The organism is Veillonella parvula, from assembly GCF_036456085.1.
Lineage (GTDB): Bacteria > Bacillota > Negativicutes > Veillonellales > Veillonellaceae > Veillonella > Veillonella parvula_E.
In genome coordinates this window covers 922,744-980,414 of the sequence record NZ_CP138632.1, presented here as the reverse complement: position 1 = coordinate 980,414, position 57,671 = coordinate 922,744, and the positions used below count along the sequence as shown (strand labels likewise).

Here is a 57,671-nt window from a genome sequence, read left to right as displayed (position 1 = left end):
TGCTGTAGATGCTATGCGTCAAGCGTTTGATTCTGTTCGCATTTCTGGTACTGTGGTTATCGGAGAAGGCGAAATTGATGAAGCTCCTATGCTTTATATCGGAGAACACGTAGGTGCTGGCGGACCAGAAGTAGATATCGCTGTTGATCCTATTGAAGGGACAAACTTGATTGCTAAAGGTCAAAATGGTGCTATTGCAGTTATGGCGATTGCAGAAAAAGGTGGCTTGTTACATGCACCGGATATGTACATGGAGAAACTTTGTGTTGGTCCTCGAGGTGCAGGTGCTATCGATATTACGAAATCTTTGACCGAAAATATCAAAAATGTAGCGGCTAAAATGGAACGTAATGTAGATGAAATCACGTTGGTTATGCTTGATCGTGAGCGTCATCAAGGCTTGATGAAAGAGGCTCGTGAAGTAGGGGCTCGTATTATGCTCATTTCTGATGGTGATGTTAATCCAGCTATGGAATGTTGTATCGAAGGTTCTGGGGTGCACATGGTTGTAGGTACTGGTGGTGCACCTGAAGGTGTATTAGCGGCTGCAGCCTTAAAATGTGTAGGCGGCGATATGCAAGCTCGCTTAAAACCAGAAACGGAAGAAGAAATTCGTCGTTGCCATGAAATGGGCATTGCCGATGTAAACCAAGTGCTCACATTAAATGATTTAGTTCGTACTGATGATGTTATTTTTGCGGCTACTGCCATTACACGTGGTAACTTATTAAATCCAATTCAATATTTCCCAGGTGGTGCGCGTACACATACTATTGTGATGCGGTCTAAAACTGGTACGGTTCGTTTCCTTGATACAGTGCATATGGATCATAAACTTAAAACATTAAAAGCTAAATAAGAATAAAGCCCTGAAATATACTCAAAAATTTGGCACAAATTTTTGAGATATATTCAGGGCTTTTTTTTCTTTGTATTTTCTCTCATTCTCTTGATGAGATATATCGAAAAATAGTATAATAACATTTAGTATATGACGTTATAAATACAAGGTCTTGTAGCTTATACAAGATGAACGATATAAAGTGTAGGAGGAATTCTGTTGGAAAAGTTAATCATTCAAGGTGGCAATCGATTGGAAGGACGTGTACGTGTTAGTAGTGCTAAAAATGCAGTACTCCCTATTATTGCCGGTACTTTGCTAGCATCAACGCCTAGTAAATTGCTTGAAATTCCAAATTTAGAAGATGTAGGCACGATTTGCCAAGTTATCGAGTCTTTGGGGGTTAAAATCACTCGTAATAATGCAGATGGTGAAATTGTTTTCGATGCTTCTACATTGACTGCTACGGAAGCTCCTTATGAACTTGTGCGTAAAATGCGTGCATCCTTTCTTGTCATGGGTCCACTTTTGGCTCGTAAAGGGGAGGCTAAAATCTCAATGCCTGGTGGATGTGCTATCGGTGCACGTCCCATTGATCTTCATTTAAAAGCATTTGAAGCATTAGGTGCAAAAATTGAAATTACTGAAGATTATGTATATGCTCATGCTCCGGAAGGACTTAAAGGGACTCAAATTTATTTGGATTTCCCAAGTGTGGGGGCTACAGAGAATGTAATTATGGCTGCTTCTATGGCGGAAGGTAAAACCGTTATCGAAAATGCTGCAGAAGAGCCTGAAATTGTTGATTTAGCTACATTCTTAAATGCTATGGGAGCTAATATTCGCGGAGCTGGTACAAATGTGATTCGTATTGAAGGTGTACCTCAATTACACGGTGCTATTCATACAGTTATTCCTGATCGCATTGAAGCTGGTACATATTTAATCGCTGCTGCTATGGCAGGTGGTGATGTATTCGTAGAAAATGCATTGCCAGAACATCTAAAACCAGTAGTGGCTAAATTAAAGGAAGCTGGTGTAACAGTAGAGGAAGAAATCGACGGCATTCGCGTTATCAGTAGTGGTAAAGGCATTAAAGCTGTCGATATTAAAACCTTGCCATACCCTGGATTCCCAACAGATATGCAAGCTCAATTCATGGCTCTTACCACGATTGCGGAAGGCACTAGTACAGTAACAGAAACTGTATTTGAAAATCGTTTTATGCATGTTGCTGAACTTCGTAAAATGGGGGCGCATATTGACATCGATAATCGTCAAGCTATTGTCGAAGGTATGCCAAGCTTACACGGGGCTATAGTGAATGCTACTGACCTGCGTGCTGGAGCGGCGCTGGTATGCGCTGCATTGACTGCGGAAGGTAGAACAGAAGTCGGTCGTTTACATCATATTGACCGAGGTTATGATGATTTTGTAGGTAAATTGCAAAGGTTAGGTGCTGATATTGTTCGGGTTGACGAATAAGAGTACACAGCCAAAACAAAATAAAAAGAAAAGAAGCCGGCGCTCTAAAGGGCCGGCTTTATACAACGAGCAACAGAACTTAGGTGCTGCAAAGGTTGAAAATTCGAAAGTGAGTACTACACGCAAACCATTGAGAAGGACAAAACGTAAGTCTACTAAGCTTTCAAATGGCGTGGCAAAGCAAGCTAATCATTTGGCCTCCAATATGCGTGAGACCATGATTAAAGTTACAAAAATGCGCCGTGCTGAACGACGTAGTCGTGAGACTGTAGCGATTGCTAAAACAACACCAGCCATGACATTAAAACGTTTAGTTCGACCTGAGCAAGTCGGAGATTTTATGAGTCGTTTAAATCGATCCTTAAACTTCGATTTGGGAATTGATTTAGGGACTGCAAATATCCTCATTTTTGCGAAGGGTAAAGGCTTGGTATTAGATGAACCTGCGTATATTGCACGGGATGATAAAACCGGTGATATTCTTGCTTTAGGTGAGGCTGCACGTTCTATGGTGGGCCGTACTCCAAAAGGGATTTCCGTCATCCGTCCAGTTCAAGCGGGCGTTATTGCAGATTATGATATGACAGAATTCATGTTGAAGTACTTTATTCGCTCCGTTGTACCTGCTTCTAGATTGATGAAGACGCGTATTATTGTATGTGTTCCGTCGGGCATTACACCAGTTGAAAAACGCGCTATTTTGGAAGCTTTACTCAGAACTGGTGCAAAAAAGACAGTCCTTATTGAAGAACCATTGGCTGCTGCTATGGGGACTGGCCTCAATGATGCTAAGCACGTAGGGGCGATGGTTGTCGATGTTGGCGGTGGCACTACGGATATTGCCGTTCTTTGTGATACGGGTGTAGTTGTAAGTGAATCACTTCGCATCGGTGGAGATTCTTTTAACGAATCTATTATTCGCTATATCCGTCGTAAGAAACGCTTGGTTATTGGTCCGCTAACAGCAGAGAAAATTAAAATTTCTGTAGGGACTGTGGATCGCCGTGCAAAGGAGCGCACGATTGAGGTACGAGGACGAGATTCAAGTTCTGGATTACCAAAGATGGTTGCGGTGAATTCTTTAGAGATTCAACGTGCTCTAGAAGCACAAGTGATGAATGTTTTGGAAGGCGTTAAGTCTATTCTAGAAAAAACTCCACCGGAACTTGTGGCCGCTATCAACGATCATGGCATAATTCTTACTGGTGGTGGCGCGCTCATCGATGGATTAGACCGTGTTATTACACGTTCTATTGGAATCGCGGCATACCTTGTAGAATCTCCAAGATATGCAGTGATTAAAGGTGTTGCAAAGGCTTTAGATGAAATGTCACAGCTTCGTGATACATTAGATGAGTTACAATAATATAGTTACAATAATATACCATGATGATGTAAGCTTAAATTGACGAGGTTATGGTCTACAATTATTCTATTTTTGGTATGGAATATTTTTAGACTGTAACCTCGTTTTTCGTTTATTTTTGAATTTTTCATCTTTATGCTGTATACTATAGTAAAAGTATATTGCGTAAAATTGATGTAATGATATAAGGCCATTATTATGGTTTGTAGCTATAGAGGAATTAAAGATGAAACGATATCTGTATATGACTTTTGCTGTTTTAGGTCTACTGGGTAGTACCGTTCCTCATGCTGAGGCAGGTAATTTAACAGGGGTGCGTGTATCTAATCATGAAGGTACAAGCCGAATTGTTTTAGATGTATCTGAAATGCCTGTATCTTGGACTCAATCCTATAATGAAGAAACACATGCTCTTACATTGAACTTGGGGGGCACTACAAATGGTTTAACTGGCCCCATATCACAAAATGATAAAAAAACGGGAGTTCTTAAAGGCATTGGCTTACAACCGGTTAATGGGGCCTTACGAGTAACATTAACAGCGAATAAGGATGTACAACATCATGAGTTTGCATTAGAAAAGCCTTCGCGTATAGTAGTGGATTTATTTTCTGGCTATGCGCAACAGACTACAAAAGATGTAAATAAATCTGTAACGTATAGCAAAATTAATAACACCGTAGCTGAAGGGAAAATTCAAGCCTTTGCATTGACCGTAGATAATGATTCACCTATGGTGGTGGCGCATGTTCCAGAAGGTAAACCATTATCTTCTGTCACTCAAGCTCATACAGCTATCATTGGAGCAAAGGTAAAAGGGGGCAGTTTTGAACGACCTTACTCAGTGGCGAGTGATGGAGCTATTGATTTAGAGCGTATTTCCAATCGTGGTACGTTACGATATACGCCTAATAGAGGATACTTTATAGAAGAGAAAAAACCTTTGCTTCAAGCTAAAACAAAGAATGAGAGTTTTGTAATCACCTCCGTTGATACGGTTCGTAAAGAGAACGCTTTGACCCTTTATACGTCAACTTATGGTCCTTCTACAAAGACCAATGAATATGGTTATGAAGTGACTGTAGCTAATGGCAAGGTTATTAGTAAACAAAAGGGAAATTCTAAAATTGGGGAAAATCAATACGTATTGTCTGGTCATGGCGAATCTGGAAATGCTTTACGTAAGTTAAAAGTTGGAACACCTATTACAATTCAAAATAGAGAAGAACTAGCTCAAGTTAGCACTACCGGTGGAGCTAGTTTAGAAGTGGGCACTATGGTGATGAAAGGTGGTCGCTATGTAGGAGCTGATGAATCTAATAACAAAGGTCGTAGCTTCATTGGAACTACAAAGGAACATGATTTAGTTGTGCTAACAGTTGATAAATCCGAACTTCAATCTGTAGGTGTGACTCAAAAAGAAGGAGCTCAGTTATTGTCTAAATTAGGTGTTGTTGATGGCGCTGAATTATCAAATCAAGGTAGCATTGATATAGTTATCAATGATGATTATGTACACAAATCTTCTGCACCTATGAGTTATGAAGATATAGTAATTATAAAATAGATTCGTTGCATACAATTTTGTTTGAAATATTACTAATAATTTAGTATACTATAAATACATAACTAATTTTGTAAAAGGAGGGATCGTTATGAAAAGAGTAGCGTTAGCTTTAGCTGCATTAGGCATTTTAAGTGTTAGCTCTGTAATGGCGGCCCCTGTATCATACCAAAGTGTATTAACAGGTAAAGTTGCTTCTACAGTTTCTGTTGGTACTTCTGTAACAGAAGGCCAAACATTGGTGACTGTAGAGACATTGGCTGGTCCTATGGCTGCTGCTAAATCTACTGTAACTGGTACTGTAACGGCGGTTAATGTTACAGTGGGTTCAGACGTTTCTCGTGATCAAATCGTTGTCACTGTAGAAAGTAAATAAAGGAGAGAAGGAATGAAGTTTTCTCATTCTTGGCGTCGGTATAGAAAAGCGATACTGGCGCTTTTCTTCTGTACTTCACTTACAACTGCACAGGCTATTGATTTTATGCCTGTCAATGATGTAACAACAGGTATGGAAGGTATTGCAAAAACTGTAATCGTAGGGGATACTATTTCCACCTTTGATGTAAAGGTACTGGGTGTCATGAAGGATAAGGGACCATCTGGTCATCTTATTTTAGCCAAGTTTTCCGGCCCCGTTATGGATCAAACTGGTGGCATTGCGCATGGTATGAGTGGTAGCCCTGTATATATAAATGGTAAACTCGTTGGGGCTGTTGCTTATGGCTGGGGGTTTGCGGATGGTACGATAGGTATGATTACTCCTATTGAGGATATGGTCAAACTATGGAATATACCATATGAGAAAAACTTATCTAAACCTTGGGATGATACACAATTGATTCCTTTAGGTACTCCACTTATGGCATATGGCTTCGATGCGGCATCAATGGAATACTTTAAATCGAAGTTACCACAATATAAATATGAAACATATGACACCGCAAGTGCTAGTGGTGATGAAATTGCAAAACCTTTAGAAGCTGGTGGCTCAGTAGCGGCTTTGCTAGTTGATGGTGACCTTAAATTGGGCGCTATTGGTACTGTTACTCATGTAGATGGTGAAAAGGTTGTTGCCTTTGGTCATCCATTCTTAAAACATGGTTCTTCTAACTATTTTATGCACAATGCAAGTATCTTTACCGTTGTAAAAAGCTATAATGCTGCCTTTAAGCTTGGCTCTATGGGTAAAGAGATTGGCTCTGTTACCGAAGATAGAGGTGCCGGTATTGCAGGTGTATCAGGCGTGATTTCGCCAGGTATTCCATTGCGATTCCATTTAAAGGATATTGATATGGGCCGTGATAGAACTAGTTCTGTCAAGGTTATTGAAGATGGTGAAATGACACCAACTTTAGCAGCTACAGCCTTATACAATATGTTGAATAAAACATTGGATCGCAGTGGCTCTGGTACGGCTACAATTTCTTATACTATTACGCCAAAAGGGAAAGAACATAAGCCATTAACGCGGACAAATATGTTCTACAGCTCTGATTCTATTAGTGAAAAAGCAGTTGATGAATTTTATAATGTCATTGATGTTCTTATGAACAATCGATTCATCAACTATGAAATTTCGGATATTTCGGTTGAAACAAACGTAACGCAAGATAAGAAAACAGCAAAGCTTATCGATGCTTCTGCTTCGTCTACTGTAGTTTCTCCTGGGGATACTATCGTAGTAGATGTAACATTAGAGCCGTTCCGCGGTGAAAAGGTTATTAAACAAATTTTCTTTAAGGTACCTGAAGATCAAGCTATTGGTAAGTATACCTTAGAGGTGCGTGGCGGTGGCGAGATTCCATTACCATACGTATTGGAAAAACAGAAATATAATTTAACAGATGAAATTTTACGCCGTTTGAAAGTTCATAAAGATTTTGATGAGCTTTATGATGAAATTCAAAAGACAGATACAAATAATCAAATCGTTGTAGAATTTTTGGAAGATGGTATCAGCTTAGTTGATGAAGATGGCTCTCAATCTGTTAAAAAGGCTAAGCTTAAAGATGTGGAATCAAAACCTATGCCAGGGGATGTAAAGAAAAAAACAGGTCAAGAAGATTTGAGTTCTAGTAAGGATGATGAAAAGAAACCTGAAAAGACTGCTGTTGATACTGAGTACATTGTGCAAGGTGATGGTCAATTTACGATTCATGTAATGAAGCCTGCTGATCGGGATAAAGAATTAGCAAAACGTGTCAAAGAAGCGAAACATCAGATTAAGATGGAACGCAAGTTAGAATTGGAAGATCAATCTAAAAAAGATAAAACGGATAAAGCTGAGTCTAAAAAGGATTCTAAAAAAGAGTCGAAAGAAACCAATAAAAAAGATGAGGCTAATGCTGGTGGAACAAATACAGCTGAATAAGTTGAAACTGTAAGGGAAAGGGATAGACTGTTGAGTTGGCTAGAATCGATAGGTCGAGTCGTCATAAACGGCTTATCGCAGATGGGTAGTGCTACATTATTAGTGTGGCAAACAATAAAACAATTAAAAATGATTAATCTGTGGCATGTATTTCAACAGATGGCTCACTTAGGGGTAGACTCCTTGCCTATTATTAGCTTAACTCTACTCTTTGCTGGTGCCGTTATGACCTTACAGATTACAGATGTACTCATTACCTATGGTGCTCAAAGTACAGTAGGTGGCCTTATGGCTGTAGCTATGGGCCGTGAATTGGGTCCTATCTTAGTTGGTGTAGTATTAGCCGGCCGTGTTGGCGCAGCTATCACGGCTGAAATTGGTACAATGAAGGTAACAGAACAAATTGATGCCCTACGTGTTATGGCTGTTGATCCTGTTGGTTACCTCGTGGTACCACGTGTAGTAGCGTGTATGATTATGGTGCCAATTTTGGCATTTTATGGTGTTGTTATCGGTATTGCCGGTGGTTACTTTGTAGCCACTGTTATCAAGGGTTTGGCGCCTAGTACATATTTAGATTCTATTCAAATGTTTTCTACCATTTCAGATTTCACCTTAGGACTTATAAAGTCTAGTGTGTTTGGTGCTGTCATTGCATTGGTAGGTGCTTATAAGGGCATGGAAACTAAAATGGGCGCAGAAGCTGTTGGTTTTTCCACTACTAGTTCTGTAGTAACTAGTATTATTCTAGTATTTGTATTAAATTACTTTTTATCTACATTGTTATTTTAGTGGATATTTTTAGAGGGATTTATGATTGAACTACGCAATGTTGTAGTTGCCTACGAGTCACGTGTGATTTTAGACTCTGTTAATCTCACTATTAATGATGGGGAGACGTTAGTTATATTAGGCGGCAGTGGTAGTGGTAAAAGTACATTACTTCGCTTATTAATAGGTTTACAACGTCCTACATCAGGGCAGATTATCGTAGATGGCACAGATATAACTACATTATCTGAAGATGAATTTAATACGGTACGAAGAAAAATGGGGATGGTATTCCAATATTCAGCTTTGTTTGATTCTATGTCGGTAGGTGAGAACGTAGCTTTTGGTTTGCGTCAACATACGAAGTTAAAGGATGACGAAATCAAACGCATTGTGGCAGAAAGACTTGATTGGGTTGGTTTAAAGGGATATGAGTCCTATATGCCTAATGAGTTATCTGGTGGTATGAAAAAGCGGGTTAGCTTAGCTCGTGCTATAGCACTAGATCCGAGTTTAATTCTTTATGATGAACCTTCATCAGGGTTAGATCCTATTACATCAGGTACGATTAGTATACTAATTAAGGGGATGCAGAATCGGCTTGGTTGTACTTCTATCGTGGTAACACATGATATGCAGTCAGCATTTTATGTTGCTGACCGCATAGCTTTACTCGATCAGGGGCATTTTGTAGAAATTTCTGATACAATAGAATTTAAGAATTCTACAAATAAGAAGGTACAACAATTTATTCATGGTGAAGCAGAGCCGATTAACGAATCTGCGATGGGAGATATATAATGAAGTGGACGACGGAGGCCAAGGTAGGGGCTTTTACAATAATAGGTATAGTTCTATTTATTGCAGGCATACTATTTGTAGGCCGTATCGATATTTGGGCTAAACCGCAAATGACAATTACAGGTGATTTCACTCAAGTAAATGGCCTAAAAAATGGGAATCAGGTTAAATTTTCCGGCGTGGCCATCGGGACTGTTTCTGATATTGAAATTACACCGCGTGGCGTTGTGGTTAAGATGAAACTTGATGAAAAAACGCAGATTCCAAGTGACTCGATCTTTTCCTTGGGGTCAGATGGTTTTTTAGGTGATAAATTTATTCAAATTTCACCAGGACAGTCTAAAGTATATTTACAAGATGGTGACTCCGTTAAAGGTGAAGGCGTTGATGCTGTGGATAAGGCCATGCAGAGTGCACAAAAATTAATGGATGGTACTGAGAAGATGCTACAGTCTATTAATAGTATTATTGGTGATCCTGCAACTCAAAGTGCACTTAAATATTCTTTGCAATCTACAGCTGTGATGGCTGATAATGCGGTAGCTATTACACAAAATATGGCGGATGTAACGGCTCAGCTAAATCAAGCAGCACAACAGTTTAATGCTGATGGTAATGCAGGCAATGATATGCGTGCTATTTTAACTAATTTAAAACAAACTACTGATCGTGTAGATAATATGGCTCGTACCATGGAATCAACTGTAACAGATCCTAAAGCACAAGAAAATATTAAGGAGACTTTACATAATACGGCACAGATTTCAGCTCGCATCAATAAACTGATGGGCGGAAAGGCGTACCAAACGGATGTAAATGGAAATAGTGTAGAGGTTGGTATGACTGAAAAAAAGTCATCTACCAAGATTGAACCATCTGTAGATTTGTTGTATAACACAACGGATAATGAATTCCGTGTCAATGGTAGAGTACGTGCCTTTAATAATAAAGGAATGGCTGAAATTGGCCTTTCTAATATGGGGGATGATACTACTTTTGATCTGAATGCAGGTCGATTTATTAGTTCTAAATGGTTGGTGCGTGGTGGTATTTTTGAAAGTGAATTGGGTCTTGGAGTGGATTATAACCTCCGTGGTCCTGTGTCCTTATCAGCCGCGCTATATGACCTTAATCATCGTAAATATCGTATTCGTAGTGATATACGTTTGCATAAAGATACCTATGGCGTTATTCAAATGACCAGACCGTTCAGTTCTACGAATGGAGGTACCTATTTCGGTATTAAACAAGTATTCTAATGACTAACACATTTACTCTATATGAGTATGGAGGTACATATTATGAATAAAAAGGTTCTTTCCTTAGGTGTAATGCTTTCTTTAGTTACTACTGGTGCATTTGCCGCTGATGTAGTAACTACATCCGTTAACAACGGAGACCAATTAAGCAAATATCAAAAAGAAGCTATTCAATTAACACAAAAGCAATTAGCAGAAAAATCTGTTTTAGATAGTAAAACCTATGAACGTACATTAGCTTTAAACGAAGCCCGTACGGTTGATTTAGCATTAGCTAATAATCGTACAGCTAAGCAAACTAAATGGGGTTATGAAGCTGCTAAATCTGCAGTAAGCCAAGTAGCAGCTGGTAAGAATCCAAGTGTTAGTTATGGTTGGAGTGCTCAAAAAACGGGCGGTGACACAGGTAGTGGCAAATCTGGTAGTCATAACTTCTCCATTAGTGCGCCTGTATTCAATCCACAACTCGATGCAAGCATTGATTCTGCACGTTATACTCGTGAAGGTACTGGTGCTAGCTATGAAGAGGCTTTACAACAAGCAAAATATGATGCTCTTAACGGTTATTATACATTGATTATGAGCCGTAATATGGTAGATGTAGCACAACAAGCTGTTAAAGATTATCAAGGTCATGTAACCAATGTAGAGGCACAGTATAATGTTGGTTTAGTGGCGAGCTCCGATGTATTGGCCGCTAAAACAAATCTTGATGATTCTCAAACATCTCTTGTAAAAGCGCAAAATGCTGCAAATTTAGCAGAGGCGAACTTAAATCAAGTTATTGCATACCCTGCACAAACAGCTATTACTACAGCAGAGCATGATTTACAATATAAACCATATAATGTAACTTTGGAGCAAGCGAAAGCATATGCTATGCTTCATCGTTCCGCTCTTGTTAAATCAGCTCTTGATGTAAAATCTGCGGAAGAAGCTGTAAAATCTGCTAAGGCGGGTTATTTGCCTACGGTTGCTGTAAAAGCTGGTCGTGGCTATGGTGATCCAGATGGTTACTTTGGTACAAGTACAAAGTCCTGGAGTGTTGGTGCTAGTGCTACTTGGAACTTATGGGACGGTGGTGCAACACAAAATGCTATTAAAAAAGCAAATGCACAACTTGAACAAGCAAAAGAAGCTAACTTGGCAACTGTTGATGCTGTATTGTTAGCTGTACAAAAAGCATACTTGAATTTACGAGCTGCTGAACAAACAATCCAAAGTACACAAACTGCAGTCGCACAAGGTCAAGAAAGTTTCCGTATTGCTACGCTTCGTTACCGTGCAGGTGTTGGTACGAACCTTGATGTACTTGATGCAGAAACTAAGTTGACAACAGCTCGTAATAACTATGTAGAAGCTCTTTACAATTACAATATTAGCATTGCGGCTCTTGAACAATTAACAGGCGTTCCATTGTCTACACCTGTAGGTCAAGGTGCTGAAGTTATTGCTAATAGTGGTGCTGTTGAACAATTGTCAAAACTAGGCGGCAATCAATAATATGATCTTTAAAAAGACGACTTCGGTCGTCTTTTTTCTTGTAATGGACATTATAGACAATGGGTGTTCTTGATAGGTTTTATAAAATTCACTCTGAAAATACTATAGTTATTACTGTGTCTGTGGTAAGATTAGTATATATATTTATATTATTCATAATGTGTATGGGAGTATCATTATGACCCGTAAAAAGTGGCTCCTTATCGGTGCAGCGATTTTAGGTTTGTCTGGTATTGTTGGTGCCAGCATCAATCCTATGGCTCAAACTTACATTGCACCTATGGTTAAAGAACAAGTAAATAATGTCATAAACGGATCTATAGACTATGATTCTCTCCGAATTAATTGGAATGGTGATGTTGTTCTAACAGATGTGACTATCAAAGATAGAGATGGTCATTTAGTTGGAACTGCTCAAGAGGTAGCTGTAGGAGTTAAACTATCTTCTTTGCCGAAGATTGTCGGTGGCAACACATCAGGGGCTACGGCTATTTCTAGTGTAATCGTTGAGGCGCCAGATTTTCATATATGGCAACTAGCTGATGGGTCGTGGAGTATAACTAAGTTAGTAAAACCATCCGATCCAAATAAGTCGGGTACTTTTGATGGCTCTGTGACTGTTAATGATGGTCGCGTAGCGCTACGTACTAAAGATGGAATAAAGAGGAATGTAGGAAATCTTGATGGGACTATGGCGCTTGATATGAGTGGCATGTCTAAAGGTGCCTTTACTGCTGATGTAGATGGTTCCGCAATTACCTTGAATGGCAAAATTGATATGAACAATGTATCTAATTTTGATCTCTTTGTACAAGCTGATGAAATTGATACTGCTGGTATTATGAGTTTTGTTCCACTTCGTAAGGATCTATCTGTAACGAGTGGTAAGTTACAAGATTTACATTTAAATCTTAAAAGTGAAGATGGCAAATACATTATGAGTGGTAATGTAGGCTTTAAAGGTTCAACAGGCACTTATAAACGGGGTAATACAATTTATAATATTACCGATGGCACGGGTCGCATTATGCTTAATAATGATCAAATCATTATTAGTCGTAGTTCTTGGAGGGTAAATGATCAAGTAACAAAGATCAATGGCTTAGTTACACTAGGCAAAGATGAAGAGTATTTAAATCTTAATGTTGTGGCCGATAAAGTAGATTTAGAGGCGATAACAGACGTCGGTGTTTCTGGTATTGTAGGTGGGCGTGCACATATTGGTGGCACGACAGTAGCTCCACGTGTAGATGCAACGATTGCTAGTGATGGTATTTCTTATAATGGTTACTATATTGATCGTTTACAAGGTGATATTGTATATGATAACGGTTTAGTTCGTACGGATGATGTGCGCCTATCAGTAGGCGAAGGTAGTGCAAAGGTTAAGGGCCAATATGTGGTTGATACAGGGGATTTTGATACTACTATAAAGATTCAAAATTTACCTTTAGGCACTTTCACAAAAGATATGACCTCACCGGTTACAGGTAATATCGATGGTGAGATGCGTATCTTAGGAAAAAATAATCAAGTTACAGATGTTGTAGGCGCTGTTGAAGGTCGCCAAATAGGCATTCGCGGTGTTGTAGTTGATACTGCAAAAGCTAACTTTACACATGCAGATAATAGTACAAATATGACCGTTGTAGGCACTATAGGAGATGGGGCGCTAAGCGGATATGGCTATATCCAAAATGGTAATATAGATGCCACTATTTCCGGTAATGCATTGCCATTGACCGCACTAAGTCCTATTATTGGTCAAGATGTTGATGGCACCTTGAATACCTCTTTTGCGATACAAGGTACATTGGATAATCCAAATGTAATGGGCACTGTATGGGGGCAAGAGGTACATTATAAAGGGGCTCGATTCAATAATATCCATGGAGATATTAAGCTAGATAACCATATTCTCACTATCACCAATGGACATATTGGTGATGGCGATGGGGGCTATGATGTTAATGGTTGGTATAATCTTAATACAGATGTGTTAGATCTAAATGCCAAGGCTCGGGCTGCTCGTATTGAAAATGTGATTCGTACTGTTACAGATGTTCCTATTACAGGTTGGTTTGAAACAGACAATCATATTACAGGGACGGCTGCAAATCCGATTATAGAAGGTCGTGCTCATTTGTGGGATGGTTCTGCTTATGGCAAACTCGTGACCAATGCGTTTGCAAAATATAACTATCAGAATGATACATTAGAGCTTTATAGATTTGATATTGAAGGTTATGGTGCAACTATCACAGGTGGCGGTACAGTATCTAAAGAAGCAATTAATATTGATTTTGAAGGCAAAAAAATTGATATGGGCAGATTGCTCATTAATACGGATTACAAAGTTGATGGTTTGCTATCTGGTCGAGGACAAATTACTGGATCTGTGGATAACCCTCAATTCAATGGCTATATTTCATCCGATGCCTTATCAGTTAATGGGGAATTATTGAACGATATTCATGGTCGTGTTTATGCAGATAAATCGGTTGTAAATGTGCAAGATTTCACCTTTGCTGAAGCCGATGGTGGTCGCTACACTGCTAAAGGTGGTATGAAGTTTGATGATAGTAGACAACTATTTGGTGTATTAGATGTTACTAATGGTAGCGTAAAGAATTTGCTAACCTTGCTAGACCGGTCCAATGAACACATTGATGGCAAATTAAATGGTTCTGTTGAAATCGGAGGTACACGCGACAATCCAAGCGTTAATGTAACAGGCAAGATTAATGATGTAAGTATTGATGAAAAGATTGTTGGTGATGCAACTATCGATGCAAGTCTTGCTAATCGTAAATTCAAAGTTACAACTTTGAAACTGCCTGTTGATGAAGGTCTCATTGCAATAGGCGGTACGATGGATCTTGATGGTCAAGCGGACTTACAGGTTGCATTAAAGGATGTTGATATAGTACCGTTCTTGCCACTTATGGGTAAGGATATTCAAGCTACTGGTTGGGTGACTGGCGTTGTAAATATCACTGGGGAAACTAAGAATCCTAAAGTAGAATTATCCGGTGCTGTAGAGTCGGGGTCCTTTAATGGTGTTGGTATTGATGAAGGTTTTGTATTGGCTACAATGCAAGATCAAGTTATTCAGATTCAACGAATTCAAGGTGCCAAAAGTGGGTATAAGCTAAGTGTCTATGGTAAGATTCCATTAGCGGCAATCTTTACGTCTGGGTATATTCCAGCAAATGATAGCAAATCTATGGATGTAACTATTGATTTTAACGAAGCAGATATGGCTGTTATCCCTCTTCTTACAACTAGTGTTAAGGAGGCAACAGGTCCGTTAAAAGGCACGGTTCACATTACAGGCACTATTGATCAGCCTGAAGCATATGGTACTGTATCGGTACGTAATGGTACGATGAAATTGGCAAGTGTAGAAAATCAAATTACTGGTATTGATGGTGACTTAATTTTCTCTGGTCAACAAGGTGATTTCCAATCCCGTATTAATATGGGCAAAGGCTCAGCTGGTTTGGCTGCTAAAGTAAATTGGTCTGGACATACTCTTACTAATTACAAGGCGGCAGTTCAGCTAGAAGACTTAGAGGTTCGCAGTGAATATGTAAGAGGACCTTTGAATGGTGAACTTTATATTGCTGACCGAGATGGATTGCCGACCCTTATTGGTACTTTAAATCTTGAAAAGATTCAATTCAAAATTCCTCTTTCCTTACAATCTAGTGAAAGTACCAAAGATATGGGGGTGGATGTTACTGTTCATGCGGGTAAAGGTGTACGTTTATATGATCGCACCTTATACAACATGTTTATCAGTGGCGATGTTCATTTTGGTGGATCCTTACAAAATCCAACTGCTAGTGGTCAATTCGATGTTAGAAATGGCACGTTTAAGTATTTGAGCCATGTATTTAATATTACAAAAGGGAATGCTCATTTCGTAGGTGGCTCTTATTTACCAAACTTACAATTAGAGGCTGAAACAAATGTAAGTAATTACACTATTATGCTTGGCGTAAAAGGGACAGTGGATCATATGGACTTATCATTGTCCTCTAATCCTACATTGTCTAGAAAGCAAATCATTTCCATGTTGACCTTCGGCCGCGGTGCAGATTCAAATAGTAGTACTTTGACAAATGAAGATGTGAATGCTGTGGCTACAGCAGGGCTTCAAATGTTTGCTTTTGGCTATGTACAAGATGCATTACAAAATACACTTGGGTTAGACCGCATCAATATTACAACAGGGTCAATTGATCCCGATGAGCCAACCAATAGGGATACGGCAAGTAATTATAATATTGAAATCGGTAAATATGTATTACCGAGAGTCATGTTGACTTATTCTCAAGGTATTAATAACAAACAAAATAAATATGGTATAGAATATTCTGTTAAACGAAACCTTAAGTTCACGGGATGGCATACATCAAAAGGGAACAATTATATAGGTGGTCGTTGGACACGTAGCTTTTAAGAGTATGGCTAGAATGTGTAAACCCCTTAGGTATGCACATTCTAGTCATATTAATTTCATAAAATTTGTTTAATATAGTACTCATTCCAAGCAATTTATGCTATAATGATAAAGATTTATTAGTCTTTATAAATAAGATGTAAACTCTTTATGGGGATGAGTTCTAGGAGGAATTTATGTTTAAACCAAAAGCTTATAAAAGTATGCTTGCAGCGTCCGTGTTGACCGCTGTCATGGGGACAGGCAGTGTATTTGCTGCTGAGGTACAAGCTGGCTATACTCCAGATTTAAATAGCACAACGACGACTAATGCTGCTACAGCAAATGATGCAGCTACTACACAAGCTGTTTATAATGCTGATGCAACTACTACAACTATACAAGATGAAACTGATGCAGCTATCTTAGCTGCTCGTGGTGATACGACTATATCTAGTGACGGCACTGTAGTAAAAGGTTCTGATGGAACTGTTACAGTCAATAATGCTGCTTTAAAAACTGATGATAAACAAGTAAAAATGGTATCTAAAACTACTGGTGGTACTGATCTTGATAAGGCTGCTGAAAATGGCCAAACTCAAGCTGTTACAACAGTAGAAGCACAATATGTCACATCTGCTAGTGCAGAATCTGTTAATCCTTACGTAGGTAAATTGATTACCGGTTTATCTATATCTGGCGTTACAGCTGAACAGCAAGCAAATTTGTTGCCAATTTTAACTGAAAAAGTTGGCGATGCCGTATCTGTTGATGGCGTATTTAAAGATGTAACTAATCTTGGTAATACTGGGTACTTCTCTGAAGTAAATCCTGTATTTACTTCCGTGCCTGAAGGCGTAAAATTGGACTTTGCCGTAACCGTAAATCCAGTTACTACTGGCGTTTCCTTTGAAGGTAATACTGTATATTCCTCCGAAGTATTGACTAAGTTCATGGATATTCAACCAGGTCAAGTTCTTAACTCTGTATCTGTAGGGCAAAAAGTCCAAGGTATTAATGCTGCATATGCTCGTGATGGCTATATGTTAGCACACGTTGATGGTGTCCGTGTAGATGACCAAGGCGTACTTCATATACACATTGTTGAAGGTATCGTAGAAGATATCATTCCAGCAGGTAACAAGAAAACTCGCAATAAAGTTATTACTCGTGAATTTGTTCAAAAGAAAGGAAAACCTTTTAATAAATTCTTGGTACGTCGTTCTGTAGAACGCGTATATAACTTAGGTTTCTTTGATGACGTAAACGTTCGTATGTTGCCAGGTGAACAAGATCCAAATAATGTAATTATTGAAATCGATGTATTGGAACATAAGACTGGTACCATTACATTAGGTGCTGGTTACTCTAAATCTGATGGATTGATGGGCATCGTTGAGTTTGGTGAAGATAACTTCCGTGGTACTGGTGATAAATTTAAAGTTCACTGGGAAATCGGTGGTAAGAAAAAATATAAGAACTACCAAATCTCCTACTTGAAACCTTGGATCGATAGCAAAGGTACATCCCTTGGCTTCTCCTTCTTCAATCGCGAAGATGAATACACAGATTACAATGAAGATGGTAGTGAAGTAGCAGAATACAATAAGAAATCTCGTGGTTTCAATATTTCCTTCGGTCGTCAAACTGGGGAATATACTCGTGATTACTTGACATTAGAATCTCGTAAAGATACTTATAAATGGGATGATGATGATAGCTCTGGCTTCCGTTATGATAAAAATGCGGGTAAAGGTACAAACTGGGATAATGGTTCCTATAACTTTGCATCTGACAACTATGTAAAAAATAACTTCGGTCGCATTAACTCCGTAACATGGCAAAAAGTATACGATTCTCGTGATAATATCTATGAACCAACTCGTGGTCGTCGTATTTCCTATACTACACAATGGGCTGGTCATGGTTTAGGCGGTGACTTCGACTTCTATAAATTCACAGCTGAAGCACGCATGTATAAAAAACTTGGTGCTAAGAATGTATTGGCATTCCGTGCACGTGGTGGCTTTATTCAAGGTGATGCTCCTTATAGCCAATTGTTCACATTGGGGGGTGCTGACTCCTTACGTGGTTATGAAGATGATCAATTCCGTGGCAAGTATATGTACAATGCTACATTGGAATTCCGTTTCCCAATCGTTAAAAAGGTTAGTGGCGTATTGTTTACTGATATTGGTGATGCATGGGATGCACCAAATGTTACATGGTATAATAGTAAGAAAACCTTTAACTATGGCGTTGGTGCTGGTGTTCGTATTACAACCCCAATTGGTCCAGTTAAACTTGACTATGGTGTGGGTAAACACAAAAATAAATTCCACTTCAGCTTCGGCACACAATTCTAATATAGTAAATGTATATGGTGGAGGCCTCTTTTCTAAAGAGGCTTTCACCAATATCTCTATATGGCATCCTTTGATGCAGTGATTTAAAGAAATGAGGGCACTCTATTATGATGCGAATGATGAATAACAAGGCGAATGTAAAGATTTTTTCCATCGTCATTGCTGCTATTTTTATTGTTGGTATTGGTGCGTTAGCTTATACGCAAATGGCTTCGCCTAGTAGTAATAGTGGGACTAGTACTATTGGGGTTATCGATACATCTCGTATGTTGTCGCAAGATAATCCAATTTATATCTCTGCAGCTCAAGAATATATGAGCTATCAAAGCCAATTACAACAAGAAACGCAAGCTAAAATTGATGCAGCACAAGATGATGCTACTAAACAAAAAATTGCTGAAGAAGCTCGTCAAAACCTAGCTAAAAAAGATCAAGAAATTGCTAAATCCGTTCAAGATAAAGCTATGGAGGCTGCAAAAGCGGTTGGTGATGCTAAAGGTCTTAGCGTTGTCATGACTAAAGACACTGTACTATACGGTGGTGTTGATATTACAGATCAAGTATTGAAAAAACTAGCTACTGATGCAAAAAAATAAACTGTAGTTCTATGTAAGGGAGAACGACAATGAACGGGAAACAACGATATATAGGACTAGTCATATTTCTCGTTGCTGCAATAAGTGCTATGGTTTGGGCCTATGGTTTTGTAACAAATCACCAACAGGGTCCTGATGGCATGTCAATAGGTGTTGTACGCATTGATGATGTACTAGAGTTTAATCCATCCTATGCGGATTATAAACAAGCCAAAAATGAACTGGAACTTTTACAACGTCAATATGAACTTGAACAACAAGCCTTAAATGCCAAGTCAGAGACACAAGATAAACAGTTGAAAACGCTTGCACTGGATTCAACCTTGTCAGATGCTCTTACGGTCGAATTGCAAACTCGTATTGCAACAAAAGAGAATGAACTAAATCAGCAATTAAATGCAAAGCGCAATGAATTGACTCAAAAGTATTTAGCTGAGTTAAAGGTTAGTACTAATGAATATGATCTGGAAATCGTAAACCTTCAACTAGACTTATATGCCTATGATGCACGTGTATATATAGATGATGCACAAAGAGCAGCGGCTATGGCTGAAAAAGCTAAAAAAGAAGAAAGATTAAAGGACTTATTAGCTAAGAGAAAACCATCGGATTTCGATGTAAATTCAATTAAAGCAAGGGTACAGGCTGAGCTTGCTCCAATGCAACAAAAAGGGCAGGAAGAGCTCAATCAATACGCTGCATCCCTACAGAAGGAATTAGCTGAGAAACGAGACTCTATGGTACAACAACAAGCACAATCCATCATTGCTAATAATAACCTGCCTGTGGCGCAAGAGTGGAATGATACATGGGCAAAAAAGCTTTCAGATAAAGAAGCTGAAGTGAGTGCACTTCATGAGGCTATTTTAGAAGATGTTCGTATGCGTGTAGCAATTATTGCTGAGGAACAACATTTGGATTTAGTTATCATCGATGATGGTGGTAATATTAAAGGGCTTGATATTACTGATGCAGTGAAGGCGTCCTATCGAGTTCAATAAGGAGTTATATTATGAATAAACGTATTAAATCTTTAGTATTAGGTGCATCTTTAGTAGCTTCTATGGCTATCTTAGGTGGTTGTGGTTCTAATAATGTTGGTTATGTTGATAGCGTGAAAGTGGCAAACAGTACTGAAAAAGGCATTGAAATTACTAAAGAAATCAATGCTAAAAAAGCGGAATTAGATGCTAAAATTGCTGCTGCCGATGAAGCATCTAAACAAAATGTATTTAATCAAGCGAATCAAGAATTAAATGCCTTTGCGAATGCAAAAGCGCAAGAATATCGTCAATATCAAGAACAAAAAATCAATGAACTTGTGAAAGAGAAAAAACTTGATGTTATTATTGAGAAAGGCGCTGTTGTTGGCGGTGGCTCTGATGTAACTGATGATTTGATTACAAAAATGGGTAAAGCTTCTGACGACCAAATCAAAGAAGTTGAAAATGCAGCTAAAGCCCAAGAGCAACAAGATGCTCAGCAAAATGCACAACAAGCAGATCAAGCTGCAACAAGTACAACTGAAGCTGCACAATAATTGAAGATTACCACGGGGGAGGAGTTTGCCTTGGAAAAAACTTTACAGGAACTCGCAAATTTAGTAGGCGGTCAACTTATAGGGGATGAGTCTATTGTCATTACTGAGACACGTAGCTTTGAGCAAGCAGTAAAACAATCCATAACTTTTGCAATAGGTGAATATGTTGAACATATTGCATTATGCCAAGCGGGTGCTGTTATCGTTGAATCGGAAGTAAAAAATGCACCGATGGCACAAATCGTAGTTGATAATGCAAAAGCCGCATTCGCCCAAGTGCTAGAAGTATTCCATCCACCTGTTGTAGTTCCCCGTGAAGTGCATAGTACAGCTATTATTGGCAAGAATGTTACACTTGGTAAAAATGTAGCTATTGGTGCCTATTGTGTTATTAATGATAATGCTGTTATCGGTGATAATGTAACAATTCGACCTTATGTATATATTGGTCATAATGTACGAATTGGGGAAGATTCTGATATCTATGCAGGTGCTATCGTACATGAGAACTGTATTTTGGGTAAACGCGTTGTATTGCGTGCTAAAGCAGTTATCGGTGGTGAAGGTTTTGGCTTTGCCACAGAAAATGGTATTCATACGCATATTCCTCAAGTAGGCAATGTTATTCTTGAAGATGATGTAGAAATTGGTTCTTGCACTACTGTTGATAATGCTACAATGGGATCTACCTTGGTACGTCGCGGTACAAAAATTGACAATCTTGTTCACCTTGGCCACAATGTTGAGATTGGAGAAGATTGTTTCTTGATTGCACAGGTTGGGATTGCAGGTAGTACAAAATGTGGTAACCATGTAATCTTTGCAGGACAAACAGGCTGTACTGGTCATATTACAATTGGAGATAATGTACAATTTGCAGGTAAAACAGGAATTACTGGCAATGTACCATCTAATTCTGTTATGGCTGGGTATCCAATGAGACCTCATAAAGAGTGGTTAAAATTGGCTGCTTACGAGAATCGTTTGCCAGAAATGGTGAAAACTGTAAAACAATTACAAAAAGAAATTGACGCTTTGAAAGCACAGCTTAAGGAGAGCTAATAATCCATGTATAGGTTTATGAAAATCTTTAGTGCCTTTATTTGCTTATTACCTAAAGGTTTGCAATATGCTATTGGTACATTGCTTGGTGAAATTGTGTGGTTAGTGGTGCCACCTAAACGCAAGCGCCTGGCGATAGGCCAAATTTTATTCTGTAATATTACAGATGACCCTAAAGAAGCTCGACGTATTGCGAAAGCTAGTACTACACGCTTTGGCCGTATGATTATTGATGTATTGCGCTATCCTGAAATTAAAGATGGCGCATACAAAGATATGGTGGAGTTTATTAATCGAGAGTACTTAGATGATGCCTTAGAAAATGGTCGAGGTGCAATTTTAGCTGCTGTTCATAGTGGTAACTGGGAACTTTTAGGTGGCGTTCTTGCTTCTGAAGGATATCCATTGATTTCTGTGGCTATGAAACAGAATGGTGATGCCGATAAGTTTATCAATGAATATCGTCGGATTATGCATCAACATGTGACCTATAAAACAGGTGTTCGTGAAATGATTAATGAACTAAAAAAAGGTGCATTTTTAGGCCTTATTATGGATCAGGACCCTGGTGATGATGGCGTTCTTGTACCATTCTTTGGCTATGAAACATTGACGGCTGCTGGGCCAGCTGTACTGGCTCGTATGCAAGATGTGCCTATTATTTTTGTAACCATACATTATAGCCCGTTTTCTGAGAAATATGAGATTGAAGCACATCCACCAATTTATGTGGAACGTACAGATGATAAAAAGCGTGATATAGCGGTAACAACAACTCGTCTAAATGAGTTTATTGAAGATTATATTCGACGATATCCTGAAGATTGGTTCTGGCTTCATAACCGTTGGAAATGGACTCGTCGTTTTTATGGTGAACAAATAGATACACCACCTGATGTTTTTCAATAGTTAATAATTTTAAAGAGATTTTGTTTATGCGATTGTGGAATCTTCAAGATGAAACTGATTCCTACTAGCATGGATGAAATCTCTTTTTATTTTATAACTTATAACTTAGTGTTTAAAAATAATCTATTAAAATTTTAAAGACTAAGAATAGTCTTTCCAATTAGCGTAATATATGGTAAATTTCTTGTAACGCCTATGCAAATAGGGTATAATACATATTGGTGTATAGTAAACGTGAATTCGGATTATGAAAGGACATTCTTATGAGTAAGCCACAACAAACAATAAAAAAGGCTGTTTCATATCAAGGGATTGGCCTTCATAGCGGTGAACCAGTACATATGGTTTTTAAGCCTGCACCTGAAGATACAGGAATTGTGTTTGTCCGCACGGACATTGAAGGGCATCCTTCTGTGCGAGCACACATTGATAATGTGACGAACACTATGCGCGCTACCACGCTGGAAAATGGTGAAGCAAAGGTATTTACTGTTGAACATGTGATGGCAGCGTTCAGTGCTATGAATATTGATAACTGTTATATTGAAATGGATTCTCCAGAACCTCCTGTAGGTGATGGTAGTAGTGCTATTTTTGTCAATCTTATTGAAGAGGCTGGCATTGAAGAACAAATAGCATCGCGTCATATATACAAAGTGACTCGATCTCATGCTGTTTATGATGGGGATCGTTTTATTGTGATTTTGCCATATGATGGCTATCGCATGACTTTTACATCAATTAACAGCCATCCGTTGCTTGGTACGCAACAATGTGATTTTGAAGTATCGCCTGAGTATTTCAAAGCACACATTGGATCGGCTAGGACTATCGGATTTATGAAGGAATTGGAACAATTACAGGCCATGGGGCTTGCAAAAGGCGGTAGCCTAGATAATGCATTAGTCTATGATGATGAGAAATGTCTATCTATACCACGCTTTGAGGATGAATTAGTTCGCCATAAAGCATTAGATGTTATAGGGGATTTATTCTTGTTAGGACCGATTGAAGGCCATGTAATTGCTTTGAAATCGAGTCATGAATTAAATTCAAGATTGGCTCGCAGTATAATGGAAGAAATAAGGGAGACACAGCCATGATTCTTAATCACGAAGATATTTTAGAAATTTTACCTCATCGTTACCCAATGCTTTTGGTTGATCGCATTGTTGAGTTAGAACCTATGAAACGTGCTGTGGGTATTAAAAATGCTACATTCAACGAATTGTTCTTCCAAGGTCACTTTCCAGGGAACCCAGTTATGCCAGGTGTATTATTGACTGAAGCTATTGCTCAAGTCGGTGGTATTGCATTATTGTACCCTGAGGAAAATCGTGGTCTTACTCCTATGTTTACAGGTATTGATAAAGTGCGTTTCCGCCATCCTGTAAAACCTGGCGATCAAGTTCGCATGGAGGTAGATATTGTTAAAATTAAAGGTAAAATGGGCAAGGTTGAAGGCCGTGCCTATGTTGGCGACAAATTGTGCGCTAGCGGTGAATACATGTTTGCCCTTGTATAATAGAATGAGGAGTGATTGTAGTGATAGTTGTAGGCATGGAAAATGCGGAATCCAACATCCATAGTACAGCCATAGTCCATCCAAATGCTAAATTGGGCAAAGATGTAATCGTAGGTCCTGGCGCTGTTATCGGCGAACATGTCGAGATTGGCGATGGCACACAAATCGGTGCACATGTTGTAATTGGTGGTTGGACAACCATTGGTAAGCGTTGTGAAATTTATCCTAACGCATCTATTGGGTTGGAACCGCAAGATTTAAAATTTAAAGGCGAAAAAAGCTATTGTAATATTGGCGATGAAACGGTTATTCGTGAATTCGTAACTATTAGCCGCGCTACTGGTGAAGGTGAAGAAACACGTGTAGGCAATAATTGTTTACTTCAAGCCTGTACACATGTGGCTCATAACTGTATCGTTGGTAATAATGTAATAATGAGTAATTGTGCTGGTCTTGCAGGGCACGCTATCGTTGAAGATCGCGTTGTTATTGGTGGCCTTGCAGGTATTCATCAATTTGTTAAAATCGGTCGTAATGCAATGGTTGGCGGGATGGCTAAGGTGGTACAAGATATCCCACCTTACGTAATTGCTGATGGTCAACCGGCACGTGTTATCGGGCTAAACTCTGTAGGCTTATCTCGTGCAGGAATTTCCGAAGATGTACGACGTGATTTGAAACAGGCATTCCGTATTATTTATCGTTCTGGATTCAGTTTATCTAAGGCGATTGAAGAAATGGAATTACAATTGGATTCTTCCGTAGAAATTGAAAATTTATTACGCTTCCTACGCAATGCTGATAGGGGAATTATGCGTACTCGTCGCGACTAATTATGAAGACCTCGTACAATGTACGAGGTCTTTTTGTGTGCATTATTACTAGTTGAGTTTTATATCAATGATAATTTACATTATATTTATAGAAAAGTTTTGATAGATATAATCGTAGATTTTTTAGTGCTTAAAAGGAATAAGGGAATTATAATAAAATGATGAAGAAAAGGGCATAAACCATGGCTTTTTAATGGTAAAAAGTAGCTATTTATAGTACAATATATTGTATATGATTATGTCTATTTTTAGGCCTTTTCATAGGGAACTTGAAATTACTAATTGATATATAGGCCATGAGGCGATCTAGGAGGTATAGTCTTGGCAAAGGTAGGATTAATTGCGGGCATAGGTGTTTTGCCTGTAGAATTCATGCGTGCCGCTCATGTATTGGGCCACGAGGTGGTTGTTATCGGTGTGGTACCTGATATAGACCCGGCTCTAAAGGCTGAGGCTGATGCTTTCTACGATATTGGTGTTGCTAAACTAGGTAAAATCTTCAAAACCTTGAAAAAAGAAGAGGTTGAAGAGTTAACCATGCTTGGAAAAGTTACTAAAGAGATTCTTTTTAAAGGTCTTACGTTTCCTGATTTAAAAACATTAGGTGTTTTAAAGCGTCTTAAAAATCGTAAAGATGATACGATTATGCTTGCCATCGTTGATGAAATAGAACGAGAAGGCTTTAAAGTATTAGATCAAACCGTATACTTAAAACCATTTATGCCAAAGGTTGGAGTGCTTTCAAAAGCACAACCTACAGATGAGCAATGGGCTGATATTTGTTTTGGTTTTGAACTAGCTAAACAAATGGGTGCCCTTGATATAGGTCAAACTGTTGTTGTTAAGCATAAGGCGGCCATGGCTATTGAAGCTATTGAAGGTACTGATAAGTGTATTTTACGAGGTGGCGAGCTCGGCCGTGGGGATGCGGTTGTCGTTAAAACCGAAAAACCAAATCAAGATGTACGCTTTGATGTGCCGGCAGTAGGCATAAAAACGCTCATGTCTATGATTGATAGTGGTTGTAAGGTACTAGCTGTAGAAGCGGAAAAGACTATTTTCGTACAACAACAAGACGTGCTTGATATGGCAGATCGTCATGGTATTGTTATCTGTGCTGTTGACCAAGAATTTGTAAATTCCAGAAAGGATGCATAATGAAAGTCATGTTTTCCGCCGGTGAAGCTTCCGGCGATACTCATGCGGCAAGTGTAGCCAATGCATTGAGAGAAATAGATCCTTCTGTAGAAATGTTTGGTATGGGTGGCACCTTGATGGAGCGTGCTGGTGTTCGTATCGTGTATGATATTAAGAATCTTGGTGTCATTGGTATTGTAGAGATTGTGAAATCATTGCCAAAATTCTTTAAGTTGCGCACGTATTTGAAACGCGTCATGATGAAGGAGAAACCGGATATTCTCGTTTGTGTAGATTACCCAGGTTTTAATATGAAATTAGCTGCGGTGGCTCATGAACTGGGGATTCCTGTTTTGTATTATATTGCTCCAACGATTTGGGCATGGCATAGTAGTCGAGGTAATACAATCCGTAAGTATGTAACTAAGGTAGCATCTATCTTTCCATTTGAAGCTGAAGCATATCGCAAGTATAAATGTAATGTAGATTTTGTAGGGCATCCTTTACTCGACATCGTACATCCTACGATGACTAAGGATGCGGCCGAAGCATACTTCGGGGCTCGCAAAGAGGCTAAAAAGGTATTGCTCATGCCTGGCAGTCGTAAACAAGAGGTTTTATCCTTACTTGATACGATGTTAAAAAGTGGTGAGCAATTGATGGCGAAGCATGAAGATATTCAATTCTTCTTGCCTCGAGCACATACAATTAATCGAAGTGAGCTAGAAGCGTTTATCGATGCTCATAAGGTGCCTGTTACGATTACGGAAGATCATACATATGACTTGATGCAGATTTGTGATGTGTGCCTTGCTGCATCAGGAACGGCTACATTAGAAACGGCGATGATGGAATTGCCAACGGTATTATTGTATCGTGTATCTCCAATTACGTATGGTATTGGTAAGATGGTTGTGAATGTAACACATGTGGGCTTGCCTAATATTGTAGCGGGTAAAGAAGTCATTCCCGAATTATTACAAGATGCTGTCACTCCAGACGCAATTGTGTCTTTGATAGAACCATTGCTCAGCGATGTAGACAAAAATGAAGCTATGCGCAGTGAATTGCGCGAAGTACGTCATAAATTAGGTGAGCCGGGTGCAGTAAAACGGGTAGCACATCTTGTATATAATCTCGGTAAGGAGAAATGTAATGAATAGTTATTCTAGGCTCTTATACTTTGTAAAGCCTTATTATAAGCGAATGCTTTTTGCAGTATTCTGCATGATTGTCGCTGCTGCTGCCTATTTGGTAGTACCTTGGCTAATTAAGAATGTAGTAGACCAAGTATTAGATGAAAAGAATATGTTTATGTTGAACCTTATTGTAGGTGCTATTATACTCATTTTCCTAATTCGTGGCTTTGCTACCTATGGTCAAACTTATAATATGTCCTACATCGGACAGCGCGTGATTATCGATGTACGTGAGGCTATTTTTAATCATCTACAAAAATTAAGCTTATCCTATTTCGATCGTCGTAAGACGGGCGTTATCATGAGTAATCTTACAAATGACGTAGCTGCATTGCAAACGGCCGTGGTAGATAATTTGATTTCTTTTATCACTGAATCTGTAACACTTATCGGTTCCTTGGTGTCCATGCTTCTCATTGACTGGAAATTGACGTTAGTTACTTTTATTACGGTTCCCGTAGTTTTAGTGATTATCAATGTTTTTGGTAAGAAGCTTCGCGTGGCGGGGCACGATGTCCAAGGGCGTGTAGCTGATATTACGGCACTTTTACAAGAGGTAATTAGTGCAGTTCGCGTTGTAAAATCCTTTGCTCGTGAAGATTTTGAGCGTAAGCGCTTTGAAGACGAAAATGATCGCAATTTTAGAGCGGTTATCAAAGCTACTAAATTGACTAGCTTGTTAAGCCCAATGGTTGAGTTTTCTGCGGCAATCGCTGTAGCGGTCATCCTTTGGTACGGTGGTTACTCCGTAGTAACAGGTGCTATTACTGCAGGCTCTTTGATTGCTTTCTTGATTTATGCTATTAACTTGTCAAATCCCGTAAAACGTTTGAGTCAAGTATATGGTAATATTCAAAAGGCGTTGGCTGCTGCCGATCGTGTATTTGAAATTTTAGATACTAAAACAGATGTTGTGGAGAAACCTGATGCTATTACATTGCCTGCTATTACCGGCAATGTGGAGTTTAATGATGTTTCTTTCTCCTATGATGGAGAAAAGACTGCCTTAGAAAACTTTACCTTGTCAGTTAAGGCTGGCGAAAGTGTAGCCCTTGTTGGACCATCTGGTGCAGGTAAGACAACTCTCGCTAACTTACTACCTCGTTTCTATGATGTAACCGGTGGTTCTGTTACAATTGATGGTTACGATATAAAAGATGTTACTTTTAAATCTTTGCGTGAACAAATTGGTCTTGTACCACAGGAAACCGTATTATTCAATGCTACAATTAAAGAGAATATCTTGTATGGCCGTTTAGATGCTACTGATGAAGACGTGTATGAAGCGGCTAAAGCGGCTAACGTACTTGAGTTCGTTGAGAAGATGCCTGATGGTCTCGATACAATTGTAGGCGAACGAGGCAGTTCATTATCTGGTGGACAACGTCAACGCGTTGCCATCGCACGCGCTATTTTAAAAGACCCTCGTATTTTAATTCTAGATGAAGCTACATCTGCTTTAGATACGGAGAGTGAAAAACTTGTGCAAGAGGCGTTAGATCGCCTTATGAAAGGGCGTACGGCATTTGTTATTGCCCATCGATTGAGCACTGTTCAAAATGCTCATCAAATTGTTGTACTCAATCAAGGCCGCTTGGTAGAGCAGGGGACTCACCAAGAGCTATTAGCTATTGACGGCGGATTGTACAACCATCTTTATTCCGTTCAATTCTCCAATAAAGGATAACCATGTACTGGATATATAACGTATTGCTCATATTCTATTGGATTGGCTTGATTCCGGTTATTTTATACCGACTTGCCTTTGAAGATGGATTTTATGAGCGTATCAAACAGAGTGCAGGCTATATGCCAGCTTCACTATTAAAGAAAATTGAAGGGCGTCGTGCTATTTGGGTTCACGCCGCTTCTGTAGGGGAAATTGTGGCTACCAGTCCATTGGTAAAAGAAGTCAAAAAGGAGTTTCCTGAAGCTGTTGTGGTCGTGTCTGTAGTTACTGCTACTGGTCATGCTATGGCTCATCGTATCATTCCTGAAGCAGAAGGAATTATTTTCTTTCCCCTTGATTTACCATATTTAACTCGTAAAATTTTACATATTATTAAGCCGATTACTATTTTACTTGTAGAAACTGAAATCTGGCCAAACTTCTTGCGTATCGCCGAATCGGAAAATATTCCAGTTATGATGGTTAATGGACGCATTTCAGATCGCAGTATGAAACGTTATAAGTATATCAGTGCTTTTACGCGTGAAATGTTACGTTCTATTGAGCGTTTCTGCATGCAGTCCAAATTTGATGCGGCGTATATTGAAAGTTTAGGTGCTCATACACCTGATATTACCGTAACAGGTAATATGAAATACGATCAAACATATGCCACCGTATCATATGAAGAAAAACAAGCTCTTCTCGATGAATTTGGCTTTGGGAATAATCATCCTATCATTATTGCAGGTAGTACTCACAAAGGTGAAGAAGAGGCTATTTTTGAAACTTTCAAGCAAGTATTGAAAGCGTATCCACAAGCTCGTTTATTGATTGCACCTCGTGAGATTTATCGCGGTCATGATGTGCAAAATATTGCAAAGCGTTATGAATTGAGTGCTATTTGTCGTAGCGATATGAAGGAGCCTGTTCACGAAGGCATTCCCGTTGTTGTTTTAGATACCATTGGTGAACTTGGACGACTGTATAGCTTAGGCGATATTATCTTTGTTGGTGGTTCCCTTGTTAAAACTGGAGGCCATAATATTTTGGAACCAGCTGCACATGGTAAGCCAATTTTGGTTGGGCCTCATATGTTTAACTTTAAAGAAATTTTCGCCTTATTAAACTCTCGAAATGCTTGTGAGCAAGTGAAGAATGGAAAAGAGTTAACCGCTATGGTCTTGCGGTTATGTAATGATAGAGACTTGGCTAAAAAGATGGGGCAAAACTGCCTGGATATCATTAAAGAAAATCGTGGTGCTACGCGACGTAATACACAAGAGTTGCGTTTGCTATTTGAGAAACATCAAATTATTCCGTAGTAAGACTAAATTTGTAGATTAGTTTACTGTATTACATAATAGGAGGCGTCACCTATGAGTGGGGAAGCATTATTCAAATCCATCGTTAGTGGTGAAGATCAATCCGTATTAGGTGATATAGCTCGCTCCAGTTTAGGCCTTTTGAGTAAAGGTTATGAGAAAGCTGTATCAATACGCAATGCTCGATTTGATGAGGGTAAAGGCGTTACGAAAGTTACAGTGCCTGTAATCAGCGTTGGCAACATTACGGCTGGTGGTACTGGAAAAACACCGATGGTGCGATTTATTTGTGATGTGCTTACTCAGAAGGGCCTTCATCCTACTGTTCTTAGTCGTGGGTACCGTGCAGAAGATAATAACAAAAATATTATTATTTCTAAAGACGGAACAATGCTTGTAGAGCCATCTATCAGTGGTGATGAGGCTTGGTTACTGGCTAAAGTTTTACAAAAATCCAATGTAATTATTGGACGTGAACGTTCTAAATCTGCAGAAATCGCTATTAATGAGCTAGGTGCCGATTGTCTTATTATGGATGATGGATTTCAACATCGTGCACTAGCAAGAGATATTGATATTGTACTAATTGATGCATCCAATCCGTTTGGCTATGAACATGTGTTGCCACGGGGACTATTACGTGAACCCCTTAGTGGTTTACAGCGCGCGGATATTATCGTTCTTACTAAGGTTGATCAAGTAGCACCAGGTATTGTATCCGGCATTCGAAAGCGATTAACTCAGATGATTCCCAATATACCTGTCTATGAAACAACCCATAAACCGCAATTTATGTACACCTTAGATGAGTGGGCTAATGGTTCTGTTGGGGCTTCTGTAGATGCTTACAAGGAACAACGTATTATGGCTGTAAGTGGAATTGGAAACCCTCAATCCTTTACACAAACGTTAACTGATGTAGGGTATAACGTTGTTCATACCTTGCCATTTGGAGATCATCATGACTTTTCAAATGATGATGTAGTTGAGATTTGGAAACAAGCATTTGCTCATCAAGCTGATGCTATTTGCATTACAGAAAAGGATGCAGTTAAGTTAAGTCAGTTGCATGCAATTGAAGACTTGAAAATACCGATTCTGGTGCTATCTATAGGGATTGAATTTGTTTCTGGAAAACAAGAATTCATAGAAAATTTAGAGATTTAGTGTATAATAATAAGATACACGAATAACAGAAATGGGGTTTTATCGTGAAGTTTGGATGTGTTATTCCTGCGCGTTATGGTTCTACAAGATTACCGGGCAAACCATTAGCTGATATTGCAGGTAAACCTATGATTGAACGGGTTTATGCAAGGGTATCACAAGCTACAAAGACAGTATGTACAATTGTAGCCACTGATGATAACCGCGTATATTCTGCAGTACAACAGTTTGGGGGAACTGTTATGATGACAGATCCTAATCACCCTACAGGAACGGATCGATTAGCAGAGGTTGCTAGTCATTATACAGACTTAGATGTTGTTATCAATGTCCAAGGTGATGAACCGATGATTGATCCAAATCTTATTGATGACTTGGCACGTCTATTTGAGGAAGATCCAAACTTGCAGATGGCCACAGTAGCTACTCCTTTATTAGAGGAAGAGTACGAGGAGCCATCAGCGGTAAAGGTCATTTTAAATAATCGTAATGATGCGATGTATTTTTCTAGATCTTTAATCCCATATCCTCGTCATGACTTTGTGCGTCCGCCACTAAAACATATTGGCATCTATGCATATCGTAGAGAGTTCTTATTAAACTACGCTAAGATGGAGCCAACTCCGGCGGAGCAAACAGAATCTCTAGAACAATTACGTGCTCTAGAAAACGGTTATACAATTCGTGTTATTCTAACAAATAAACGATTTATCGGTGTTGATACACCTGAAGACTTAGCTCGTGTTAATGCAATTTACGAGCAAGAGGAGAAATAAATGAAAACAGTTCAAATTAAAGATATTACTGTGGGTGGCGGCAAGGGTTTATTTGTCCTTGCAGGTCCATGTGTTATTGAGGACTATGACCGCACATTAGCTATCGGTAAACGAGCAAAAGAGATATGCGAACGTTTAGGTGTTCCCTATATCTTTAAAGCTTCCTTTGATAAAGCTAATCGCTCTAGCTTTAGTTCCTTCCGTGGACCAGGTCTTGAGGAAGGGTTAAAAATGCTTGCTTCTATTAAGAAGGAACTCAATGTGCCCGTTGTCAGTGACATTCACTCTATCGAGCAAATTGAACCTGCAGCTGAAGTATTAGATATTCTACAAATTCCAGCTTTTTTATGCCGTCAAACTGATCTTGTTTACGGCGCTGCTAAAACTGGTAAATGCGTAAATGTTAAAAAAGGTCAATTCATGGCTCCTAAGGACATGGAAAATGTTCTTAATAAAATGAAAGAAACAGGTAATGAAAATCTTATGCTTACCGAACGTGGTTTTAGCTTTGGTTATAATAATCTCGTAGTTGACATGAGATCCTTCCCAATTATGCGTTCTTTCGACTATCCAGTAATCTTTGATGCTACTCATAGCGTTCAATTACCAGGTGGTGCAGGGACTAAATCTAGTGGTAACCGTGAATTTGTACCAAATTTGGCACGTGCGGCTGTGGCTAGTGGCGTAGATGGGTTATTCTTTGAAGTACACGATAATCCTGAGGAAGCATTGTCTGATGGTCCTAATATGTTGTATTTAGATCAATTTGAAGCTGTGCTTCGTGATTTAGTAGCTATTGATAAAATCGTAAAAGGTTAGGGGCGGTATTTGTGACTATTTTAGAACAAGCGGCACAGGTGCTTCATGAGGAAGCTCGTGCTATTGAAGAATTAAGTTCTCGTTTGGATCACAATTTTGTAAATGCTGTAAATATGATTTTGGCTTGTAAGGGCCGTGTAGTATGTACAGGAATGGGGAAATCTGGTCATATTGGTCGTAAAATTGCGGCTACCTTGGCTAGTACAGGGACACCGGCACTTTTTATGCATCCTGGTGAAGGCGTGCATGGTGATCTTGGTATGATTACTGAAGATGATGTAGTGTTAGCATTTTCTAATAGTGGTGAAACAGGAGAAATCATTAGTATTTTGCCGTCTCTGCGCCGCATAGGAGCTAAATTAATCTGTGTTGTAGGGAAACCAGAGTCTACATTAGCAAAAAATTCTGATATTGTATTGTTGGCAGAGGTAGAACGAGAAGCTTGTCCATTGGGTTTAGCACCTACTACAAGTACTACTGTTGCTCTAGCACTAGGTGATGCATTAGCAGTATGTTTATTGGAACGCCATCATTTTACTCCAGAAAACTTTGCTGTATTCCATCCAGGTGGTTCCTTAGGTCGCAAATTATTGTTGACTGTAGAAAATATCATGCATGGTGGCGATGATAATCCAACAGTATTTAGAGGGGCTACCGTTCGTGATGCACTCTTTGTAATGACAGAAAAAGGGTTAGGTGCTACAAATGTTATTGATGAAGAAGGACATTTGTTAGGTCTAGTGACTGATGGTGATGTGCGTCGTGGACTTGATTCTGGCAGCAATTTTTTAGAATGGCCCGTAGAGGATATGATGACGTCTATGCCGCGTACGATTACAAAGGATAAATTGGCCGCAGAAGCGCTTCATTTGATGGAGAAAAATCAACCTCGCCCTATCACCGTATTACCTGTGGTTGATACTAATAATGTATGTCTTGGCATTGTTCACATTACGGATTTATTGCGTAGAGGCATTGTATAATGAATATTCAATGGATTGTTCTCGATGTTGATGGAGTTTTATCAGATGGCACTCTAATTTATACATCGACTGGAGAAGAGCTCAAAGCCTTTTCTGTAAAAGATGGTTTAGGCTTGACTGCGGCTCGTAAATCAGGGATAAAGTTAGCAATTATTACGGCTCGTGTATCTCCTATGGTAGAGCGCCGTGCAAAGGAATTGCATTTTGATGAACTTCTTATGGGGCATGCTAATAAAACTGAAGTATTAAGAGCTCTTTGTAAAAAACATCAAATCGACTTAGCTTCGGTTGCTTACATGGGTGATGATCTTAATGATTTAGGAGCTCTTCAACTCGTAGGTTTGCCGATGGCACCAAATAATGCGGTATTAGAGGTTAAATCAATAGCTAAATTTATTTCTACCGTCAATGGTGGACATGGTGCTGTTAGAGAGGCTGTAGAATATATCCTGAAGAATCAAGGTTTATGGGATTCTGTTGTTGCAGATTATGCGCGAGAGGCCCATGCTCATGGACAATAAAGGAGGTGGGCAGAATGAATAACGAATGGCAATACCATTTAGTTAAAGGCATTAGTTGGCTTGTTTGTCGACTACCATACAAGCTCATTTTGCTCATAGGCGCTTGTTTAGGTCCTGTATATGGGCTAATAGCGAAGAAGCAAAAGCTTAGAGGCATAAATAATATTAAAATTGGCATGAACATGAATGATCAAGAGGCGGAACAATTAATTAATAAGTTGTTCAAGAATCTCGGTCGCAGTGTTATGGAAGTATTGTACATGCCAAACCTGACGAAATCCTTTATCAATAAACATATAGAGATGCGTGGTGTTGAACATTTAGAAAAGGCCATTGCTGAAGATAAGGGGGTTATCGTTCTTACTGGTCATGTAGGCAACTGGGAATGGATGGGAGCTGCTATGGCGGCTCATGGATACCCTTCCACTACAATTGTTAAGAAACAACCTAATGCTCAATTCACACGCCTTATGAATGAATATCGTGAGATGGTGGGGCTTGACGTATTTGCTAGTGGTGGTAACGAAATCGTTTCTGCTGCTAAGGCTTTAAAAAAGAAAAAACTTCTTGGATTCTTAGCTGACCAAGATGGATATATAAATGGTTTACCGGTTCCGTTTTTGGGACAAGATTCATCAGCTGTTATGGGACCAGCCACATTTGCAAAGAAATTTGGCTCCCCTGTAGTACCTATTTTTGCATCTCGTAAGCCTGAAGGAGGACATATCGTTCATATCTTGCCGGCATTACATTATGAGGAAACTGGCGATGAAGATGTTGATATGTATCGTCTAACTGAAGCCTGTGTACGTGTTACAGAAGACTTTATTCGTGAACATCCAGATGAGTGGCTTTGGTTCCAACATCGTTGGATGACTAAGATGGATCAAATTATTGATTACGATAAGAAGATAGCTATACGGGAGAGAGCACATGAAAAACAATAAAAAGTTAATTGCCATTGTGGTCGCTATAGTATTCGCTCTAATCGGTCTTATTGTATTTATTATGAAAGACTCTAATGAGGCTACTTCCACTCAAAATCAAAGTGGACAACTCGTTAATTTCCAAGGTGCGGACTTGCAAGAGGAAAAGGATGGCAAGCTAGTATGGGCATTATCGGCTGAGAAGATTGAATATGACCCGCGTACAAAAGCTATCGTTCTGACCAATTTGAAAGGTCTGTTCTATCAAGATGATGTGACTACTACGATTACAGCTCCTCATGCTGTACTGACGGGTGATCGAAACTCTCTTGATATTGATCAAGGCGTTACTGCTACTAATACGGAAGGTGCAGAATTTAAAACTGAGGCCCTTCATTTTGATAACAAAACGAAAACATTGACATCTAAAACGGCTTTCACTTATAACAGCAAGGATGTAACCCTCACAGGTGACAAACTTGAGGGCAATATGTCCTTAAAAATTATTAAAGCCATTGGACATGCGAAATTAACAAAGAAGTAATTGAGAGGAAATATGATGAATAAGAAAAAACAGATTGGTATGGCTATATTAGCTGTACTCATGACCGCATCTGTTACAGTTTGGGCAGCAAATGATCCGTTGACTATCAGTGCTGATACATTGTCTTATGATGGCAATTCAGGTCGTGCAGATGCAACAGGTAATGTTGTTATTACCCAAGCGGATAAAACTATGACTGGTGCCAAGGGTTGGTACAATACAAAAACTCAAGAAGCAAATCTTGATGGTGGTGTATCTATGATTGGTTCTGATATGGCCATGTCTGCTCAAACGGTTCACAGTTACAATAATAATAAATTCACTGCTAATGGTAGCGTTCATTTACAACGTGCTGATCGCCAAATATTTGGTGACAGTGTTGAGTATAGTACTGATTCTGAATACGGTCTTGTTACAGGCAATGCCCGTTTGATTGCTGAAGGGACAACCTTGACAGGTGATAAGGTAGAAGGCTGGATGAAGGAAGTTCGTGCTGTAGCGCAAGGTAATGTTACTTTCTCTAATCCTGAACGAAACGTATCTGGTTCTGCTGACCGAGCTACATATACGCAAACACCAAACCAAAATGATGGGGTTGTACTCTTATCTGGTTCTGCGCATGCCGTTCAAAATGGTAATGTACTGAATGCACCGGAACTGAAAATTCGTTTAGCTGATGATTCTGCTGAAACATTAGGTGGACGTAGCACACTTGTCATTGTTCCGAATAAATAAGGATAATATATGTATATTGAAACCAAAAACTTAGTTAAAACCTTTAGCGGACGCAATGTAGTAGATGGGGTGAGTCTTCGCGTTGATAAAGGCCAAGTTGTAGGTCTATTGGGGCCTAATGGGGCCGGTAAAACTACGTCATTTTATATGATTGTAGGCATTGAAAGACCGAGTTCTGGCATCATTACCGTTGATGGCAAGGATATTACAAATATTCCTATGTATAAACGGGCTGCTGAAGGGATTGGATACCTACCACAAGAGGCATCAATCTTTCGTTCCATGTCTGTAGAAGATAACATTCGTGCCATGCTACAGATTACGGCAAAAAAGCCTGATGAGATTGAAGCTATCGTGGAATCATTGATTGAAGAATTTCATATTGGACATGTCCGTGACCGTATGGGGATGCAATTATCTGGTGGTGAACGACGTCGTGTAGAAATTGCGCGTTGCCTCGCCTTAGAGCCTAATTTCATCCTTCTTGATGAACCTTTTGCAGGTGTCGATCCAATTGCGGTTGCTGACATTCAACAAATTATCTTGCACGTCAAGAATCGAGGTATTGGTATCTTGATTACAGACCATAATGTTCGAGAAACATTGGGGATTGTAGATAAGGCTTATATTTTGAGTAGTGGTAAAATCCTCCTAGAGGGTACCCCTGATGAAATTGCGAATGATCCAATCGCTCGTGAACATTATTTAGGGGATAACTTTAAATTATAGGAGGGGCTATGAGATTATTAGATAAATATATTTTAAAAGCCTTTGTAGGCCCATTCCTATTTGGAGTTTTTGCTTTTACTAGTATTTTTATTGGTACAGGCACATTGTTTAGGATTGCTCAATATATTACTGAATATGGAGCGCCATTGTTGCTTGTTATGCAAGCATTTGTCTTGGCTTTACCAAGTATTGTTATCTTGACATTCCCAATGTCGGTTTTGTTGGCTTCTCTTATGACTTTTAGTCGTTTGAGTAGCACTAGTGAAATCGTTGTTATGCGTGCTGGTGGTCTAAGCTTTTTACGCTTGGCCATGCCCATATATATTATTGCACTCATCATTTCCATTGGGGCTGTAGCATTTAATGAATTTGTTGTGCCTCGTACAAATCATATGTATCAAACGATTGTGCGCGAACAAATCATGAAAAATGCATCACCTCAAACACAAAATCATATTGTATTAAAAACGATGAATGGTGATGAGCTAGGCACATTGTTGTATGCTAAGAGCTATGATGCTGAAACCAAACAGTTGTCCATGATTACGGTTCAACAATTTGGGGAGGGTGGCAAGTTACAACAAGTTGAAAATGCAGATACAGCTATCTGGAATGGTCAATATTGGGTGATGCAAAATGGTATCATTTACGATTTATCAGCTGGTAATGGTGTTGAACGTACCATGAAATTTAAGGAGCAATCCTTGCCGATTAAGTCTGCCCCAAAAGATATTCAACAAGATCAACGTAAACCTGAGGAATTGACGATTAAGGAATTACGTCACCAAATCAGAGCTTATAAGGCTGCTTATACTAATGCTAATAAACTTGAAATGGAAATGTATCAACGTTTTACAATTCCATTGGCAAGCTTTGTGTTTGCTCTCGTAGGTGCACCTTTAGGCCTTCAAAAACAACGCTCTAGTTCATCTATCGGCTTTGGTATTAGTATTCTCATCATCTTTATTTATTATGGGGTGATGACCTTTGCTGGTGCTTTAGGGAAAGGTGGAGCATTGCCAACTGTATTGGCTGCATTAATACCGGATACATTAGGTATTATTGCAGGGCTGTATTTGAATTGGCGTGTATCGAAATAACAGATTGTATTCTTAGGAGAAAGGAGGGACATGATGTTAGTAGGTGTTAAAATCTTAATAATTATCGCTCTTATGGGTGGTCTCATTGCTTACATGGGGGATAAGCTAGGCACTAAAATTGGTAAACGTCGTATGTCCCTCTTTGGATTACGACCTAAGCACACATCTATTATAGTTACTATTGTGACAGGCCTTTTGGTTGCAGCAGCTACGGTTGGAGTATTAACTTTTACGTCTCAAAGTGTACGAACCGCATTGTTCGGTATGGATCAGTTGCGAGCTGATATGAAGCAGCTGAATAATGAGGTCGCTGCAAAGACGCAAGAACTGATTCGTGGACAGGCTTTGTTAGAACAGAATAAACAAGAGCTTGAAGAACGGATGGCTGAGATTGAACAAATTCGCCGTGAAGTAGAGGCTACAAAAGCTGAATTGGCGAGTGCACAAGCTGCTAAAGATGCAACAGAAGCCGAACTGGCATCTTTACAAGCCTCTTATGCAGAGGTATCTCAAAAGGTAGCTGAGCTTGAAGCAACACGTGCTAAGATGGAAGCCCACATTAAAAATCTACAAAATACACAAGAACAATTGCAAAATGGCATCATTCATTTACGGGAAGGAACCATTCTTTTCCAAGTAGATCAGCTATTAGCACAAGCTGTTGTACGACCTGGTTTAAGTGAAGAAGATAGTAATAATGCTATTAAACATATTATCGATGATACAAATAAACTTGTTTTGCGCCGATTAGGCATAGAGGATAATGGTCAATCCGTTGTGTATGTAGATCGACAAAATGTTGAGGTAGCTACTCAAAAGTTAATCAATTCCAAAACCCCTATGGTGGTTCAAGTTGTGGCTGCAGGAAATATTATTTCAGGTGAACCTGCAGTTGCCGTTATTCAAGTATATCCACAGCAATTTATCTATAAAAATGGAGAGGTAATTCACTCTACAGTAATTGATGGGGGGACTAATGCTCAATCTTCTATGCTTCAATTCTTGAAACAAGTTAATGAGCGTGCTAAGGCAAAGGGGATTATTCCTGATTCCTTATCAGGTGATATTGGAACGATACCTGGTGATGATTTGTTTACAGCCATTAAGAGAATAAGCACTATGCGTGGTAAGGTTCATGTGGAAGCTTATAGTGATGGCGACACATATTCATCTGGTCCTGTTCATCTGAAGTTGCGTATTACTCAAATGCCAGATTTTAATGATAAGGCAAAAATACAAACTAATTAATATGATGAAGGTATGTTGGTTTCATACATTACAAAAGAAGGTCTTATGTAATTTTTAACATAAGACCTTCTTTTTATGTTAAAATATAACTACTGTACTTACAAAGGGGATAATCAAATGACTGAAAATACATATATTTTAGCAGTAGATCCAGGAAATGAGAAAACTGGTATAGCTATAGTCTCACCTTCCGGTGAGATGATATGCCGTAAAATTATTTCTTCAAATACCTTCAATGAAGATATTGAGCGTGTTTTAACTGAATATTATGGTATCGTTCATATCGTTTGTGGAAATGGTACAAATCATAAACATTTGTATCCTTCTCTTCAACAAATTGGACGCAATCACAAGATTACAACTAGTTTAATCGATGAATCTCACAGTACAGAGGAAGCCCGTAAATTATATTGGCAATATAATCCTCCTACAGGGTGGCGTAAGATTATTCCTACATCTATGCAATTTCCACCAGAACCTGTAGATGATTTGACGGCTCTCGTTATTGGCTTACGCTATACGAAGCAATTAGCTCAGAACGAAGCGGCAATCAAAGAAGAAACTATGAGTTCAAGTGAGTTAGAAGAGAAAAGATTACATGCTATGGAGCAGTTATACGGAAAAGGAGATAATCATGACGAATGAAACTTCAACGCGTAACTGGTCAAACCTTATTATGCGTTGTGTAATGATGATTTTAGGGGCCTTCATCTATACGGTGGGCTTAGATTTATTTTTAGTACCCAACAGCATCATCGATGGTGGTGTAGTTGGTATTTCATTGATGGCTGCGGAACTATCTGGTATATCTTTTAGTATTTTCGTAGTACTTATCAATTTACCATTCTTGTATTTAGGCTATAGAGCAATCGGTAAAGGCTTTACCTTATCTACATTGTTCTCCATTGTCTGGATGGCTATATTTTCTAACTTTGCTCATGATTTTACACCGATTACGACAGATCCATTCTTAGGATCTATCTTTGGTGGTATAATCTTAGGTATTGGGGTAGGTCTTATTATTCGTAATGGTGGCTCATTAGATGGCTCTGAAATTGTAGCTATTATTTTTGATAAACGGTCCACCTTTTCTGTAGGCGAAATTGTAATGGCCATGAATTTAGTTATTCTTGGAGCAGCGGGCTTTGTATATAGTTGGAATAGTGCCATGTATTCCTTAATCGCTTATTTTATTGCTTATAAGATGATTGATGTGACCATAACTGGCCTTGAAGAATCTAAAGGGGTTATGATTATTACCGATGCAGATAATTCCAAGATTATTGCCGATGCATTAAATGCTAATCTTAATCGTGGTGTTACTATTATGTACGGAGAAGGCGGGTATTTAAAACAACCGAAACATGTATTGTATTCTGTGGTAACGCGGCTAGAAATTACAAGATTAAAGGATACCGTTTATGAAGTAGATCCTACAGCATTTATTACAATCCAAGACGTACATGATGTCTTTGGTGGGAGATTTACGAAAGGTGGTCATTAAGAGGAAACTATGAGTAATAAGTTAGGTAATACAATAGTAAAAGAGATATTAGATTGGATTTATGCTATTGCATTGGCATTAATCATTGCTATGGTAATTCATATTTTCTTGATTCAACCTACTAGAGTATCTGGGGAATCAATGGATGATACATTACACAATGGACAATATTTGATTGTTACCAAATGGCATCACATAATGAATGATATGCCCGAATATGGACAAATTGTTATTATTGATAGTCGTGTTAATCGTGTTCGTACATGGGTGGATGATGTAAAAGAACCATTGATGAACTATGCATCTGTTTTCAATAAATCAGCTCAAACAAATGATGTATGGGTAAAACGTGTAATAGGTAGACCTGGTGATGTACTAGAGTTTAAAGATGGGTATGTATGGCGTAACGGAGAGAAATTACAAGAGCCATATACAAAAGATACAAAAATGAATTATACTCGTTCTACACCTGTAACCGTTCCTGAAGGTCATGTATTTGTGATGGGGGATAATCGTAATCATTCTAGTGATAGTCGGTTTATCGGCCCAGTTCCTGTTGATCATATTTTAGGATTTGTTTCTTACGCAATTTAATAATCGTGAAAGCCTATCTATGATGTTTTTCATCGTAGATAGGCTTTTTTATAAGTTAAGAAGGATTAAGTTACGTTGTATCTTGTGAAATGTATACTAAATAAAATTTAGCAAGACGGCTAGGTTGAATCTAAATATATCACTTAGTTATCTTATAGAAAATAAACAATTCAAATATATAAATTAATTATAATTATTATATTATTTGTATTTAATAAGTAATAATTATTAATTTTATGGATGTAGATAATAAAATTATCTATTTTTTTAATCTATAAAATGAAATTTTGTAAAATTAAATTTTTAAAAATACAGTAAAAACCTATGTTTTTAGGATAATTTTTATTCATGAAAGAAATTTCATAAGATTTAGTTGTGTAAAATGCTTTACAAAGTTTTGGGGTGGTGGTATATTCACATCAACAGAAAGGCTACGCTACAAAGAAGTGGAGCTAAGATAGATAATTTAGTTGAGGAAACATGGACACTCCTAATACATCTTTCATAGTGATACTACTTATGTAGTGAACGTCTTCTGTAAATATAAATTCTTATTTATAAGAAAGAAGGAATTCATTATGAAAAAACAATTCGCAACAATGTTAGCAGCAACAGCAGTGTTAGGTGTAACAACAGCATTTGCTGCAAATCCATTCTCCGATGTAACTCCAGACAGCTGGGCATACCAAGCAGTATCCCAATTGGCACAAGCTGGTATCGTTAATGGTTATCCAGATGGCACTTTCAAAGGCCAAAATAACATTACTCGTTATGAAATGGCTCAAATGGTAGCTAAAGCTATGGCTAACCAAGACCGTGCTAATGCTGAACAACAAGCTATGATTAACCGCTTGGCAGATGAGTTCTCTAACGAGTTGAACAACCTCGGCGTTCGAGTATCTCGCTTGGAAGACCGTGTAGGTAATGTAAAGGTAACTGGCGATGCTCGTATCCGTTACCAAGGTTCTGAAGACAAAGGTGTTTACAAAGCTAATAGTAAATCCTTAACTGACGGCCGTGCACGTGTACAATTCAATGCTAATGTAAATGATAAAACACAAGCAGTTGTTCGTGTAAAAGGTAATTACGAATTTGGTGACTCTACTAAAGGTTCTCAAGCAACAATCGATCGTGCTTACGTAGATCACAAATTTGGTAGCAACGTATCTGCTAAAGCTGGTCGTTTCCAACAAACAATTGGTGGCGGTTTGATGTACGATGATACATTTGACGGTGCACAATTGAATGTAGGTAATGATAAAGTTCAAGTACAAGGTGCGTATGGCTACATGATTGATGGTGCTGCTGATGGCAACTCCAAATCTGATAACCCATCTGTATCTTATGTAGGCTTAAAAGGTAAAGTTGGTAAAGAATCCTCCGTTGGTGGTTTCTACTCCAGATTATCTAGCGGCAACTTGAACCACAATGGTGTAACAGTTAATTCCGATAAACAAGATGTTTACGGTTTCAATGCGGACTTCCGTAAAAATAAATTGTGGGCTGGCGGTGAATGGTTGAAAGCTTCCAACGTAGATAATTCTCAAGCTTGGACAGCAGGTCTTGGCTATGGTAACTACGACATCGCTAAAAAAGGTACATGGGATGTAAAAGGTCAATACTTCAATCAAAAAGCTAATGCACCAATCGTAAGCTCCACTTGGGATCAAGCATATGATTTAACAAATACATCTAATGGTTACAAAGGTTACATGGCTAGCGTAGACTACGCAGTACAAGATAACGTAGGTTTATCCGCTGGTTATGGTTTCAACTCAAAAGACCAAAGCGGTAATGATCTTTCCGATTTCTACCGTGCAGAATTAAATTACAAATTCTAATTCCCTTACAAACAAAAAAAAGACTTCTTCGGAAGTCTTTTTTTTGTTGCATAAAAGTATTATGAATTATTTTATATATAATAGTATATATATAGTAACATAAATATATATTTTTTATCTAATCCTTTATGTAGTTATATAGCAATACTATTTCAATTTCGTTAGATATATAATAAATCTTGTATAAAGAATTATTATATATTTTATTAAAGACGATTTTATTTATAAGTTTAAATTAATAGTAATTATGATGATAATTCTCGATTAATAGGAAAGTACAAAAATTTAAATTTTTTTGTGATAAAAAAATGAATCTACAAAACCAGATAAAATCTAATATAGTAAGCATTTTCATTTAAAAATTTTAATTGGATGAGAATGGAAATGAGAAAAAAGGGTTTACATGAAAAAATGGTTGTGCTAATATCACCGTACAAGAAGTAGCAAACATATGAAACGAAGAACTTCGATGTAGAATATAGTGAGGAAACATGGACACTCCTGAAATTCTTAATCTGAAGAACTGAGTAGAATATGAATGTTATGACTTGTAACATTTTATTTTCTATTTTTTTCAGAAAGAAGGAATTCAACTATGAAAAAACAATTCGCAGCAATCTTTGCAGCAACAGCAGTTTTGGGTGTAACTACTGCATTCGCAGCTAACCCATTCTCCGATGTAACTCCAGATTCTTGGGCATACCAAGCAGTTTCTCAATTGGCTAACGCTGGTGTTATCAATGGTTACCCAGATGGCACTTTCAAAGGTCAAAACAACATCACTCGTTACGAAATGGCTCAAATGGTAGCTAAAGCCATGGCTAACCAAGACCGTGCTAACGCTGAACAACAAGCTATGATCAACCGTTTGGCTGATGAATTCTCCAACGAATTGAACAACTTGGGCGTTCGTGTAGCTCGCTTGGAAGACCGCGTTGGTAATGTAAAAGTTACTGGTGATGCACGTCTTCGTTATCAAGATGCTGAACACGCTAAATCCAAATTCGACGCTCGTGCACGTGTACAATTCAACGCAAAAGTAAACGATCGCACTGACGCAGTTGTTCGTTTGACTTCTGGTAACTTCGAATTGGGTAACTCCACTACTGGTGGTAATGCAAATGCTACAATCGATCGCGCATATGTTAACCACAAATTTGGCGAACGCGTATCCTTGAAAGCTGGTCGTTTTAACCAAGTTTTCGGTGGCGGCTTAGCATTTGATGGTACTTTCGACGGTGCTCAATTGAACGTTGGCAACGACAAAATTATGGCTCAAGCAGCTTATGGTTACATGGTATCCGGTGAAGCAGCTGGCTTGACTAAAGACGAAAACGTAACTAACACTTACCTTGGCTTGAACGGTAAAGTTGGTAAACATGCTATGGTTGGTGGTTTCTACAACCGTTTCAATGCAGATGATTCTGACTATAAAAATGTTTATGGCTTCAATGCTGACGCTAACTTCGACAAAGTTTGGGTTGGTGGCGAATGGTTGAGAGCTTCTGGCGCTGATAAATCTCAAGCTTGGACTGCAGGCGTAGGTTATGGTAACTACGACATCAAAAAAGCTGGTACATGGGATGTAAAAGGTCAATACTTCAACCAAAAAGAAAATGCTCCTATCGTTGATTCCACTTGGAACCATAGATACGGTGCTGACTCCAAAGGTTGGATGGCAACTGTTGACTATGCATTGCAAAACAACGTTGGCTTGTCCGCTTACTACGGTTTCGACTGGAAAACTCAAAGCGGTGCTGATCTTTCCGACTTCTACCGTGCAGACCTTAACTACAAATTCTAATTTGATAGTTAATTATATGAAAGAGACTCCTTCGGGAGTCTCTTTTTTGTAGTTTGAAAATTAATATACACGGTGAATAGCCTAGAATATTATCAATTTAACATAGAGAGCAAGTTGGGTATTCTTTTTTAGCATATAAATATAATGATAATATAGCCTTATATTCATTCTCTATATTAATAAATATATTATCATTTAATTAGTATTATTAATTAAAATTAGGATTTTAAATTTGCTAAAAAATTTTTTGTGTATAAAACTATAAAATGAAGAAATATTCATGAAGTTAGAATATTACTGGGTTCATGAAACTTTTAAAATAGAAAATATTCATTGATAAGGCTGAATATAGGTGTTAAGGCTTTACATAGAAAAAAGGTTGTGATACTATCACCGTACAGGTCATGATACATACATGAAACGAAAATCTTCAATGTAGAATATGGTGAGGAAACATGGACACTCCTATACATTCTTAATCTGAAGAACAAGTAGAATGTGAATGTTATGACTTGTAACATTTTATTTTCTATTTTTTTCAGAAAGAAGGAATTCAACTATGAAAAAACAATTCGCAGCAATCTTTGCAGCAACAGCAGTTTTGGGTGTAACTACAGCTTTTGCAGCTAACCCATTCTCCGACGTAACTCCAGATTCTTGGGCATACCAAGCAGTTTCTCAATTGGCGAACGCTGGTATCGTTAACGGTTATCCTGATGGTACTTTCAAAGGCCAAAATAACATCACTCGTTATGAAATGGCTCAAATGGTGGCTAAAGCTATGGCTAACCAAGATCGTGCTAACGCTGAACAACAAGCTATGATCAATCGTTTGGCTGATGAATTCTCCAACGAATTGAACAACTTGGGCGTTCGTGTAGCTCGTTTGGAAGACCGCGTTGGTAACGTAAAAGTTACTGGTGATGCTCGTCTTCGTTATAAAGATGCTGAACACGCTAAATCCAAATTCGACGCTCGTGCACGTGTACAATTCAATGCAAAAGTAAACGATCGCACTGATGCAGTAGTTCGTTTGACATCTGGTAACTTCGAATTGGGTGACTCCACTACTAAAGGTAAAGCAAATGCTACAATTGACCGCGCATATGTTAACCATAAATTCGGCGAACGCGTATCCTTGAAAGCTGGTCGTTTCGGCCAAGTTGTTGGTGGTGGCTTAGCATTTGATGGTACTTTCGATGGTGCTCAATTCAATGCTGGTAATAACAAAGTTAATGCACAAGTAGCTTATGGTTACATGGTGTCTGGCGATGCAGCTGGCTTGACTAAAGAGGAAAATGTTACTGATCTTATCGTAAATGTTAATGGTAAAGTTGGTAAACATGCTATGGTTGGTGGTTTCTATGACCGTATTAACCAAGATGACGATGTTAGAAACGTATATGGTTTCAATGCTGATGCTAACTTCGATAAAATTTGGGTTGGTGGCGAATGGTTGAAAGCTTCTAGCCTTGAAGAATCTCAAGCTTGGACTGCAGGCGTAGGTTATGGTAACTACGACATCAAAAAACAAGGTACTTGGGGCGTAAAAGGTCAATACTTCAACGCAAAAGAAAATGCTCCTATCATTGATACTACTTACAACCACATCTACACTACAGATGCTAAAGGTTGGATGGCTACTGTTGACTATGCATTGCAAAACAACGTGGGCTTAACAGCTAACTACGGTTTTGATTGGAAAGATCAAAACGGTAATGATAAAGCTGACTTCTACCGTGCAGACCTTAACTACAAATTCTAATTTGATAGTTACTCATATGAAAGAGACTCCTTTGGGAGTCTCTTTTTGTGTTTAATATAAAATTATATGAGGTTTTTTATTATTGTGTTTCATTAATGCTGTTTACTCAATTAATATAGAATGATTTGTCGATAATAGAGGATTTTGCATTTAATGAAAGTTCCATGAGTAAACTTTCTTATCATTATTAGGGTTATTACCGCTTATTTCTATCTATAGTGCCACTATTAATGGTATAATAAAGAGTATTTAAAATTTCTATAAAGGCGGCGAACATGAATCCTTCTTTTTCTCATATCAAAATGATTGCCATCGATTGTGATGAAACTTTGGTGCGTAGCGATAATTCTATATCTGACTATACAGTAGATGTATTACATCGGTCGCAGCAAAAGGGTGTTGCTATTACGATTGCTACGGGGCGTATGTACCAAACGGCTAAGCCCATTGGTCAGGCGTTAAAGCTTGGTAATGTGCCGCTGATTTTATTTTCTGGTGGCCTCATTCAAGAATTAGAAACAGGATATAAGCTATTTGAACAGACTGTTCCTATTGTAGCCGTACGTCGTATCTATGAATTAGCAAAACAATATGATTGGCATATACAATCGTATGTGGATGATTATTTATTATGCCATCATAAGACGTGGCAGTCCGCTCTCTATGAAAAACAGACTGGTGCTACGGCAGAATTTTTAGGTGATACGTTATATAGTTTAAATTCTGAACCGAATAAGCTAATTGCCATAGATACAGTAGAAGGAATTGATCGAATTATTGAAATTTTAACTCCTAGAGTTGGTGATTTGGTGACTCTAGTTCGTAGCCAAAAAGATTTTTTAGAAATCATTGCCCCTAATGTGTCAAAGGGGCGTGCCTTGACACAACTAGCTTTAGATAATCATATTAGTTTAGAACATATTATTTCTTTTGGTAATGCAGAAAATGATATTTCTATGCTACGTAAAACAGGTTACTCTGTAGCTGTTGATAATGCTACAGATCATGTTAAATCTGTGGCTCATACAATTTGTGGCCATCATAATGACGATGGAGTAGCCCATTGGATTGAAGATAATCTTTTATAATGGAGTAAAACTATGGAAGCATTTCGTTTGTTAATAGTTACAGGTATGTCAGGTGCCGGCAAAACTCAAGTATTGCAAGCTTTAGAAGATATGGGGTATTTATGTATTGATAATATTCCCCCTGTGTTGATTCCTAAATTAAGTGAAATTTGCCGACAAGGTGGAGAACGGACCAATCGCGTCGCTCTTGTTGTAGATATTCGGGGTGGCGAATTTTTTGAAGCTCTTTCTTCATCTTTAGATACATTAAAAGATATGAAGGTAGATTTTGAAATTGTATTTATGGATGCTACAGATGAGACTTTGATTCGTCGATATAAGGAAAGTCGACGGAGTCATCCATTGGCTCCTAATGGGCTAATTACAACAGGGCTAAAAAAAGAACGCCAAATTCTTAACTCTGTGCGCCATAAAGCAGATTTTATTATTGATACCACTAATATGAAGACGGCTAGCTTGAAAGAGTATTTAAAAACGCGCTTTGCTCAAGTTGATGAAGCTCATGGTATGGCGATTACTGTAGTGAGCTTTGGTTTTAAGTATGGTATTCCTCTCGATGCAGATATGGTATGGGATGTTCGTTTTCTACCTAATCCATTTTATATTCCTGAGTTTCGTCATAAAACAGGTCGTGTGAAAGCAGTGAATGAATATATCCATTCCTTTGAAGTAACCGAGGAATTTAAAAAACGTTACTTTGATACCATGGACTTCCTTGTGCCAAATTATGAACAAGAAGGGAAATCTCAGTTTATTGTGGCAGTAGGTTGCACAGGTGGTATGCATAGATCTGTAGCTATGGCAGAGGCTCTATACTCCCACTTGTTAGAAAAAGGATATCGTGTAACTGTTGAACATAGAGATATGATGAAAAATAATGTAGAAGAAGATTATAATCCTCATGAAATTATAACACTTGATAACTAGATAGGGGGGATTATGTTGCGAAAAGGATGGTTCCGGTGGCTAATTCCGGGTCTAAATATAAAACGTTGGCTTGCCCTATTTAGTTGTGGTGTAGGTCTTTTAATTATTGGTATTTCTTTGATTTTTAACTATCAATGGCTTGCGGTTCTTGAAGATATTGTGCTTGCCTTTTCCTATAATATGACGGGCTTTTACAATTATAATGTACTCATTGCTGTAGGGGCTGTAGTATTATCGATTGGTGCTGTATTAATGCTCATCGGTACGAGTAAAGTTATTAAAACGATTATTCGTGCGGTACTACCTAATCCTGACAGCAAGGTATCGGATATTATTTTTCAAAATATCCGACTCGATAAGGGCCCAAAAATTGTAGTAATCGGTGGTGGTACGGGCTTATCAAATTTATTGCGTGGTTTGAAATCACATACATCAAACCTATCTGCGATTGTAACTGTCGCTGATGATGGAGGTTCTTCTGGTCGCTTGCGAAAAGACTTTCAAATGATAGCTCCTGGTGATTTGCGAAACTGTTTAGTATCATTAGCTGAACAAGAAGGAGTAATGGAGAACTTATTCCGTTATCGTTTCGATGGTGAGAATGAGCTTTCTGGGCACAGTTTTGGTAATCTATTTATCACTGCGCTTGCTCAAGTTTATGATGGAGATATTGAAGAAGCTCTTGAAGCGGCTAGTAAATTGTTGCGTGTCCGTGGTCGTGTAATTCCTTCCTCTACAGAGTTTATTAAATTGCGTGCAGAGATGACAGATGGCACTATTGTAGAAGGTGAAAGTAATATACCACACTCGGGTAAACGAATTCGCCATATCTATAGTGATCCAGCATTGCCTAAGCCAGAGGGGGCTGCATTACGTGCCATTGATGAAGCGGATGTAATTATTTTAGGTCCTGGTAGTTTATATACAAGTATTATCCCAAATTTACTAACTGATAAGTTGGCCTCTCATGTACGTGCCAGTAAGGCTAATAAAATCTATATTGCTAATGTTATGACACAACCGGGTGAAACCACAGGCTACACATTAAATGACCATGTAGAGGCTTTAATTGCTCATGGCGGAGAAGGAATTATAGATACTGTTCTTGCCAATGATGGGCCGTTGCCAATTCAAATGGTTGAACAATATAGTGCTGTAGGATCTGAACCATTGGTATTAGATACAAAAAAGTTACAAGACAAAGGAATCCGCACTATACGAGCTACCTTAATTAACCCTCAAAAACCAGCTGTTCACGATCCTGAACGGTTAGGTAAAGTTATTATGGATATCATTCATGCTATGCAATCTAACACTGAACCGCATATCTTAGAATATTATCTTCAACGAGATGATCATTAATGAGAAGGGATGTCCATGTCATTTGCAGAAGATGTAAAAAATGAATTATGCCAATATGAAGCCTCTAGTGATGCGGATGTGGCCATGAAAATTGAAGCGTCTTGCTTATTGCGTATGAGCGGATCTATCATTTTGGGGATGAAAGGTGCAGTTGGCATTCGTTTGGCTACGGCTAATAATGCAGTAGCTCGTCGGTTGCTTGGTATTTTGAAAAAGCAATACGAATTACCTACAAATGTATTAGTACGACAAGGTTTAAACCTGCGTAAAAAAAATATGTATACGCTCTCTGTGGAACCTTCTATAGAGGGGAGACAGGCTTTAGAGGATCTCGCTTTATGGCCTGTAACCGAACAAATTCCTCGCAGTTGGCTCAAATCAATGGAAGCACGACGTGCCTTTTTAAGGGGAGCTTTTTTAGGGGGAGGCTCTGTTAATAAACCACAAAGTGATTACCATCTTGAGTTTATGACGGGAAACGAGATTTTTGCGAGGGAAATTATCCATGTATTACGGCTTTTTCACATTCATGCAGGCTTAACGGAGCGGAAGGAAGAGTATGTAGTATATCTTAAAGAAGGGGATGCAGTAACAAATTGTTTGCAAATCATGGGTGCTCAATCGGCGCTTATGGAATTTGAAAACGTGCGGATTATGAAAACCGTACGGAATCAAATAAATCGTCAAGTCAACTGTGAGACGGCAAATTTACAGAAGGTTGTGGATGCAGCAGTTCGTCAGGTAAAAGCAATCCGTATTATTGATAGAGAAATCGGTATTGAAGAATTACCTGAAAAGTTGCGCGTCGTTGCAAGACTTCGGTGGGAGAATCCTGAAGCGAGTTTAAAAGAGCTTGAAGAGTTGATGGAGGGGGAACTATCTAAATCTGGAATTGGCCATCGACTAAAGAAGATTGAAGCATTAGCACTTACGTATGACCCGTTGGGGCTCGAAGAAATATAGAGGTAATAATATATGTTTTCCTATAAATCAAGATATTGTGTAGCTGCGGCTATGGCTGCCATGGCTGCCCTTACAGGCCATGTAGAAGCTCGTGATATAGATTTACAATCAATTGGATATTTTCAGTTTTCTCCGTTACCACCATCTTTGGTGTCTCAAACGGATACATTGCTCCTATCGGATAGTCCTGAATATGTAGGACCTGTAGGAGGTACGTTAAGTGCAGGTACAATTAATGGCAATGGGCGTATCTATTTCTATCATGTAAATGAAATGGATCTACCTCACAAGATTGCTATCGTCTTAGAAAACCAAACGGCTTATCCAACTTCAGTACATGTCATGAGACAATTAAAATCTGTAGCTACACCTGACTATTTTGCAGCAGGTCGTGATTTGTCTCGGAAGGATTTGGAGCAGCCTCTTAATGAAAGCCCAGATGCAAGACCATTATATTCTCTTAGCATTCCACCACAAGGGCGCCAATTAATCTTTAGTGACTTAGAAAATACACCGGTAAATCGAGATGCATTATTTACGGGTATTGTAGATATTAAAACAGAAGGGCCTATATTTGCGCGTGTTATGATGCTGCCTATGGGGATGGACCCTGTAGATGCGTCACATTGGGTGAAAAACCTTCCTATTGATGAAATACAATTACGCGGTACTTATACTGGTGCTAAACGTAATATGGAGGTTACTACACCATTCGATACCGCTTTAGGTGGTGCCTTTGTAGAAATTGGTAATGACCGCGAAGATACGTTTATCAATGGTGTAGATGAAATGCAAAATAAAGCATTTGTTCGTGACCGTGGTAACTACGGCGTATCGTATACGTTAAAAATTCCTACAAAGGGGAATGAACCGTTTAGACTGTATTTTAACCCTCTTGGGGGACCTTATTCTGGTTCCTTTATGGTAAAAGCATTGCATCAACAAGGTGCTAGACGGGGACAGACCGATACACGGACTTATCACATTGGTGGTGCAGATGGTATTTCCGCATTAGGGGAAGGTACTATATTAGATAGCCGTCTTTTAGGGAACTATAATGCGGGCGATTTATTAACATTAAACTTTATGCCAGCTGGTGCATCGAATTTGCCAATTCGTTTCTTGTTGATTCCTGAATCTCTTGCAAATCCACAAAAACATCAAACCATTGCTGTTAATGTACCGAAAGATGTTAAAGATATCTTAGGGCACCCAACTCAAGGGGGCACACAAATACCTGTAGGTCCTGTAGGTGGTAAAGATGGAGATAAAGGTACAGTAGATACTAAAAAATCTACTGCTGAAAGTCCAGCTAAACGGGCAGAAACAATTGCTCATGAAGAAACTAAAAAGTTAAGCGATAAAGCTGCAGCAGATGTAAAAAAAGAAGCGCAACTTAAAAAAGCAAAAGACGAGAAAGAAGCCTTAGCTCGTAAAAAAGCCGAAGAGGCTCGACTAGCTGCAGAAAAAGCTGAAATGTCTCGAAAGGCTGCAGAAGCCAAGCATGCTGAAATTGAGCGCAAGATGGCTGAAAAAGCCGAAGCAGAGCGTAAAGCAGAGGAAGCTCGCAAGGCGGAAGCGGCTCGTAAAGCTGAAATGGCACGTATCGAGGCAGCGAGAAAAGCGGAAGCGGATCGACTAGCGGCGGCTCGTAAAGCAGAAGAAGCTCGACTAGCAGCGGAAGCAAAACGCCTTGAAGAAGAACGTAGAATTGAAGCTGCTCGTATTGAGGCCGCACGCAAAGCGGAGGAAGAAAGAAAAGCGGCCGAAGCTAAGGCTCGCTTTGAAGCGCAACGAGCAGCAGAAAAAGCTGCTTTAGAAGCCAAAAAGGCCGAAGAGGAACGCTTGGCTGCTGAGGCTAGAGTTCGTTTAGAAGCACAACGTAAAGCTGAGCAGGAAGCATTGGAAGCAAGACGTGCCGAAGAAGCTCGTAAAGCAGCAGAAGCGAAAGCCGCTTTAGAAGCACAACGTGCTGCCGAGCAAGCCGCTCTTGAAGCGAAGCGCCAAGAAGACGCTCGTAGAGCGGCAGAGGCTAAGGCTGCATTGGAAGCACAACAAATGGAAGCAGCAAGAAAAGCAGAAGAGGCTCGTCGTGCGGAGGAAGCGCGTAGAGCAGAAGAAGCTCGAATTGAAGCGGAACGTAAAGCTGAGGCCGCTCGCGTAGCAGCAGAAGCAAAACGAGCAGAGGACGCACGCAAAGCTGAAGCAGCTCGAATTGAAGCAGCGCGTAAAGCTGAACAAGCTCGTTTAGCAGCAGAAGCACGTAGAGCAGAAGAAGCTCGGAAAGCAGAAGCAGCTAGACTTGAGGCACAACGTAGAGCTGAACAGGAACGTCTTGAAGCTGCGCGCCGTGCAGAAGAAGCTCGAATTGTTGCAGAGGCTAAACGTGCTGAAGAAGCGCTTAGAGCCGAAGAAGCTCGCCGCATAGAAGAAGCAAGACGTGCCGAAGAGGCTCGTAAAGCAGAGGCGGCTCGTATAGTGGCGGAAGCTCGTAAGGCAGAGCAAGAGCGACTTGCTGCAGAACGAGCTGAAGCAGAACGTCAAGCCGCAGAGGCACGACGTATTGCTGAGGAACGATATAAAGCACAACTAGAAGCAGAGCGTAAAGCTGAAGCTGCTCGTCAACAAGCGTTGGCTCAAGCTGAAATCGAGCGTAAAGCAAAAGAGCGTGCTGAAGCTATTCAACGTGTCCGAGATCAACAAGAGAGTGCTCGTCGTCGTGCAGAACTTGCCCGTCAACAACTTGAAGCCGAACGTAAGGCTGCTCAAGCATCTAAGAGGACTCCTTCCTTCAGTGAACTTGATGATATTCATGGGGATACATCAAATGTAACTATTCCAAATGCTGTATCCATTGATGAGTTGACAAAACCTAGACCGACTGCATCTCAAAATACACGTCGTCGTGAGCAACGTCAACCTCAATTGTCGCCAAATCAGCAATATGTGCAGATAGATCCTGTAGCGAATGAGCCGCAACAAGATCAAATGCCATATACTCCACAAAATGAACAGCAAAATGATGAAGAAAACCCACCAAGATTATATCCATTAGGTTAAGACCCTTAATTTCTAAAAAAAATTTTAGATTAAAGTTTAAGATATAGAAGTGGATTAATAGCTGTTTAAATATAGAGAGGACAAGCAATTTTATATGCTTGTCCTCTTTTTAAAATCCATATGAATTTTGTGTTTTACATTGACTTTCAAAGGTGGATTCAGTACAATAAATAAAGAAATGCATATATGGTACGAGAGACCATTGCATAATACAATACCTTTTAATTTAGTCCAGAGAGGCTGAGAAAGGAATATAGTTGAAGTGCCCATAGGGGCTTCTTTGTGCAAACTATTTGACCTTTTGCCCTGGGCAAAAGGTCTTTTTTGTTACGTGAGTTAGGAGGAAATCATGGGACAAGTTAGCCTAAAAGGCAAAGATTTATTGGGTTTGCAAAATGTGTCACCTGAAGAAATCAAATTGATTTTAGATGTGGCAAAGAAAATGAAGAAAATCGTTCTTTCTGATGACAAGAAGGTTCCACTATTAAAGGGGAAATCCATTATCAACCTTTTTATGGAACCAAGTACTCGTACCCGTAGTTCCTTTGAGTTAGCCGGCAAATACTTAGGGGCTGACGTAATCAATCTTTCTCCTAGTGGATCTTCCATGGGTAAAGGTGAAAGTTTCCGCGATACATTATTAACTATGTCCTACATGGGTACAGATGCTATCGTAATGCGGCACAGCGCAGAAGGTGCACCTTTATACGCTACGAAAGCCGTAGATCCGATTATCATTAACGCAGGTGATGGCGCTCATGAGCATCCAACACAAGCATTACTAGACATGTATTCTATCTTAGAGAAAAAGGAATCTATTGAAGGATTAAAGGTGGTTATCCTTGGCGATATAATGCATAGTCGCGTGGCACGCTCCAACATTTATGGCCTTACAAAAATGGGGGCTGATGTACATCTAGCTGGTCCTCGTACAATGGTATATCCAGAATTTGAAAAATTAGGTGTTACCGTACACCATGATATTCGTGAAGCAGTGGCTGATGCAGATGTAGTTAACGTACTTCGCATTCAATTAGAACGCATTCATTCTGCATTGTATCCTACAAATAGAGAATATGCTCGTATCTTTGGTATTAACAATGATGTATTAAAATTAGCTAAAGATGATGTAATGGTAATGCATCCAGGTCCTATGAACCGCGGCCTTGAAATTGCACCAGATGTAGCATATTCTGATCAATCCGTAATTCAAGAACAGGTACGTAATGGCGTAGCTGTACGTATGGCTGTATTGTACTTAACTATTATTGGAGGTGACGGTAGTGAGCTTGCTTATTAAAAATGGTACGGTAGTTAATCCGGCAAAAAAACAAAACGAAGTAGCAGATGTTCTCGTAAAAGATGGTAAAATTGCAGCCATCGGTCAAAACTTGAGTGCTGAAGGTGCTGAAGTTTATGATGCAACAGGGCTTATCGTAGCACCTGGTCTTATCGATATTCACACACATTTGCGCGAACCAGGCCAAGAAGCTAAAGAAGATTTCCACTCTGGTACACAAGCGGCTGCTGCAGGTGGTTTCACACGTGTTGTCACTATGGCTAATACTAACCCAGTTGTAGATAATGCTGCACTTGTAAGAGGTTTACAAAAACAGGCTGAACTCACTGGCGTTGTGAAAGTAGAATTTATTGGCGCTGTATCAAAAGGCCTAGAAGGTAAGGAACTTGCTGAAATGGGCGATATGGCAGAAGCTGGTGTAGTAGCATTCTCCGATGATGGTCACTATGTAGAAAATGCTGCATTTATGCGTCGTGCCTTAGAATACTCCTCCATGTTTAATAAAATGGTTATCGACCATGCAGAAGATATTACATTGACTAAAAATGGCCATATGCATGAAGGTATTGTTTCTTATGAATTAGGTGTTATTGGTCGTCCTGCAGTAGCTGAAGATTTGGCTGTTGCTCGTGATATCTTGTTATCTGAAATGACAGGTGGTCATATCCATATCGCCCACGTAAGTAGTAAAAATACTGTAGATATGGTGCGCCGTGCGAAGGCTAAAGGCCTTAATGTAACATGTGAAGTTACAAGCCAACATTTATCTTTCACAGATGAATACCTACGCGAATATAACCCAGCATTCAAAATGGCTCCTCCAATTCGCTCTGAAGATCATCGTCAAGCATTATTAGAAGGCTTGAAAGATGGTACAATCGATGCGATTATTACAGACCATGCACCACATGCATATGAAGAAAAAGACCATGAATTCTGCTGTGCACCAAATGGTTTCAGTGGCCTCGAAACATCTTTGGCGGCGGTTATTACTAATGCATATGGTCCTGATAAACTAAGCATCGATCAAGTTGTGTACTATATGAGTACTCGACCAGCTGAGTTGATGCACCTTGATGCAGGTGTTCTTGAAGTTGGCAAGCCAGCAGATATTACCGTATTCTCCACGACTGAAGAATGGACAGTAGATCGAAATAAATTCTATACAAAAGGTAAAGTTAGCCCATTTGATGGTATGACTGTTACAGGTAAAGCTAAACTCACAGTAGTTGATGGCAAAATTGTTATGAAGGAGGGCGTAGTCTTATAATGAAAGGCAAGTTAGTTCTTGAAGATGGTTCCGTGTTTGAAGGTTCCTTATTAGGTGGCGCCCCAACGGTAGGCGA

The 57,671-nt window shown here is 39.0% G+C and carries 49 protein-coding genes (2 of these 49 only partly in view); all 49 read left to right on the top strand.

The window, feature by feature from the left end:
* Window positions 1-859, top strand: partial view of a class II fructose-bisphosphatase gene (gene glpX, locus PK1910_RS04660; RefSeq protein ID WP_004695442.1) — the 3' portion only. Its footprint begins 104 nt before the window's first position; the window shows 859 of its 963 coding nt (coding positions 105-963); its start codon lies beyond the left edge, outside the window; it ends in the stop codon at window positions 857-859.
* 201 nt (window positions 860-1,060) lie between these two features.
* Window positions 1,061-2,326 (top strand): UDP-N-acetylglucosamine 1-carboxyvinyltransferase, encoded by a 1,266-nt coding sequence (gene murA, locus PK1910_RS04655; RefSeq protein WP_004695444.1) that lies wholly within the window; start codon window positions 1,061-1,063, stop codon window positions 2,324-2,326.
* Window positions 2,307-3,692, top strand: coding sequence for a rod shape-determining protein (gene mreB / locus PK1910_RS04650; RefSeq protein ID WP_012864056.1), 1,386 nt, complete (start codon window positions 2,307-2,309; stop codon window positions 3,690-3,692). The genes murA and mreB overlap by 20 nt, the downstream gene beginning before the upstream one ends.
* A 226-nt stretch (window positions 3,693-3,918) precedes the next feature.
* Window positions 3,919-5,259 (top strand): phosphodiester glycosidase family protein, encoded by a 1,341-nt coding sequence (locus PK1910_RS04645; protein WP_058948505.1) that lies wholly within the window; start codon window positions 3,919-3,921, stop codon window positions 5,257-5,259.
* 88 nt (window positions 5,260-5,347) lie between these two features.
* Window positions 5,348-5,632, top strand: a complete 285-nt coding sequence (locus PK1910_RS04640; RefSeq protein ID WP_058948506.1) for a biotin/lipoyl-containing protein — start codon at window positions 5,348-5,350, stop codon at window positions 5,630-5,632.
* A gap of 12 nt (window positions 5,633-5,644) precedes the next feature.
* On the top strand, window positions 5,645-7,627 hold the full coding sequence (locus tag PK1910_RS04635; RefSeq protein WP_004695451.1) for a SpoIVB peptidase S55 domain-containing protein: 1,983 nt from the start codon (window positions 5,645-5,647) through the stop codon (window positions 7,625-7,627).
* 30 nt (window positions 7,628-7,657) lie between these two features.
* Entirely contained in the window at window positions 7,658-8,419 is a 762-nt protein-coding gene (locus tag PK1910_RS04630; protein ID WP_004695453.1) for an MlaE family ABC transporter permease, read from the top strand.
* Window positions 8,420-8,440: 21 nt separating this feature from the next.
* On the top strand, window positions 8,441-9,199 hold the full coding sequence (locus PK1910_RS04625; RefSeq protein ID WP_024061016.1) for an ABC transporter ATP-binding protein: 759 nt from the start codon (window positions 8,441-8,443) through the stop codon (window positions 9,197-9,199).
* The gene (locus PK1910_RS04620) at window positions 9,199-10,458 is read left to right on the top strand and encodes an MlaD family protein (RefSeq protein ID WP_024061015.1); all 1,260 of its coding nucleotides are present in this window, start codon (window positions 9,199-9,201) and stop codon (window positions 10,456-10,458) included. The genes PK1910_RS04625 and PK1910_RS04620 overlap by 1 nt, the downstream gene beginning before the upstream one ends.
* A 42-nt stretch (window positions 10,459-10,500) precedes the next feature.
* On the top strand, window positions 10,501-11,961 hold the full coding sequence (locus tag PK1910_RS04615) for a TolC family protein (RefSeq protein ID WP_004695458.1): 1,461 nt from the start codon (window positions 10,501-10,503) through the stop codon (window positions 11,959-11,961).
* A 178-nt stretch (window positions 11,962-12,139) separates the two neighbouring features.
* Complete coding sequence (locus tag PK1910_RS04610; RefSeq protein WP_058948507.1) at window positions 12,140-16,429, top strand: translocation/assembly module TamB domain-containing protein; 4,290 nt, start codon at window positions 12,140-12,142, stop codon at window positions 16,427-16,429.
* Between the two features lie 176 nt (window positions 16,430-16,605).
* Window positions 16,606-18,774 (top strand): BamA/OMP85 family outer membrane protein, encoded by a 2,169-nt coding sequence (locus PK1910_RS04605; RefSeq protein WP_058948508.1) that lies wholly within the window; start codon window positions 16,606-16,608, stop codon window positions 18,772-18,774.
* A 107-nt stretch (window positions 18,775-18,881) separates the two neighbouring features.
* A complete protein-coding gene (locus PK1910_RS04600) occupies window positions 18,882-19,370 on the top strand; it encodes an OmpH/Skp family outer membrane protein (RefSeq protein ID WP_004695463.1) in 489 nt (162 codons plus the stop codon).
* A 29-nt stretch (window positions 19,371-19,399) separates the two neighbouring features.
* Window positions 19,400-20,371: a coiled-coil domain-containing protein gene (locus PK1910_RS04595; RefSeq protein ID WP_058948509.1), complete on the top strand. Its 972-nt coding sequence runs from the start codon at window positions 19,400-19,402 to the stop codon at window positions 20,369-20,371.
* Window positions 20,372-20,382: 11 nt separating this feature from the next.
* Window positions 20,383-20,910: an OmpH/Skp family outer membrane protein gene (locus tag PK1910_RS04590; protein WP_012864064.1), complete on the top strand. Its 528-nt coding sequence runs from the start codon at window positions 20,383-20,385 to the stop codon at window positions 20,908-20,910.
* Window positions 20,911-20,940: 30 nt separating this feature from the next.
* Window positions 20,941-21,972 carry a UDP-3-O-(3-hydroxymyristoyl)glucosamine N-acyltransferase gene (gene lpxD, locus PK1910_RS04585; protein WP_012864065.1) on the top strand — a complete coding sequence of 344 codons (1,032 nt, stop codon included), beginning with the start codon at window positions 20,941-20,943 and terminating at the stop codon, window positions 21,970-21,972.
* Between the two features lie 6 nt (window positions 21,973-21,978).
* Entirely contained in the window at window positions 21,979-22,881 is a 903-nt protein-coding gene (locus PK1910_RS04580) for a lysophospholipid acyltransferase family protein (RefSeq protein WP_004698501.1), read from the top strand.
* A gap of 263 nt (window positions 22,882-23,144) precedes the next feature.
* Window positions 23,145-23,984: a UDP-3-O-acyl-N-acetylglucosamine deacetylase gene (gene lpxC, locus PK1910_RS04575; protein WP_004695472.1), complete on the top strand. Its 840-nt coding sequence runs from the start codon at window positions 23,145-23,147 to the stop codon at window positions 23,982-23,984.
* Window positions 23,981-24,406 (top strand): 3-hydroxyacyl-ACP dehydratase FabZ, encoded by a 426-nt coding sequence (gene fabZ, locus PK1910_RS04570; RefSeq protein ID WP_004695477.1) that lies wholly within the window; start codon window positions 23,981-23,983, stop codon window positions 24,404-24,406. Before lpxC ends, fabZ begins: the two co-directional genes overlap by 4 nt.
* A 20-nt stretch (window positions 24,407-24,426) precedes the next feature.
* A complete protein-coding gene (gene lpxA, locus PK1910_RS04565; protein ID WP_004695481.1) occupies window positions 24,427-25,239 on the top strand; it encodes an acyl-ACP--UDP-N-acetylglucosamine O-acyltransferase in 813 nt (270 codons plus the stop codon).
* Window positions 25,240-25,560: 321 nt separating this feature from the next.
* Window positions 25,561-26,397, top strand: coding sequence for an LpxI family protein (locus PK1910_RS04560; protein ID WP_004695483.1), 837 nt, complete (start codon window positions 25,561-25,563; stop codon window positions 26,395-26,397).
* Window positions 26,397-27,539 carry a lipid-A-disaccharide synthase gene (lpxB, locus tag PK1910_RS04555; protein ID WP_058948510.1) on the top strand — a complete coding sequence of 381 codons (1,143 nt, stop codon included), beginning with the start codon at window positions 26,397-26,399 and terminating at the stop codon, window positions 27,537-27,539. The genes PK1910_RS04560 and lpxB overlap by 1 nt, the downstream gene beginning before the upstream one ends.
* Window positions 27,532-29,262 (top strand): ABC transporter ATP-binding protein, encoded by a 1,731-nt coding sequence (locus PK1910_RS04550; RefSeq protein WP_058948511.1) that lies wholly within the window; start codon window positions 27,532-27,534, stop codon window positions 29,260-29,262. Before lpxB ends, PK1910_RS04550 begins: the two co-directional genes overlap by 8 nt.
* A 2-nt stretch (window positions 29,263-29,264) precedes the next feature.
* Entirely contained in the window at window positions 29,265-30,569 is a 1,305-nt protein-coding gene (locus PK1910_RS04545) for a 3-deoxy-D-manno-octulosonic acid transferase (RefSeq protein WP_058948512.1), read from the top strand.
* A 54-nt stretch (window positions 30,570-30,623) separates the two neighbouring features.
* Entirely contained in the window at window positions 30,624-31,736 is a 1,113-nt protein-coding gene (gene lpxK, locus PK1910_RS04540; protein WP_004695492.1) for a tetraacyldisaccharide 4'-kinase, read from the top strand.
* A gap of 44 nt (window positions 31,737-31,780) precedes the next feature.
* Entirely contained in the window at window positions 31,781-32,512 is a 732-nt protein-coding gene (gene kdsB / locus PK1910_RS04535; RefSeq protein ID WP_004695494.1) for a 3-deoxy-manno-octulosonate cytidylyltransferase, read from the top strand.
* Window positions 32,513-33,331: a 3-deoxy-8-phosphooctulonate synthase gene (gene kdsA / locus PK1910_RS04530; RefSeq protein WP_004698452.1), complete on the top strand. Its 819-nt coding sequence runs from the start codon at window positions 32,513-32,515 to the stop codon at window positions 33,329-33,331. It abuts the gene before it with no gap.
* Between the two features lie 11 nt (window positions 33,332-33,342).
* On the top strand, window positions 33,343-34,314 hold the full coding sequence (locus PK1910_RS04525; RefSeq protein ID WP_058948513.1) for a KpsF/GutQ family sugar-phosphate isomerase: 972 nt from the start codon (window positions 33,343-33,345) through the stop codon (window positions 34,312-34,314).
* Window positions 34,314-34,835 carry a KdsC family phosphatase gene (locus tag PK1910_RS04520; protein ID WP_004698460.1) on the top strand — a complete coding sequence of 174 codons (522 nt, stop codon included), beginning with the start codon at window positions 34,314-34,316 and terminating at the stop codon, window positions 34,833-34,835. The genes PK1910_RS04525 and PK1910_RS04520 overlap by 1 nt, the downstream gene beginning before the upstream one ends.
* A gap of 14 nt (window positions 34,836-34,849) precedes the next feature.
* On the top strand, window positions 34,850-35,782 hold the full coding sequence (locus PK1910_RS04515) for a lysophospholipid acyltransferase family protein (protein WP_004695502.1): 933 nt from the start codon (window positions 34,850-34,852) through the stop codon (window positions 35,780-35,782).
* Window positions 35,769-36,305: an LPS export ABC transporter periplasmic protein LptC gene (gene lptC / locus PK1910_RS04510; RefSeq protein ID WP_004695503.1), complete on the top strand. Its 537-nt coding sequence runs from the start codon at window positions 35,769-35,771 to the stop codon at window positions 36,303-36,305. Before PK1910_RS04515 ends, lptC begins: the two co-directional genes overlap by 14 nt.
* Before the next feature lie 12 nt (window positions 36,306-36,317).
* Entirely contained in the window at window positions 36,318-37,040 is a 723-nt protein-coding gene (locus PK1910_RS04505; protein ID WP_004695505.1) for an LptA/OstA family protein, read from the top strand.
* A gap of 9 nt (window positions 37,041-37,049) precedes the next feature.
* A complete protein-coding gene (lptB, locus tag PK1910_RS04500; RefSeq protein WP_004695507.1) occupies window positions 37,050-37,769 on the top strand; it encodes an LPS export ABC transporter ATP-binding protein in 720 nt (239 codons plus the stop codon).
* An 8-nt stretch (window positions 37,770-37,777) separates the two neighbouring features.
* Window positions 37,778-38,869, top strand: coding sequence for an LptF/LptG family permease (locus PK1910_RS04495; protein ID WP_058948514.1), 1,092 nt, complete (start codon window positions 37,778-37,780; stop codon window positions 38,867-38,869).
* Between the two features lie 33 nt (window positions 38,870-38,902).
* Window positions 38,903-40,117, top strand: coding sequence for a DUF3084 domain-containing protein (locus tag PK1910_RS04490; RefSeq protein ID WP_004695510.1), 1,215 nt, complete (start codon window positions 38,903-38,905; stop codon window positions 40,115-40,117).
* A 117-nt stretch (window positions 40,118-40,234) separates the two neighbouring features.
* A complete protein-coding gene (locus PK1910_RS04485) occupies window positions 40,235-40,762 on the top strand; it encodes a RuvC family protein (RefSeq protein ID WP_004695512.1) in 528 nt (175 codons plus the stop codon).
* Window positions 40,752-41,621, top strand: a complete 870-nt coding sequence (locus PK1910_RS04480) for a YitT family protein (RefSeq protein WP_058948515.1) — start codon at window positions 40,752-40,754, stop codon at window positions 41,619-41,621. The genes PK1910_RS04485 and PK1910_RS04480 overlap by 11 nt, the downstream gene beginning before the upstream one ends.
* A gap of 9 nt (window positions 41,622-41,630) precedes the next feature.
* Window positions 41,631-42,215: a signal peptidase I gene (gene lepB, locus PK1910_RS04475; protein ID WP_004695516.1), complete on the top strand. Its 585-nt coding sequence runs from the start codon at window positions 41,631-41,633 to the stop codon at window positions 42,213-42,215.
* Window positions 42,216-42,793: 578 nt separating this feature from the next.
* Window positions 42,794-44,056, top strand: a complete 1,263-nt coding sequence (locus PK1910_RS04470) for an S-layer homology domain-containing protein (protein WP_004695518.1) — start codon at window positions 42,794-42,796, stop codon at window positions 44,054-44,056.
* Window positions 44,057-44,651: 595 nt separating this feature from the next.
* A complete protein-coding gene (locus tag PK1910_RS04465) occupies window positions 44,652-45,860 on the top strand; it encodes a putative porin (RefSeq protein WP_058948516.1) in 1,209 nt (402 codons plus the stop codon).
* A 559-nt stretch (window positions 45,861-46,419) separates the two neighbouring features.
* Window positions 46,420-47,625: a putative porin gene (locus PK1910_RS04460; protein WP_058948517.1), complete on the top strand. Its 1,206-nt coding sequence runs from the start codon at window positions 46,420-46,422 to the stop codon at window positions 47,623-47,625.
* 275 nt (window positions 47,626-47,900) lie between these two features.
* Complete coding sequence (locus tag PK1910_RS04455) at window positions 47,901-48,713, top strand: Cof-type HAD-IIB family hydrolase (protein ID WP_058948518.1); 813 nt, start codon at window positions 47,901-47,903, stop codon at window positions 48,711-48,713.
* 12 nt (window positions 48,714-48,725) lie between these two features.
* Entirely contained in the window at window positions 48,726-49,640 is a 915-nt protein-coding gene (gene rapZ / locus PK1910_RS04450) for an RNase adapter RapZ (RefSeq protein WP_004695526.1), read from the top strand.
* A 12-nt stretch (window positions 49,641-49,652) separates the two neighbouring features.
* A complete protein-coding gene (locus tag PK1910_RS04445; RefSeq protein WP_004695529.1) occupies window positions 49,653-51,002 on the top strand; it encodes a gluconeogenesis factor YvcK family protein in 1,350 nt (449 codons plus the stop codon).
* 15 nt (window positions 51,003-51,017) lie between these two features.
* The gene (gene whiA / locus PK1910_RS04440; protein WP_004695531.1) at window positions 51,018-51,965 is read left to right on the top strand and encodes a DNA-binding protein WhiA; all 948 of its coding nucleotides are present in this window, start codon (window positions 51,018-51,020) and stop codon (window positions 51,963-51,965) included.
* 12 nt (window positions 51,966-51,977) lie between these two features.
* Window positions 51,978-55,025: a hypothetical protein gene (locus PK1910_RS04435; protein ID WP_004695533.1), complete on the top strand. Its 3,048-nt coding sequence runs from the start codon at window positions 51,978-51,980 to the stop codon at window positions 55,023-55,025.
* Between the two features lie 349 nt (window positions 55,026-55,374).
* A complete protein-coding gene (locus PK1910_RS04430; protein ID WP_058948519.1) occupies window positions 55,375-56,325 on the top strand; it encodes an aspartate carbamoyltransferase catalytic subunit in 951 nt (316 codons plus the stop codon).
* Window positions 56,309-57,595 (top strand): dihydroorotase, encoded by a 1,287-nt coding sequence (locus tag PK1910_RS04425; protein WP_004695537.1) that lies wholly within the window; start codon window positions 56,309-56,311, stop codon window positions 57,593-57,595. Before PK1910_RS04430 ends, PK1910_RS04425 begins: the two co-directional genes overlap by 17 nt.
* Window positions 57,595-57,671, top strand: the start of a protein-coding gene (carA, locus tag PK1910_RS04420) for a glutamine-hydrolyzing carbamoyl-phosphate synthase small subunit (RefSeq protein ID WP_004695539.1). Its footprint extends 991 nt past the window's final position; the window shows 77 of its 1,068 coding nt (coding positions 1-77); the start codon lies at window positions 57,595-57,597; its stop codon lies beyond the right edge, outside the window. The genes PK1910_RS04425 and carA overlap by 1 nt, the downstream gene beginning before the upstream one ends.

Coding starts and splice junctions, on each gene's coding strand:
- PK1910_RS04645 (WP_058948505.1), top strand. CDS start 3,919: ATGAAACGATATCTGTATATGACTTTTGCTGTTTTAGGTCTACTGGGT.
- PK1910_RS04640 (WP_058948506.1), top strand. CDS start 5,348: ATGAAAAGAGTAGCGTTAGCTTTAGCTGCATTAGGCATTTTAAGTGTT.
- PK1910_RS04635 (WP_004695451.1), top strand. CDS start 5,645: ATGAAGTTTTCTCATTCTTGGCGTCGGTATAGAAAAGCGATACTGGCG.
- PK1910_RS04625 (WP_024061016.1), top strand. CDS start 8,441: ATGATTGAACTACGCAATGTTGTAGTTGCCTACGAGTCACGTGTGATT.
- PK1910_RS04620 (WP_024061015.1), top strand. CDS start 9,199: ATGAAGTGGACGACGGAGGCCAAGGTAGGGGCTTTTACAATAATAGGT.
- PK1910_RS04615 (WP_004695458.1), top strand. CDS start 10,501: ATGAATAAAAAGGTTCTTTCCTTAGGTGTAATGCTTTCTTTAGTTACT.
- PK1910_RS04610 (WP_058948507.1), top strand. CDS start 12,140: ATGACCCGTAAAAAGTGGCTCCTTATCGGTGCAGCGATTTTAGGTTTG.
- PK1910_RS04605 (WP_058948508.1), top strand. CDS start 16,606: ATGTTTAAACCAAAAGCTTATAAAAGTATGCTTGCAGCGTCCGTGTTG.
- PK1910_RS04600 (WP_004695463.1), top strand. CDS start 18,882: ATGATGCGAATGATGAATAACAAGGCGAATGTAAAGATTTTTTCCATC.
- PK1910_RS04595 (WP_058948509.1), top strand. CDS start 19,400: ATGAACGGGAAACAACGATATATAGGACTAGTCATATTTCTCGTTGCT.
- PK1910_RS04590 (WP_012864064.1), top strand. CDS start 20,383: ATGAATAAACGTATTAAATCTTTAGTATTAGGTGCATCTTTAGTAGCT.
- PK1910_RS04580 (WP_004698501.1), top strand. CDS start 21,979: ATGTATAGGTTTATGAAAATCTTTAGTGCCTTTATTTGCTTATTACCT.
- lpxC (WP_004695472.1), top strand. CDS start 23,145: ATGAGTAAGCCACAACAAACAATAAAAAAGGCTGTTTCATATCAAGGG.
- fabZ (WP_004695477.1), top strand. CDS start 23,981: ATGATTCTTAATCACGAAGATATTTTAGAAATTTTACCTCATCGTTAC.
- lpxB (WP_058948510.1), top strand. CDS start 26,397: ATGAAAGTCATGTTTTCCGCCGGTGAAGCTTCCGGCGATACTCATGCG.
- PK1910_RS04550 (WP_058948511.1), top strand. CDS start 27,532: ATGAATAGTTATTCTAGGCTCTTATACTTTGTAAAGCCTTATTATAAG.
- PK1910_RS04545 (WP_058948512.1), top strand. CDS start 29,265: ATGTACTGGATATATAACGTATTGCTCATATTCTATTGGATTGGCTTG.
- lpxK (WP_004695492.1), top strand. CDS start 30,624: ATGAGTGGGGAAGCATTATTCAAATCCATCGTTAGTGGTGAAGATCAA.
- kdsA (WP_004698452.1), top strand. CDS start 32,513: ATGAAAACAGTTCAAATTAAAGATATTACTGTGGGTGGCGGCAAGGGT.
- PK1910_RS04520 (WP_004698460.1), top strand. CDS start 34,314: ATGAATATTCAATGGATTGTTCTCGATGTTGATGGAGTTTTATCAGAT.
- PK1910_RS04515 (WP_004695502.1), top strand. CDS start 34,850: ATGAATAACGAATGGCAATACCATTTAGTTAAAGGCATTAGTTGGCTT.
- lptC (WP_004695503.1), top strand. CDS start 35,769: ATGAAAAACAATAAAAAGTTAATTGCCATTGTGGTCGCTATAGTATTC.
- PK1910_RS04505 (WP_004695505.1), top strand. CDS start 36,318: ATGATGAATAAGAAAAAACAGATTGGTATGGCTATATTAGCTGTACTC.
- lptB (WP_004695507.1), top strand. CDS start 37,050: ATGTATATTGAAACCAAAAACTTAGTTAAAACCTTTAGCGGACGCAAT.
- PK1910_RS04495 (WP_058948514.1), top strand. CDS start 37,778: ATGAGATTATTAGATAAATATATTTTAAAAGCCTTTGTAGGCCCATTC.
- PK1910_RS04490 (WP_004695510.1), top strand. CDS start 38,903: ATGTTAGTAGGTGTTAAAATCTTAATAATTATCGCTCTTATGGGTGGT.
- PK1910_RS04485 (WP_004695512.1), top strand. CDS start 40,235: ATGACTGAAAATACATATATTTTAGCAGTAGATCCAGGAAATGAGAAA.
- PK1910_RS04480 (WP_058948515.1), top strand. CDS start 40,752: ATGACGAATGAAACTTCAACGCGTAACTGGTCAAACCTTATTATGCGT.
- lepB (WP_004695516.1), top strand. CDS start 41,631: ATGAGTAATAAGTTAGGTAATACAATAGTAAAAGAGATATTAGATTGG.
- PK1910_RS04470 (WP_004695518.1), top strand. CDS start 42,794: ATGAAAAAACAATTCGCAACAATGTTAGCAGCAACAGCAGTGTTAGGT.
- PK1910_RS04465 (WP_058948516.1), top strand. CDS start 44,652: ATGAAAAAACAATTCGCAGCAATCTTTGCAGCAACAGCAGTTTTGGGT.
- PK1910_RS04460 (WP_058948517.1), top strand. CDS start 46,420: ATGAAAAAACAATTCGCAGCAATCTTTGCAGCAACAGCAGTTTTGGGT.
- PK1910_RS04455 (WP_058948518.1), top strand. CDS start 47,901: ATGAATCCTTCTTTTTCTCATATCAAAATGATTGCCATCGATTGTGAT.
- rapZ (WP_004695526.1), top strand. CDS start 48,726: ATGGAAGCATTTCGTTTGTTAATAGTTACAGGTATGTCAGGTGCCGGC.
- PK1910_RS04445 (WP_004695529.1), top strand. CDS start 49,653: ATGTTGCGAAAAGGATGGTTCCGGTGGCTAATTCCGGGTCTAAATATA.
- whiA (WP_004695531.1), top strand. CDS start 51,018: ATGTCATTTGCAGAAGATGTAAAAAATGAATTATGCCAATATGAAGCC.
- PK1910_RS04435 (WP_004695533.1), top strand. CDS start 51,978: ATGTTTTCCTATAAATCAAGATATTGTGTAGCTGCGGCTATGGCTGCC.
- PK1910_RS04430 (WP_058948519.1), top strand. CDS start 55,375: ATGGGACAAGTTAGCCTAAAAGGCAAAGATTTATTGGGTTTGCAAAAT.